Source organism: Streptomyces sp. NPDC001781 (genome assembly GCF_053596035.1).
The window spans coordinates 1-54,809 of sequence record NZ_JBSFFI010000017.1 but is presented as its reverse complement, the minus strand read 5'-3'; the positions used below and the strand labels follow the sequence as shown (position 1 = coordinate 54,809).

Sequence of the window (54,809 nt, the reverse complement as noted above, 5' to 3'; positions counted from 1 at the left end):
CGGGTCCGGCCGGTGGTGCGGTGAGCGTGCGCGGGGAGCTTCCTCAGGGGCTGACCCCGACGATTCCCAGGGTCGGTATCGCCCCTTAGAGTGACGCTTCTCCCGCTTCGTCTCCGTACCGTTGGGCATACGACGACACACGGGGGCGCGGCACTCGGCCCGCCCCGGCAGGCGGCCCGGTCGCGGGCCGACGACGACGGAGGAGCCCGCCATGACCGCCCTTGCCCGCCCCACCCACGGCCGCATGATCGGCGGCGTGTGCGCCGCACTGGCCCGGCGCTTCGGTATGTCGGCGGGGACGATGCGAGTGATCTTCCTGGTCTCCTGCCTGCTGCCCGGCCCGCAGCTCCTGATCTACATAGCCCTGTGGATACTGCTGCCCTCCGAGGACAAGGCCCGCACCACCGCCTGGTGAGCGCAAGCCGCCGGCCGGGTCCCGCGCAAGCGGGAACGCCGCCGAGGCCGTCCCGGAGAGCACCGGACGGCTTCGGCGGCGTCGTGTGTGGGCCTCGCGCGTGGGGAGCGGCGCGCGGGGCGGACTCAGCCGAGCGGGATGCCGTTGAGGCCCAGGCCGTGGGTGGGCAGGCCCTGGGCCGGCAGGCCGCCGAGCAGCCCGGCGACGGGCGCGGTCGGGCCCTGGGCGAGGACCTTCTGCACGGCGGGACGCGCCGTCTTCAGGCCGCCGCCGATCACACCCTGCCCGTGGGAGACGGCGTCGGCGGCGCCGGGCAGCGCTTCGGTGACGTTCGCGGCCGGCAGCGTGTGGGCGACGGAACCCACGACGGGGAGGGCGTCCGGGGTGAGCGGAGCCGCGTCGGCCGCTCCCGCGCCGGCGGCGGCGAAAGCGGCACCGAGGGCGGCGACACCGAGGGTCCTGGCAGCAGACTGCTTCATGGTGAATGCGTCCTTGAATGCGGAGACATGGATCATGGATGATCCGAGCGGTCCATGACCGTAGACATCACGGCCCGCCCGCCGCAATCACCGAAATGCGGACGGACGGTGAATGCCCGTACGCATTCTCCGGCCCCAGGATTAGTAATACAGACATTCTCATCCCGTATACACGCTGGTGAAAGCGATGCTTGGGAACGGCTGTTCGGGCGACGGCCCTTCACATCCAGGAAGGGTGAAGTACCGCGTCACCGCGGACCGTTCATCGAAAGGAATGAACCTTGATCTCATCGCATTGACTTCGGAACCGGCGCCGGAAATCGTGCGTACGGCCGTACCCCTCGACTGAACGCACGCATTCCGGCCGTTCACACAGTGGCGCGATCCGTACCCCGTGCGCGTCGATACGCAACGGTGACCGCCGGGAAGGGTTTCGTACACCGCGCCTTCTGACAGTGTTCTGCCATGGGACAGCAAGCGACGACGCCGGTCCGGACGGCCAGGCTGGGAAAGGCGGTCGGCCCCGCGCCGGGCGCGGTCAGCGGAGCGGTGCTGGTGCTCCCCGGCGGGGAGGAGGTCTCCACCCGCCGCCCGTCCCCGGTTCTGCCGGGCACCTTCGTCCACGCCGTGGCCCGCAGCCTGGCCCGGGCCGGCCGGGAGGAAGGACTCGCCGTCCACCCGGTCCACTACCGCTACCGCGGCTGGAACGGCACAGAGGCCCACCTCGCGGCGGACGCCGGCTGGGCCGCGGACGAGGTGGTGCGGCGGTACGGGGACGTGCCGGTGTGCCTGGTCGGACTGGACATGGGCGGCCGGGCGGCGCTGGGTTCCGGGGGCCACGAGGCGGTCAACTCCGTGGTCGCCATCGCCCCTTGGCTGCCGGAGGAGGGCGCGGACGCCGGCGAGCCGGTCAAGCACCTGGTGGGGCGCCGGGTGCTGATCGCGCACGGCACGAACGACGAACGGTGCGATCCGGAGCTGTCGTTCCGGCTGGCGGCCCGCGCGAAGAAGGTGAACCGCGAGGTGTGCCGGTTCGAGGTGCACTCCGACGGCCACGGGCTGCACCAGCACCGGGACGAAGTGCTGGCGCTGACCGTGGACTTCGCGCTGGGTTCCCTGTTCGGCACCCCGCTGTCCCGCCCGGTGGAGGACGCGCTGGCGGCGCCGCCGCCGATAGGGCTGCGGATGCCGCTGGCGTCGGGATTCGGGAAGTCGCTGCGCAGGTAGCCGGGCTCAGGAGGGAAGCAGGCTGCCCCGCCGGGAGAGCAGGAACTTCTTGAAGGCGGCCACCGGCGGGGTGTCCTGACGGTCGGCCAGCCACGCGACACCGATCTCGCGGACCGCCCTCGGCGCCGTCACCGTCAGTTCCACCACGCCCGGCCGGGGCACGGTGGGCGGCGGCAGCAGGGCGACCCCGAGCCCGGCGGCCACCAGTCCGCGCAGGGTCTCCGTCTCCTCCCCCTCGAAGGCGACCCTGGGCCGGAACCCGGCCGCGCTGCACAGGTCGTCGGTGATGCGGCGCAGGCCGTAGCCGGGCTCCAGGGTCACGAAGGTCTCCTCGGCCGCCTCGGCGAGCCGGATGCGGCGGCGGCCGGCCAGCCGGTGGTCGGCCGGGACGACCAGGCGGAGCTTCTGCTCGTCCAGGCGCCGGGCGACCAGGTCCGGCGCGTCCGGCACCGGAGACGTGAGGCAGAGGTCCAGCTCGCCGCCCCGGAGCCGCTCCAGCATGGCCTCGCCGTAGTTCTGCACCAGGCTGAAGCGGACCCCGGGATGGTCGGCGCGGAACGCGTGCAGCAGGCCGGGTACGGTCTCGGGGCCCATGGTGTGCAGGAAGCCGAAGGCGACCTTTCCGGTGGCCGGGTCGGCGTCCGCGCGCACCTCTTCGGCTGCCCGCTCGACCTCGGCGAGGGCCCGCTCCACCGAGCCGAGAAAGGTGCGGCCGGCCGGTGTCAGCGAGACGGTGCGGCCATGCCGGGCGAACAGGTCCACCCCGAGGTCCTGCTCCAGCCTGACCATCGCGCGGGAGAGGGTGGACTGCGGGACGTTCATCTCGTGCGCGGCGCGGGTGACGTGCTCGGTGCGGGCCACCCCGGCGAAGTAGGCGAGGCGGGGCGCGAGCAGCAGCGCCATGTCTTCTGTGTCACTGGACGGTGACAGGCGCGTCTGTGACCTTTGCTGATGCTCCATGGGAACGATTATGGCGATTCCATGCATTGGACGGATGAGTGGGCGCGTCCGTAGGTTCGAGGCATGTCTCCCGCCAGTACCGGGGCGTCCATCAGCGTGGACGCCCGCACGCCCGTCCCCTCTCCCGAGTCCCCCGAGTCCCTCGAGATCCCGGCCCCGGCCGACTCGCGGCTGACGCCCGGCGGCCCCGGCTACCGCCGGATGAGCTTCGCCCTCTTCCTCGCGGGCGTGGCGACCTTCGCGCTGCTGTACTCCACCCAGGCACTGCTCCCGCTGATCTCGGACGACTACGGGGTGGCGGCCGGCGAGGCGAGCTGGACCGTGGCTGCGGCGACCGGTGGACTGGCGCTTTTCGTGCTGCCTATGAGCGCGCTGTCGGAGCGGTTCGGCCGCCGGACCGTGATGACGGCGTCCCTGATGGTCGCGGTGGGCGTCGGCCTGCTGGTTCCGTTCGCGCCGTCCATCGGCGCGCTGGTCGCGCTGCGGGCGGTGCAGGGCGCCGCGCTGGCCGGGCTGCCCGCCTCGGCGACGGCGTATCTGGCCGAGGAGGTCCGGCCGAAGGCGCTGGTCACCGCGATCGGCCTGTTCGTCGCGGGCAACAGCGTGGGCGGCATGAGCGGCCGGGTCATCACCGGCTGGGTCGCGCAGGAGTGGGGCTGGCGGATCGCCGTCGGCGTGATCGGCCTGGTCGCGGTGGCCTGCGCGGTGGCGTTCCGGCTGCTGCTGCCCGCGCCGAGGCACTTCGAGGCGGGCTCGCTGCGCCCCCGGTCGCTGGCCCGCGCGGTCCGCGACCACCTCGCCTCCCCGCTGCTGCGCCGCCTGTACGCGATCGGCGCGCTGTTCATGACGGTGTTCGGCGGGGTGTACACGGTGATCGGCTACCGGCTGACCGAGGCGCCGTTCTCCCTGCCGCAGGGCGTCATCGGCTCCATCTTCCTCGTCTACCTCGTCGGCACGGTCTCCGCTTCGTCGGCGGGCCGGCTGGTGGGCCGCCTCGGCCGCCGGGGCGCGCTGTACACGGCGGGCGGCACGACGGCGGCGGGCCTGCTGCTGTCGCTGGTGCCCTCCCTGCCGCTGGTCCTGCTGGGCCTGGTGCTGATCACGGCCGGGTTCTTCGCGGGCCACGCGGTCGCCTCCTCGGCGGTCGGCAAGACGGCCACGCACGGCCGCGCGCAGGCGACCGCCCTGTACCAGTCGTCGTACTACATCGGCTCCAGCGCGGGCAGCACCGTCGGCGCGCTCGCCTTCCACGCCTGCGGCTGGGCGGGCACGGTCGGCGTCGGCCTGCTCGCGGTCGTGGGGGTCGTCGCCTTCACCGCGCTGGGCACTCTCGCGGCCCGTACCGCCGCGCGCCGCGAGGCCGTACCGGCGCGCTGACCCGGTGCGCGCGCCCGCCCGAGCTGCGGGTTCGTCCACTCCGGGGGCCGTTGTCAGTGGGCTGCGATAGCTTCCGCAGTGCTGGGGCGCGACGGCGCGCGTACAGGACGGCCACAGGGTGGGTGGACGATGGGTGACGGCACGGCGACGGCGGACCTCGATGTCGCGCTGGAGAGGTACCGGACCGAGCTGACCGGGTACTGCTACCGGATGCTCGGCTCGTCCTTCGAGGCCGAGGACGCGGTACAGGACACCCTGGTGCGCGCCTGGCGGAGCTACGACAAGTTCGAGGGCCGGTCCAGTCTGCGGTCCTGGCTGTACCGGATCGCCACCAACGTCTGCCTGGACATGCTGGCCGCCGGCAACAAGCGGGCCCGCCCGATGGACCTCACCGAGCCGACCCCGCTCGCGCGGGCCGCGCTCTCCCCGCGCCCGGACCGCACCTGGCTGGAGCCGGTACCGGACACGCGGGTGCTGCCCCCGGTGACCGACCCGGCGGAGGCGGCGGTGGCCCGCGAGTCGATCCGGCTGGCCTTCATGGCGGCGCTCCAGCGGTTGCCGCCCAAGCAGCGGGTCGTGCTGATCCTGCGCGAGGTGCTGGCCTGGCGGGCCAGTGAGGTGGCCGAGTTGCTGGGGACCACGGTCGCCTCGGTCAACAGCGCCCTCCAGCGCGCCCGCGCCACCCTCGCCGAACGCGCGGACACCGGCGCCGACGCCGCCGTCTCCGACCCTCTGGACGAGGAGCAGAAGCAGCTCCTGGAGCGCTACGTGAAGGCGTTCGAGGGATACGACATGACGGCGCTGACCGCCCTGCTCCACGAGGACGCGGTGATGACGATGCCGCCGTTCGACCTGTGGCTGCTCGGTCCCGCCGACATCACCGGCTTCATGACCACCCTCGGCGCCTCCTGCGCGGGCTCCCGCCTCCTCCCGGTCCAGGTCAACGGCCTGCCGGGCTTCGCCCACTACAAGCCCGACCCCGAGAAGGGCGGCTTCATGCCCTGGGCGGTCCAGGTCCTGGAGATGTCAGGAGGCCGTATCACCGGTTTCCACTGCTTCCTCGACACCCCCCGCTGGTTCCCCCTCTTCGGCCTCCCCCTCCACCTGGAGGCCGAGCCCGACGAGGCCGAGCAGGGCGCGTAGCGCGGGTTCCGGTCCGCGCAGCGCTATCCGCCCGCCTGCCCGGCGGGCGGCCAGCTCCAGCCGGGCGAGCAGGTCGACCTGCACCAGCCCCGGCGGCCCAAGCCCGGCCACGTCACAGACGACAACCCCGCTGCGGGGGGCCAGCCCCCGCACCGCATCAGCCAGCCCCGCCACCTCATCCCGGGTGACGGGGCCACGCAGCACGAGCACGGGATCGGTCCTGGGGTCCACGTCGGGTAGACCGGGGGCACCCCGACAACTCATCGGACGGCGTTCAGCCCACTCAGTCCACGGGGAACTCGCTGGTGTCGAGCGCCACGTCGAACGGCTTGGGCAGGCGGACGGTGTCACCGGACTTCACCGCGCTGAGCACCCGGTAGACCTCATCCTTCGGCTCACCGTGGAGGGTGACCGCGGGGCCCCCGGAGCCCTTGGGTCCACGAGCAGACAGAGCGGGATGCCCGCCGTGGCGTACGCGGCCGCCTTGCTGATCCGGTCGTGCCGAGCGTTGGACGGCGAGGTCACCTCGACGACGAGTTCGGCGAGGGCTGCCGGGATCTGCGACTCCGTCCCGGACGGCTGCAGCGGCGCGACCAGGTCAGGGATGAACATGCCCAGGCGGGACGGCACGGCGATGGACCGTGTCTGGAAGATCTCCCAGCCCTCGGGGATCACGGAGTAGAGGCGACGCTGGATGCGCGCCGCCATCACGTTGTGGCGGTACGCGGGAGTCGGCGACACGGTGACGATCCCCTCGATGATCTCCACCCTGATGCCCTCGGGCCAGTCCGACCCGTCCCGGAACCGGACGAGGTCGTCCCAGGTCCGGTCGGGGTCCTGGCTCACGGTGAGTGCGCTCACGACCGTCTCCGATCAGTGCGTCACCGATCCCAGCATGACGAACGGGACCGGCGGAGGTCCACCGGTCCCGTTCACCCGAACGAAGAGATCCCTGATCAGGCGATACGTTCCAGCACGACCGGCGAAGCGGTGAACTCCGTGCCCTCCGCCGCGATGTCGTAGGAACCCTCCGTCGCCTCCAGGGCGTAGCCGAAGCGGTCCGGGGTGTCCGTGTGCAGGGTCAGCAGGGGCTGGCCCGCGACCACCGTGTCGCCGGGCTTCGCGTGGAGCTCCACGCCCGCGCCCGCCTGCACCGGGTCCTCCTTGCGGGCGCGGCCCGCACCGAGGCGCCAGGCGGCGATGCCGATGTCGTAGGCGTCGAGGCGGGTGAGGACGCCGGAGGAGGGAGCCGTGACCACGTGCTGCTCGCGGGCCACGGGGAGGGTCGCGTCCGGGTCGCCGCCCTGGGCCGCGATCATGCGGCGCCAGACGTCCATCGCGGAGCCGTCGGCCAGGGCCTTGGCCGGGTCGGCGTCCTTGAGGCCGGCCGCGTCGAGCATCTCGCGGGCCAGGGCGAGGGTCAGCTCGACCACGTCCGCCGGGCCGCCGCCCGCCAGGACCTCCACGGACTCGCGGACCTCCAGCGCGTTGCCCGCCGTCAGACCGAGGGGGGTGGACATGTCGGTGAGCAGGGCGACCGTCTTCACACCGTGGTCGGTGCCGAGGCCCACCATGGTGGAGGCCAGCTCACGGGCGTCCTCGATGTTCTTCATGAACGCGCCGGAGCCGACCTTGACGTCCAGGACCAGGGAGCCCGTGCCCTCGGCGATCTTCTTGGACATGATGGACGACGCGATCAGCGGGATCGCCTCCACCGTGCCGGTCACGTCGCGCAGCGCGTACAGCTTCTTGTCGGCCGGAGCCAGGCCGTCGCCCGCCGCGCAGATCACCGCGCCGACGCCGTCCAGGACCGACAGCATCTCCTCGTTGGACAGCAGCGCCCGCCAGCCGGGGATGGACTCCAGCTTGTCCAGGGTGCCGCCGGTGTGGCCGAGACCGCGCCCGGAGAGCTGCGGCACGGCCGCGCCGCACGCGGCGACCAGCGGGGCCAGCGGAAGCGTGATCTTGTCGCCGACACCGCCGGTGGAGTGCTTGTCGGCGGTCGGCCGGGACAGCGAGGAGAAGTCCATCCGCTCGCCGGAGGCGATCATCGCAGCGGTCCAGCGGGCGATCTCCCGGCGGTCCATCCCGTTGAGCAGGATCGCCATGTTGAGGGCGGCCATCTGGTAGTCGGCGACCTCGCCGCGGGTGTACGCGTCGATGACCCAGTCGATCTGCTCGTCGGTCAGTGCGGCGCGGTCCCGCTTGCTGCGGATGACGGAGATGGCGTCCATGGCCAGGGAGTTCCTTCCGGGAGGTGCAGATGTGCGGCCCCCCTGCCCGCTCGAGCGGGCAGGGGGGCCGCACGGACTTACTTGGTGAGATGGTCCGGGCCGAACGCCTGCGGAAGCATCTCGGAGAGCGGGAGGACGCCCTCCGGGGTGTCCAGCAGCAGCGAGGGCCCGCCGAACTCGTACAGGAGCTGGCGACAGCGGCCGCACGGCACCAGGAGGGCGCCGGTGCCGTCCACACAGGTGAAGTGGGTCAGGCGCCCGCCGCCGGTGCGCTGGAGCTGCGAGACCAGCCCGCACTCGGCGCACAGCCCGAGTCCGTAGGACGCGTTCTCCACGTTGCAGCCGGTGACCGTGCGGCCGTCGTCGACCAGGGCGGCCACGCCGACCGGGTAGCCCGAGTAGGGGGCGTAGGCGTGGGCCATGGCCTCGCGGGCCTCGGCGCGCAGCTTCTCCCAGTCGAACGCGGTCGCGGTGGTCACTTGCCCTGCCCCTTCCGGTACCGCATGCCGTCCGCCTTCGGCATCCGCAGCCGCTGCGCGGACAGCGACAGCACCAGCAGCGTGACGACGTACGGGGTGGCGCCGACGAAGTCGCTCGGGACCTCGTCGGTGAACAGGTACCAGGCCAGGACCAGGACGGCCACGACCGCACTGACCACGCCCTGCCAGAGCGCCTTGCGGTACAGCTTCCAGCCGGCGAGGGCCGCGAGCAGCACGACCAGCAGGAGCAGCAGGGCGTGCACGGTGACGCCGCCGTTGCGGAGCTGGAGGGCGTCGGAGTAGCCGAACAGGCCCGCGCCCATGGCGAGACCGCCCGGTCGCCAGTTGCCGAAGATCATCGCGGCGAGACCGATGTAGCCGCGGCCGCCGGTCTGGCCCTCCAGGTAGGTGTGCGAGGTGACCAGCGCGAGGAAGGCACCGCCGAGTCCGGCGAGACCGCCGGAGATCGCGACGGCCGCGTACTTGTACTGGTACACGTTCACGCCGAGCGACTCCGCCGCGACCGGGTTCTCCCCGCAGGAGCGCAGGCGCAGACCGAACGAGGTCCGCCACAGCACCCACCAGCTGCCCACGAAGAGCAGCACGGCGAGGATCGTCACCACGGACACGTCGGTGACGATACCGCCGAGAATGCCCGCGATGTCGGATATGAGGAACCAGTGGTGTTGCTCGACCGAGTGCAGCGCGTCGGAGAGTCCGGGGACGGTGACGTCACCGAGCGAGTTCACCGGCGGCGACTGCTTGGGGTTGCCGCCCGCCTCGGCGGCCGTGCCCTCGGCGAAGAACAGCTTGGCGAGGTACTGGGTGGCACCCAGCGCGAGCAGGTTGATCGCCACACCGGAGACGATGTGGTCCACTCCGAAGGTCACCGTGGCGACCGCGTGCACCAGGCCGCCGAGGACGCCGAATCCGACGCCGCACAGCAGGCCGAGCCAGGGGCTGGACTGCCAGCCGATCCAGCCGGCGCCGAAGGTGCCGAGGATCATCATGCCCTCGAGGCCGATGTTGACCACGCCGGCCCGCTCCGACCACAGGCCCGCCAGGCCCGCGAGACCGATCGGCACCGCGAGGCCGAGGGCGGCGCTGACCTGGCCCTCGGAGGTGAGCTGGTTGGCCCCGGTGATGACCCGGACCACGGCCACGAGCAGCAGCGCGCCGCCGACGATCAGAAGAATCCTCGCGAGCGAACGGCCCGCCGGCTGGGCGGCGTTGTCCGCCTTGGGCGCCGCGGGCGGCGGCGCGTCCGTCATCGTGGCGGTCATCACGCCACCTCCTGCATCTCGGTGGGGGCGGCGGCACGGGCGGCCAGCTCGGCGCCGACCCGCTGCTGCTGGCGCTTGAGGCCGTAGCGGCGGACGACCTCGTAGGCGATCACGACGCACAGGACGATGACGCCCTGGATCACGCCGAGGATCTCCTTGTCGTAGCCCTGGAACTCCAGGTGGTTGGTGGTGCGCTCCAGGAAGCCCCACAGCAGGGCGCCCAGCGCGATGCCGACCGGGTTGTTGCGGCCCAGCAGCGCGATGGCGATGCCGGTGAAGCCGATGCCCGCCGGGAAGTCGTTGCTGAACTGGTGGCTGTCGTTGAGCAGGGTCGGCATGCCGATGAGACCGGCCACCGCACCCGAGATGATCATGCTGGTGGCGATCATCTTCTTCACCCCGACACCGCTCGCGGCGGCGGCCGTCTCGGACTGGCCGACGGTACGCAGGTCGAAGCCGAACCGGGTGCGGCCGAGCACGAACCAGTAGCCGATGCCGACGATCACCGCGACGACGATGAAGCCCCACAGGATGCCCGCGGCGCCGGTGTCGATCTGGAAGAACCAGGAGGACTCCGGCAGCGGCTTGGTCGAGACCAGCGTGCCGGCCTTGTCGAGCTGGCCGAGCTGGCTGGGCTGGAGCAGGTAGCCGATGATCGCGGTGGCGATCGAGTTCAGCATGATCGTGGCGATGACCTCGCTGACGCCGCGGGTCACCTTCAGGATGCCGGCGATGGCGGCCCACAGGGCGCCGGTCGCCATGGCCGCCAGGATGATCAGCGGGATGGCGAGCCAGCCGGGCACGGTCAGCGCGCCGCCGAGGACGGCGGCGACGAACGCGGCGAGCCGGTACTGGCCGTCGACACCGATGTTGAACAGGTTCATCCGGAAGCCGATGGCGACCGCGACACCCGCGAGGTAGTAGGTCGTCGCCTTGTTCAGGATGTAGACCTGGCTGTCGGAGGCGAAGCCGTACGTCACCATGTCGCTGAACGCGGCGCCGGGGCTCTTGCCGGTGGCCAGGATCACCAGGGCGGTGACCAGCAGGGCCGCGACGATGGCCAGCAGCGGCGCCGCGATGCCGAGGAGCAGCCGCTCCTTGTCGATCCGTGAGGTCAGCTTTTTCATCGCGCGTCGTCCTCTATGTGCTCCAGGTGGCCGGAGGCCGCTCCCGTCATGGCGGAGCCCAGCTCCTCGGGCGTGATCGTGCAGGGGTCGGCGTCGGCGACCAGGCGGCCGCGGTACATCACCCGCAGGGTGTCGGAGAGACCGATCAGCTCGTCCAGGTCGGCGGAGATCAGCAGGACCGCGAGTCCGTCGCGGCGGGCCGCACGGATGTAGTCCCAGATCGCGGCCTGCGCGCCGACGTCCACACCGCGGGTGGGGTGGGCGGCGATGAGCAGCTTGGGGCTGTGGCTCATCTCGCGGCCGACGATCAGCTTCTGCTGGTTGCCGCCGGACAGCGAGGCCGCGGTGACGTCGATGCCGGGGGTGCGCACGTCGTAGTCGGCGACGATCCGCTCGGTGTCGGTGCGGGCGGCCTTCGGGTCCAGCAGGCCCCGGCGGGAGTTGGGGCGCTCGGTGACATGGCCGAGGATGCGGTTCTCCCACAGCGGCGCTTCCAGCAGCAGGCCGTGGCGGTGGCGGTCCTCGGGGATGTAGCCGATGCCGGCCTCGCGGCGGCGGCGGGTGGGGACGTGGCTGACGTCGGCCCCGTCCAGCGTGACCGTGCCGGCGTCCGGGTCGCGCATGCCCATGATCGCCTCGACCAGCTCGGACTGGCCGTTGCCCTCCACGCCGGCGATGCCGAGGACCTCGCCCTTGTGGATGGTGAAGGAGATCTCGTCGAGGATGACGCGCTCGACACCGTCCAGGTCGGTCTGGGCCAGGTGCAGCCCGGCGACCTGGAGGAGCGCGACGTCGGTGACGGTGGACTCCTCCGTCTCCGGCGTGGGCAGCTCGCTGCCGACCATCAGCTCGGCGAGCTGCTTGGGCGTGGTGGTGCTGGGCTCGGCCGTGCCGACCGTGGTGCCGCGCCGGATGACGGTGATCTCGTCGGCCACCGACAGCACCTCGCCCAGCTTGTGCGAGATGAAGATGACGGTGAGGCCCTCCGCCTTCAGCTCCCGCAGGTTGTCGAAGAGGGCGTCGACCTCCTGGGGCACCAGCACGGCCGTCGGCTCGTCCAGGATCAGGGTCTTGGCCCCGCGGTAGAGGACCTTGAGGATCTCCACGCGCTGGCGGTCGGCGACGCCGAGGCGCTCCACGAGCACGTCCGGGCGGACACCCAGGCCGTACGCGTCGGAGATCTCCCGGATCTTCGCGCGGGCCTTGGCGCCGATGCCGTGCAGCTTCTCCGCGCCGAGGACGACGTTCTCCAGCACGGTGAGGTTGTCGGCCAGCATGAAGTGCTGGTGCACCATGCCGATGCCGCGCGCGATGGCGTCACCGGGATTGGAGAAGGTGACCTGCTCGCCGTGGATGGTGATGGTGCCCTCGTCCGGCTGCTGCATGCCGTAGAGGATCTTCATCAGGGTGGACTTGCCGGCGCCGTTCTCGCCGCACAGGGCGTGGACGGTGCCCGGGCGGACGGTGATGTCGATGTCGCGGTTGGCGACGACGCCGGGGAAACGCTTGGTGATGCCGCGCAGTTCGACGGCAGCGGGAGGGCTGGACGCGTTGATGGCGCACTCTCCTCGGGGAAGGGGGATGCGGGGATACAGAGGGAGTGAGGGCAGGCGTCGGCGACGCTAGCGCGGCAACTCGGCGCTACACGCGTAGAGTTGACACATTGTTATGGCCCGGCGGGGAGCGCGCTCATGGCGCCCCCACGCCGAGCCGGGGTCCTTGAGGACCCGTCAGGTCACGGGGTGGTCTTGACCTTGATGGAGCCGTCGACGATCTTCTTCTTCGCGGCGTCCAGCTTGGCCTGGATGTCGTCGATGAAGCCGCCGCTGGTGGACAGCGAGACGCCGTCCTTGGCGAGGGAGTAGCTGTTGACGCCGTTCAGCGCCTTGCCGTCGTGGACGGACTTCACGAAGTCGTAGACGCCGATGTCGACGTTCTTGACCATCGAGGTGAGGATCGAGCTCTTGTACTTGGCGAGACCCGGGATGTTGTACTGGTCCGAGTCGACGCCGATCGCCCAGGCGCCCTTCTTGCCGTTGACGGCCTCGATCGCACCGTTGCCGGAGGAGCCGGCGGCGGAGTAGATCACGTCGGCGCCGTTGTCCAGCATGCCCTGCGCGGCTTCCTTGCCCTTGTCGGGGCTGGCGAAGCCGGAGGTGTCCGAGCCGTGGCTCAGGTACTGGGTGTCGACCTTGATCTTGGAGTTGGTGTCCTTGACGCCCTGGACGAAGCCCGCCTCGAACTTCTTGATCAGGGGGACGTCCACACCGCCGATGAAGCCGACGTGCGTCTTCTTCGTCTTCAGCGCGGCGGCGACACCGGCCAGGTAGGAGCCCTGCTCCTCCGTGAAGGTGATGCTGTCGACGTTGGGCGCGTCCACGACCGAGTCGACGATGCCGAAGCTGGTCTTGGGGTACTTCTTGGCGACCTTGCCCATGGACTGCGCGTACGCGTAGCCGACACCGATGATCGGGTTGAAGCCCGCGTCGGCCAGGTCGGAGAGGCGCTGCTCGCGGTCGGCCTCGGTGTCGGTGGTCTTCGCGGTCAGCTCCTTGACGGAGCCGCCGAACTCGCTCTTCGCCTTGTCGGCACCGCGCGCGGCGGAGTCGTTGAAGGAACGGTCCCCACGGCCGCCGACGTCGAAGGCGAGACCGATCTTGACACCCTTGCCGTCACCGGAGGAGGAGGACGCGTTGTCGTTCTCGGAAGAGGTGCTGCCACAGGCCGTGGCAGAAAGGGCGAGAGCTGCGGTGGCTATACACGCAGCGGAAAGCTTGGCTACCCGGCGCACGGGAAGGCTCCTTCACCTGACCTGAGCGCCACCATGGCGCTTGGTGGGGGCTGTCTGACGACGCCCCGGCCGAGACGCCCCGTCGGCGTCGGCTTCGCGGCATCGTAACGCGCGTAGATGTCAGAAAAACACCTCTCGCGCAGCTGTTATCGAACCGAGGCAAACGGCACTTGAACTCGATCTGCCGAGTCTTCGACCGCCGTGTTTCGGGGTGGACACGAATGGCCTGCGGTGCGTTGCGCGGACGGCCCCCGCGGGTCACGCGGGGGCCGTCCACCGTCCTGCGGGCGCCGGTCACACCCCGGGCGACTCCATCAGCGCGGCGGCGGTGAAGAGTTCGACACCGACCGTGATCGCGTTCTCGTCGGCGTCGAAGTCGCCCTGGTGCAGATCGCGCACGGTCCGCTCGCCGGGGCGGCGGACGCCGAGGCGGGCCATCGCACCGGGCACGTGCTCCAGGTACCAGGAGAAGTCCTCGCCGCCGAGGCTCTGCTCGGTGCTCTCCACGGAGTCCAGCCCGCAGCGGGCGACCATGGCGCGCCGCAGCAGCTCGGCGGACTCCCGGTCGTTGACGACCGGCGGCACCCCGCGCACGTAGGTGATCTCCGACTTGGCGCCGTGCAGGGTGGCGACCTCGTCGATGGCGGCGTGCACGACGTCGGGCGCGTCCCGCCAGGCATCGAGTTCGAGGCAGCGGACGGTGCCGGAGAGTTCGGCGTGCTGCGGGATGACGTTGGGGGCGTGGCCGGACTCGATACGGCCCCAGGTCAGCGCGAGTCCGCTGCGGGTGTCGACGCGGCGGGCGATCAGCGCGGGCACGTCGGTGGCGACGCGGGCGGCGGCGGTGACCAGGTCGGTGGTCAGGTGCGGCCGTGCGGTGTGGCCGCCGGGGCCGGTCAGCGCCACGTCGAGCCGGTCGCAGGCGCTGGTGATCGGGCCGTGCCTGAGGCCGATCCGGCCGCACTCCACCTTGGGGTCGCAGTGCAGCGCGAGGATGCGGCCGACTCCTTCGAGCGCGCCGTCGGCGATGGCGGTGAGGGCGCCGCCGGGGAGCTGCTCCTCGGCGGGCTGGAAGATCAGCCGCACCGGGCGGGACAGCAGGCCCTGCGCGTGCAGCGCGGCGAGGACCAGGCCGGCGCCGAGCACGACGGTGGTGTGCACGTCGTGGCCGCAGGCGTGGGCGCGGTCGGGCACGGTGGACCGGTACGCGCAGTCCTTGGTGTCCGGGATGGGCAGCGCGTCGATGTCGGCGCGCAGAGCCAGCAGCGGTACGCCGGAGCGCTCGCCCTCGGTGTGCCCGATGTCGCAGATGAGCCCGGTTCCGGTGACCAGGACGCGGGGCTCGAGGCCCGCCCGCTCCAGCCGCTCCTTGATGGCGGCGGTGGTGCGGAACTCCTGGTTGCCCAGCTCGGGGTGCATGTGCAGGTCGCGGCGGAAGGCTACGAGCTCGGCGTGCAGTGATTCGCTGAGCGCGCCGGGGAGCACAGCACCGGGGAGGTCGGCCACGGTCTCTCGGGTCATCGATCGGTTCACCCTCTGAAGGGTAGGACGCCCGGACGGTCAACTGACCCTCGATCAACAAAACTTCAGCCCGTTGGAGGGAGAAAACCTGACCGGCGGACGCATGGCGGTGGACTGGGTTGGGTAAAACCTTTCTTTCTTCCTCAACGGATACCACGCCAGCCGTCCCGGCGCTCGGTTTGTCCATGGACCGGACCCGTGCGGCCGAGCGGCGCCGGTAGGGTGCGGCGGCGTGACCGACAGCACCGCGGACCGCACATCACCCGCTCGGCGTTCCGCCGCGCGCTGCGCCCCGTTGCCCCGGTCCTGCCGGCCTTCCGGACCGGTGAGGCCGGCCACACGCACCTGCCGGAACGCTTCGGCCACGAGATCGATCCGGACTACTGGCTGCGCTCCCCGGCCGCTGTCGCCGCCGGCCTCACGGAGGCGGGCCTGACCCTGGTCGCGTCGGTGGTCCGCGAGCCGACGGGAGAGGAGGCGCGGGCGCGGGGGTTCGTGCCGGCGCGGAAGGACTGACCCCTCAGGTCCCCGGCACCACCGTGGTCAGCCGGTGCGTGTCGCGGGCCGTGCCCGTCACCCCCGACAGGAAGCCCTGGGCTCGTGGGGAGGCGTGGGCGGTGAGCCAGGCCGGGTCTATGTCGCAGACCGCCACGCGGACGCCGGTGCCCTTGAGGGCCAGGGGGAGGGTGTGGACGACCGTGGAGGGGAAGCTCAGCACGGTGCTGCCGATCGGGCCGCGGCGGGCGATCAGTTCCAGGGGGAGGTCGGGGCGGACGATCTCCAGGCCGGTCTCGACGGCCAGCCGGTGCAGCTTCGGGGTGCTCTCGCGCCGGTGGGCGAAGTAACGGGTGGCACCGTGCGCCCCGGCGAGGGACTGGACGGCCGCGAGGTAGCGGTCGGCGTCGACCACGCCGGTCTCCACCAGGGAGGTGCCGACCAGGTCGGCGCCCCTCGTCACGCGGGGCGGCCCGAAGCGGGCGCGGGTCCAGGCGAACTCGTTGGGGGTGACCGTGACCCCGTCCGGGGTCTCCGTCACCGGCATCGCGGAGAAGACCTCCACCCGCCGGCCGCCGCTCGGGGTGAGGCGGCGCCGGGCGGTGGCGGAGACCGGGGCGAAGAGCAGGTCCCGGGGGCCGGGCGGGCCGCCCTTGCGGTGCCAGCGCACCAGGCGCTCCCCGCGGGCCAGCTGGGCGACGAACTCCATGGTGGCGGTGCCGTCGTCCACCACGACCAGCTCGGGCGCCCGGGTGATGGTGAGCAGGAGCTGCACGTAGCGGGAGAAGGGATCGCCCATGACGATCCGGCCGGCCCGTCTGAGCGCCCCGGCCAGCGCGCCGACGGTGTGGAAGGGGGCGCTCGTGCCGCCCCGTGCCTCCTCCCAGCGCACCTCGTACCCCTCGTCGCGGGCGAGGTCGGCCATGCGGCGCAGCTGGCCGCGGGTCATGGGGTCGGTGGGGGCGAGCACGACGAGCGTCAGCTCCGCCACTGCCCCCTCGCGCGCGGGCACCCCGCCCGCGTGGGCCCACTCCAGTACGTTCAGCAGTTGCACCGGGCTCTCCACGAAGGCGAGCGTGCGGTCAGCGGGGCCGGGGTGTCCGGCGCGAGGGCTCATGGCGGGTTGTGACCGTCCCGTCGTAGTGCGGTCGGGCGAGGAAGCGGTCAGACCGTGACCGGCTCGCCCGCTGCGGCGGCGATCTCCGCCTCGGCGACCACGCCGGAGACCCGGCGCAGCTTCTTCATCGGGCCCAGCTCGGACTCGTAGACCTTCTTGACGCCGTCGCCGAGGGACGCCTCGATGGCGCGGATGTCGCGGACCAGCCGGACCAGGCCCTGCGGCTCGACGGAAGCGGCCTGGTCGGAGCCCCACATGGCGCGGTCCAGGGTGATGTGGCGCTCGACGAAGACGGCGCCGAGGGCGACCGCGGCCAGCGTGGTCTGCAGGCCCGTCTCGTGGCCGGAGTAGCCGATCGGGACGTTCGGGAACTCCTTCTCCAGCGTGTTGATGACGCGGAGGTTCAGCTCCTCGGCCTTGGCCGGGTAGGTGGAGGTGGCGTGGCAGAGCAGGATGTTCTCCGAGCCGAGCACCTCGACCGCGTGGCGGATCTGCTTCGGGGTGGACATGCCGGTGGAGAGGATCACCGTGCGGCCGGTGGCGCGCAGGGCGCGCAGCAGCTCGTCGTCGGTGAGGGAGGCGGAGGCCACCTTGTGGGCGGGGACGTCGAACTTCTCCAGGAAGGCGACGGCCTCGGTGTCCCACGGGGAGGCGAACCAGTCGATCCCCTTCTCCTTGCAGTACGCGTCGATCTGGCGGTACTCGTCCTCGCCGAACTCCACGCGGTGGCGGTAGTCGATGTAGGTCATCCGGCCCCAGGGGGTGTCGCGCTCGATGTCCCACTGGTCGCGCGGGGTGCAGATCTCCGGGGTGCGCTTCTGGAACTTCACGGCGTCGCAGCCGGCCTCGGCGGCGGCGTCGATCAGCTTGAAGGCGTTCTCCAGCTCGCCGTTGTGGTTGATGCCGATCTCACCGGTGACGTAGACCGGGCGGCCGGGGCCGGCCTCGCGGGTACCGAAGTGGCGGATGCGGGAGTTGGCGCTCATGTCAGGTGTTTCCTTACTTGCTTGCGGGGGTGGGGAGGGTGTCGAGGGAGGGGCCGAGGAGCCAGCCCGCGATCTCGCGGATCGCGCCGTATCCACCGGGGACGGTGGTGACGGCGCGGGCGGCGCCGCGTACGGCGTCGTGGGCGTCGGCGACCGCGACGGGCCAGCCGACGAGGGCGAGGCAGGGCAGGTCGTTGACGTCGTTGCCGGCGTAGAGCACCCGCTCGGGGGCGATGCCCTGCTCCTCGCACCACTGCTTGAGGGCGAGGTCCTTGCGGTCGATGCCGTGCAGCACCGGCAGCCGGAGCTTGCGGGCGCGGGCGGCGACGACGGGGTTCTGCTCGGTGGACAGGATGAGCGTCGGCACCCCGGCGCGGCGCAGCGCGGCGATGCCGAGCCCGTCGCCCCGGTGCACGGAGACGAACTCCCGTCCGTCGGTGTCGATCAGCACCCGGTCGTCGGTCTGGGTGCCGTCGAAGTCGAGGACGACGGCGTCGACGTCGTCGCGGGTGGGCAGCGCGCCCGCCGGGACGGTGTCGAGCAGCGGGGCCAGGGCGCGGGCGCGGGCCAGGTCGTGCGGGTCGTCGATCTCCAGCACGCGGGCCGGGTCGGTGCGGACCAGTTCGGTGCGGCCGAAGAAGCGGTGGCCGTGGGCGCGGAAGCCGGTCACGTCCATCGCGTAGGCGGCGCCGGTCTCCAGCAGGTCCTGCGGGCGGTCCTGGCGGCGGGGGCGTACGGCCTTGTCGTGGTTGACGCCGAAACCGCCCGGTGCGTCCGCGTCGTCGGGGGCGCCGTCGCGCCAGACGAAGCCGTGGAAGGGGGCCACGGTGACGGCGGTGTCGGCGCCGTCGCGGACGACCGCCCCGGCGACCCGGCCGATGTCGTCGGCGAGCAGGAAGGGACTGGTGCACTGCACGAGCAGCACCACGTCGACGGTCGCCCGGACGCGCTCCTCGAAGGCGTCCAGGGCGTGCAGCACGGCGGCCTCGGAGGTGGCGGTGTCCCCGGCGATGGCGGCGGGCCGCGTGACGACCTCGGCGCCGGCCGCGCGGGCCTCGGCGGCCACGGCCGCGTCGTCGGTGGAGACCACGACGTCGGTGACGGCGGGGGCGGCCAGGCAGGCGCGCACCGCGCGGGCCACCAGCGGGACGCCGCCCACGGGGGCGAGGTTCTTGGCGGGCACCCCCTTGGAGCCGCCGCGCGCCGGGATCACGGCGAGCACCCGGCGCGGCGGGTCGCCCGGATCGGCGGGCCAGTGGGTCATGGGGTCAGCTCCTCGAAAGGCTTGGGAGACTTGGGAGTTCGGGAGGTTCACGGTGGGCGGGGGGTTCACAGCTCCCCCATCCGGCGGATCACCGGGGCGACCCGCTGGACGCCGTGCCGGTAGGCGCCGCGGGCGGCCCGGCGCACGATCTGCCGCACCGGTCCGGCCTCCGCCCGGGTGGCGGGGCTGCCGGGCAGCGGGGCGCCGTCGGGGCCGAGGTGGTGGCGGGCGAGGATGCCGGGCAGATAGCCGGGCGCGGTCCCGGGGGTGTAGTAGGGCTCCAGCGGCGGCAGCGCGCCGGACCGCTCCAGCAGGGCGGTGATCCGGGCGCGGGCCGCGTCGAAGGCGCCCGCGTACGAGCCGTCCCCGGCGGCGACGCCCTGCCGGGCCAGCCACCCGGGGTCGGGCTCCGGGCGGTGCCCGGCGTCCAGCCGGTCCCAGGAGGTGAGGCAGCCGGAGCCCAGGAAGTGGTGGTTGCCCAGCGCCTCCCGCACCCCGAGGTCGGTCAGCACGGCCGTCGGGACGCGCCGGTGCAGGGACTCCAGGGCGGCGGTGGAGCTGACGGTGACCAGCAGGTCGGTCCGGTCCAGCACGTCGCCCATGTGCCCGTACACCAGACGCAGGTTGTCCGGCAGCTCCCGCCCCCGGACCAGCTTCTGGTACGGCAGCTCCTCGATGTGCGTGGTGTGTTCGCCGGGCTTGGAGCGCAGCTTGAGCAGCACCTCGCGCTCGGGGTGGCGCCGGGCGTGGGCGACGAGCCGGTCCAGCAGGTAGGTCCGGTCCGCGCGGCTCTCCGGTACGGAGGGCTGCGCGGCGAACGTCACCGTGCAGGGCGCCCGTTCACCCGCGTACGCCTCCCCGCCGAGGAACGGCAGCGCGACCTCGGTGACGGCACCGGCGTCCGCCCCGACCCCCTCGTACACGGCGCGGAACCGGTCCGCGTCCTGGGCCGAGTTGGCGAGTACGAGGTCGGCGCCGTGCCGCAGCAGCAGGCCGTCGGCGAGCTTCTCGTAGACGACACCGACGTAACCGGTGACGACGACCGGGCGCTGGCCGCTCCCCCAGGCGTGCCGCAGGCCGTGCAGCATGGCCTGCACACCGCCGCCGACCAGCGCGAGGACCAGGATGTCGTAGGACTGGCCGGTCATGGCGCGCAGGAACTCCGCGCCGGTGACCTCGCGGAGCGAGTCGGCGGTGGCGCCGGTCTCCGCGAGCTGGCGGGGTGTCGGGGTGGCCCGGCCCCGCAGGAGGTAGCCGTCGAGGCGGACTCCGGCGTCGGCGGGAGCGATACGGCGCGCGGTGAGCGCGCCCCACTTCCACCGGGTGTCGGAATCGGCGAGGACGGCGATCCGCGGGGACTTCGTTGCACTTGCTGGCACGCCGAAGACGCTAGGAAGCGTTTCGTAGGTCCGGCCCAACCCGAACTCAACAAACGGTTAACAGCACGTCGACGAATGGGGATCCGGGCCCGGATCGGCCCTGGGGAAAACCCGGTTCACGGCTTCGCCACGCGTCGTTCACCCGGTATCAAGGCGAGCGTCGACACGAATGCCGGGCCCCGCCCTAACGTCCTCGGCGTGGTCAAGCTCTCGGTCATCGTGCCGTTCTACAACGTGCAGCAATACGCGCCGGACACATTGAGGAGTCTTCGTGCGAACGCGCGGGACGACTACGAGTTCATTCTCGTGGACGACTGTTCCCGCGACGGGACACCGGGCATCCTCGAGCGCGCCGAACGCGAACTGCCGGGCGCCGTCGTCGTCCGGCACGAGCGCAACGGCGGGCTGGCGACCGCCCGCAACACCGGTCTGGACCGGGCGCGCGGCGAGTACCTGACGTTCCTCGACGGCGACGACTGGCTCGCCCCCGGCTACTACGACCGGCTGGTCGCGCACATGGACGGGTTGGGGTGCGACTTCCTGCGCACCGACCATGTCCAGTGCACCGGGCGGGCCCGTTCCGTGCACCGGGTGCCGCACGGCCGGCGCGGTGTCGTCCTGGACCCGAGGGCGGCCATCCTGCCCGCGGACCGGTCGACGTCGGTGGACTACGCGTACGCCTGGGCCGGGATCTACCACCGGCGGCTCGCGGAGAGGGGGCTGCTGCACTTCACGGACGGGCTGCGGACCGCGGAGGACCGGCCGTGGATCTGGCGGCTGCACCGGGAGGCGGAGTCGTTCGCCGTGGTGGGGATGCTCGGGGTGTTCTACCGGCGCGGGGTCGCCTCATCGCTGACCCAGATCGGTGATGTCCGCCAGCTCGACTTCTTGCGCGCGTTCGACCAGGTCATAGCCGAGACGGCAGCCGACCGGGACGCGGATTCCCTGCTGCCGAAAGCCGTGCGCACCTATTGCGCGATCATTTCCCACCATCTGGGAAGCATCGAAAGGTTCGAGCCCGCGGTGGCGAGAAAACTGAAATCCCTGAGCGCGGCCGCCCTCAGGCGAATGCCGCAGGACGTGCTGAACGAGGCGCTGGACTCGATGGACCTCGCCCGCGCCACCCGCCTGCGCCGGCTGCGCCGCCGTCCCTCCCCCGCCGGGGCCGCCGCGTGACCACCCAGATCTTCCAGGCGTCCACGCTGTACGGCGTGGCCACGCTGGCCGCCGCCCTGGACTCCGGCTGCTTCGCCCCCGCCGACCGGCGCGTCCTGCTGGTCTGCAACAACGCGGCGACACCGGAGACCACGCCCCCGCTGGACGAGATGCCCGGCTTCGAGCGGCTGCGGGACCGGTTCGACGACGTGCTCTCGTACAACCGGACCATCCGCCCCTTCCACCCCGGCGGCTGGCTGCCCCGCGGGGACGACATGCCGCTGTGGCAGCGGTACTTCCGTCACGAGTGGCGACTCGGTGACGGGCCGGTCGAGCTGGCGGTGGAGTCGATCCAGGTCAACCCGTCGCTGGCGCTCGCGCAGATCTTCACCGGCGCCCCGGTCACGGTCTACGCCGACGGCCTGATGAGCTACGGCCCCACCCGCAACAAGATCGACCCGCTGGTCGGCACCCGTGTGGACCGGCTGCTCCACCTCGACCTCGTACCGGGCCTGGAGCCGCTGCTGCTCACCGAGTTCGGGGTCCCGGCCGAGATCGTGCCGACCGCCGCCTTCACCAAGGTGCTGGCGGAACTCGCCTCCACCGGGGACGAGTTGCCCGCGATCGAGGAACCCGCGCTGCTGCTGGGCCAGTACCTCTCCGCGCTGGACATCCTCACCCCGGACGAGGAGGAGGCGCTGCACGTCCGGATGCTGCGCGGCGCGGTCCGGCTGGGCCACACCAGAGTGGTGTTCAAGCCGCACCCCACCGCACCGGCCCGCTACGCCCGCACCCTGGAGGAGGAGGCGGAGCGGCTCGGGGCGGACCTCACGGTGCTGGACACCCCGGTACTGGCCGAGGTGCTGTACCAGCGGATGCGGCCCGCGCTGGTCGTCGGCTGCTTCTCCACCGCCCTGCTGACCGCCGCCACGCTGTACGGCCTGCCCGTGGCGCGGGTCGGCACCGGCACCCTGCTGGAGCGGCTCGCCCCCTACGAGAACAGCAACCGGGTGCCGGTCACCGTGGTCGACGCTCTGCTGCCCGAACTGGGCGACGGGGCGGCGGTCGCCGAGGGGCGGCGCGGCATGGAGGTCGCCGAGCTGGGCGAGCTGGTGCGGGCGGTGGGCTTCGCCATGCAGCCGAAGATCCTGCCCCGGCTCCGCGCCGACGTGGAGGACTTCCTCGCCCGGCACCCGGACCCGGCCACCCTGCGCTACTTCAAGCGCCGCCGGCTGAGCGTACTGGGACTGCCCGGCGGGGTACCCGCGCAGCTCGCCTTCATCCCGCGCAACGCCACCGTCCGCCGGGTGGCCCGCCGTGCGCGCGGGCTGCGCCGGACCGTCCGCGGCTGAACCGCCCTCCCACCGACCGACTCGATGCCAAGGACCGCGCAGATGACCGCCACCTCACCGCTCGCCCCGCCCGCCGGCCTCTCATCGCCGGTCGCCACCGGGGCGCGGGGGCGGCTGCTCGCCCTGGACGGGCTCAGGCTCGTGGCCGCGCTGATGGTGTGCCTGTACCACTACACCGGGCGCGGCGGGACGATATCGGAGTCCTGGCACCAGAGCCCCTCCGAGGTCTTCCCCCGGCTCTCCCAGGTCGCCCCCTACGGCTGTCTGGGCGTGCAGTTCTTCTTCGTGATCAGCGGTTTCGTGATCTGCATGAGCGGCTGGGGCCGCACGCTCGGCGACTTCTTCCGCTCCCGCGTGGCCCGGCTGTACCCCGCGTACTGGGTGGCGCTGGTGCTGGTGACGGCCGCGGCCTTCGTGCTCCCGGTGGTGGTGCGTCCGGTGCGGGCGGACGAGTTCCTGGTCAACCTGACGATGCTCCAGCAGCCGATGGGCGCCTCCCGGATACTCGGCGTGTGCTGGACGCTCTGGGTGGAGGTCCGGTTCTACGCGCTGTTCGCGCTGTTCGTGGTCTGGCGCGGGGCGACCTACCGGCGCGTGGTGCTGTTCGCCTGCGTCTGGACGCTGGCCGCGGCGATCTCGACGACCGCGGGCAACGACCTCACCGACGCCCTCGTCATGCCGGAGTACGCGCCCTTCTTCGTGGGCGGACTCGCGCTGTACCTGGTCCACCGCTTCGGCGGCAGCCCTCTGCTGTGGGGCCTGGTGGCGATGTCCTGGCTGCTCGGGCAGAGCGCGGCCGTGCGGGGTCTGTGGCATCCGGGGGCGCACGGCGACTTCACCCGGCACCCGGTGGTGATCGTCGCCGTGGTCACGCTGGCCTTCGCCTCGGTGGCGGCCGTGGCGCTGGGCTGGACCCGGTGGGCGTCCTGGCCGTGGCTGGTGACGGCGGGCGCGCTGACCTACCCGTTCTACCTGGTGCACGAGCACCTCGGCTGGTTCGCGGTACGGGTGCTGCACCGTGGGCTGGGGCTCGGGGCCTGGCCGACGCTGGGGCTGACGGTGGCCGGGATGCTGGTGCTGGCGTGGCTGCTGCACCGGTTCGTGGAGAAGCCGTTCGGGCCCCGGCTGCGCCGGGCGCTCAGGAGCTGAGGTCAGCCGGCGCCGTACGCGGCCCCGGTCCCGGCCGCGGTCGGCCCCGTGTCCGGCGACCTCACAGCACTAGCCTGCGGCCAGCGACAGCTTGACCGCGAAGCCGAGGAACAGCACCCCGGCGGCCGAGGTGGCCGTCGCCGACAGCCGCCTGCGGCGGCGGAACGCGGCGGCCAGCTTGGTGCCGCCGAAGATCAGGGCGCTGAGGTAGAGGAAGCTGGCGACCTGGGCGAAGGCACCGAGGACGACGAAGGACAGCGCGGGGTAGGGGTAGGCCGGGTCCACGAACTGGACGAAGAAGGCCACGAAAAACAGGATCGCCTTCGGGTTGAACAGGCTCACCACCAGCGCCCGCCTGAACGGCCGCTCCGCCTGCGGCCCCTCCTCGGCGGCGGCCTCCGCCACCACCGGCGTCCGCCGGGTCCGCCACATCTGCCACGCGGCCCGCAGCATCCCGATCGCCAGCCAGGTCAGATAGCCGGCTCCGGCGTACTTCACGATCCCGAACAGCACGGCGTTGGCCTGCAGCAGCGAGGCCACCCCGGCCGCGGACAACGTCATCAGCACGGTGTCCCCGCACCACACCCCGGCGGCAGCGGTGTACCCCGGCCTGACCCCCTTCCGGGCGGCCACGGACAGCACGTACAGCGAGTTGGGCCCCGGAAGCAGAATGATGAGCAGCAGCCCGGCCAGGTAGGCGGGCAGATCAATGACGCCGAACATGAGAGCGAGTGTCGCACGCGGGCGCCTGCGGCTCAGCGGGTGCCCGGTGGCTGATACGTCCCCCACACCGGCCGCGGCGCGGCCGCGGGCGATCGCGTCCACCGGCGTGCCCGGCTCCGGCGTACGCGTCACGGCGGCCTCCGGGGACCGCGGTCGCCTTGCGGTCGGTGCCCCGTTGTTCGGCGGTGGGCGCACGGGGGAAGCATCCCCGGCATGAGGACTCCGGGGAGCACCGTCGCCCTGTTCGCCTCGGCCGCCGCCCTCGCCGTGGCGCTCGGGGGCTGCAAGCCGCCGCCGGCGGGAGCCGACGGGAAGCCGCGGTACCCGGTCCACTTCGACACGCCCTCGGCCCGGCCGCACACCACGACCGGGGCCGTGTTCGCACGCGGCGACAGCGGGACCGGCGTGCGGGAGCTGCAGGCGCGGCTCCGTCAGGTGCAGTGGCTGAACGACGGGCCGACCGGGGAGTTCGACGACCTCACCGAGCAGGCGGTCAGCGGGTTCCAGGGCAAGCGCGGGCTGCCCCGTACGGGCCGCGTGGACCCCGTCACCTGGCGGCGGCTGCTGGCGATGACGCACCGGCCGGGCCAGTGGGAGCTGTACCTGATGGGTGGCCAGCCCGCCGCCGCGCCGGACCCGCGCTGTCTGGCCGGGCGGGTACTGTGCGTGAGCAAGACCAGCCGCACCCTGCGCTGGATGATCGACGGCCGCACCCTCACCACGGTCTCGGTCCGCTTCGGCTCGCAGTACACCCCCACCCGCGAGGGTGTGTTCAGCATCTACTGGAAGTCCCGGCACCATGTGTCGACGCTCTACGACTCCCCGATGCCGTACGCCATGTTCTTCAGCGGCGGCCAGGCGATCCACTACTCCTACGACTTCGCGGCGCACGGGTACGCGGGCGGTTCGCACGGGTGTGTGAACGTCCGGGACGAGGGAGCGATCGCGTCGCTGTTCACGCAGGTGCGGAACGGAGACCGGGTGGTCGTCTACCGCTGAGGCGGAGTGGGGCGCGGGCGGGACCGGGGGAACGTGTCCCGCCCGCGCCAGTGCACGAGCCTCGGGGTACGGGGGGAACCCCGGCTCAGTGCGACGGCCGATGACCAGTCGGCTCACTCAGTACTGCGCCGCCGCGTCCAGAAACGTCACACCTTTCCGGATCCAATTTTCGGAAGTGACAAAGTCCCAGCTCAGAGGGCATCTTCCGGGTCGACGGGAGGTCGAGGTGAAGGCGCGGGCGCGGGGTGGGGCGGTCGTCGCCCGGGTGGCCGGCGTCGTGCCCGCCGCCGCTCTTGCCGTCTTCGCCCCCGCCCTCCCGGTCCCGGTGGTCGCGGGTGCGGCCGTCGGCCTCGGCGGCGGTGAACAGGGCCCGGCAGTAGACCTCGACGCGCGCCGGACCGCCCGCGAGGCCCTCCAGGGTCCGCCTGTTCCCGGCGGCCGGCTCCCGGCCTTCCCGCAGGTCGCGGCAGGCCGTGGCGGCGGCCCACCAGCGGGCGCCGGGGCGGCGCGAGGGCTCGCCGGAGGGCGGCCGGCCCGTGGCCCGGCCGGTACTGCCCGCCTCGTCGTCCGATGCGTCGGGTACCGGTGCGCGGGGGGTGACGTACGGGGTGCCGGAGATGCCCGGAGAGGGGAGGGGGGTCGCCGGGGCGCTGGGACTGGCCGGGGTCTCGACGGCGGAGACGGAGGCACCGGGGCGGGGGTCGTCGTACCGGAACGGGCCGGGCAGCACCCCGCTCCCCGCGGCCACCGCGACCCCGCCCAGCGTGCCGGCGGCCAGCGCGGCGGCGAGGCCGAACCGGACGGGCCGGCCCCAGCGGGAGCGGCGGTCACGGGGTGCGGGGGCGCCGATGCGGACGAGGCCCGCGTCGCCGTATCCGTGCGCACTGGTCTCGGGGACGGTGACCCGGGCGTTCCGGAAAGCGGCCAACGCCGCCTTCTCTCCCGGTAGTTCGCCGAGCGCGGGAGCACCCTGGGCGGCAAGGGCGCCCAGCAGCCCGGCCAGCCGGTCGGCGGGTACGCGCGCGTCGGCGTCGACGGCTTCCAACGGCTCACCGCGCAGCAGACGTTCCGACGTCTCACCGTCCAGCCATTTGTCGTGCTCGTCGGCCATCACATGTCCTTCTGCGTCCGCGTAGGCGTATGCGTCACACCCGCGGACCGCACCGCGCCACCGCGCGGTGTTCGCTGGGGCGGGAGCGCGTCGAGCCCTCCCGTCGATTCCGTCTCGGTGCCGAGGAGTTCGGCCAGCCGCTTCAGCCCCCGGTGCGCGGCGGTACGGACGGCGCCCGCGCGCTTGCCGAGCGTCTCGGCGGCCGTCTTGGCGTCCAGCCCGACCACCACGCGCAGCACGACGGCCTCGGCCTGGTCCTGCGGGAGACGGGCGATGAGGGAGAGGGTGCCGTCGGTGGACAGGGCCTCGATGGCCTCACCGGCGGTGTCCGACTCGGCTGCTCTGCCGGTCAGTTCGGTCTCGTCGCCGCCTATCAGGGGGCGGCGCCCGCGCATCCGTATGTGGTCCAGGGCGCGGTTGCGGGCTATCCGTGCGGCCCAGCCCCGGAACCGGTCGGCGTCCCCGCTGAACCGGTCGAGGTCGCGGGCGATCTGGAGCCACGCCTCGGACGTGACGTCCTCGGCCTCCAGGTCGCCGACCAGCGTGCGGGCATAGCCGAGCAGCCGTGGGTGCACCGCGCGGTACACCGTACGGAACGCGGTCTCGTCCCCCGCCTGAGCCGCACGCACCGCGGCCGTCAACTCCGCGTCGTCCCCCTGCACCGCACTCCCTTTACGCCCGTCACTCGGTCGGCGCGAAAGGCACGTTACGGCCTGAAACCGCTGCTCGTCCATGTCTGTGGAAGATGCAACTGACTCGTGACACGGCCCGGGTGTGACACATGACGCAGTCATGACGCAGAACAACATGACGGACCGCCCGCGGTCCGTACCACGCAACGGCCGGGGTCTCTCCTGTGGGGGGTGGCGGCCCCGGCCGTTGCCCTGGACGCCGGCCGGGCGCGGGCGGGCCCCTTGGAGGGCGCCGGTCCAGCGGTGCGGCCAACGGTTCGCCGCCCTCGACGGCTTCGCCCTGAGCCGGACTCGCCGGGTGGACCTCTTTCGAGCCCGTACAGCGGGCGCATACCGCCACCCTTCGCCCCGCGAGCGCTGACGTGCACCCCCACCGGCGCGCGCGTAGCGTGGCAGAAACGGGGGTGACGGGTCTTCCGGGGGGCGCGCGGCATCGTGCCCGCGTCGGCGCGGGGCGGGGCCGGGGGGACCACGCAGACGATCACCCGGAGGTTTCAGCCATGGGCACGGTGACCACGCCGGACGGCACCAGCATCTTCTACGTCGACTGGGGCCCCCGGGACGCCCGGCCGATCGTCTTCCACCACGGCTGGCCACTGAGCCACGAGGACTGGGACAACCAGTTGCTCTACTTCCTGGCCAGGGGCTATCGCGTCATCGCCCACGACCGCCGCGGTCACGGACGCTCCGGCCAGCCGTCGAACGGGCACGAGATGGACACCTACGCCGCCGACGTGGCCGCCCTGACCGACGCGCTGGACCTGAGGGACGCGGTGCACGTCGGGCACTCCACCGGAGGCGGCGAGGTGGTCCGCTACGTGGCGCGGGCCAGGCCGGGCCGGGTGTCCAAGGCGGTCATCTCCAACGCGGTGCCCCCGGTCATGGTCAAGAAGGACAGCAACCCCGAGGGCACCCCGATCGAGGCTTTCGACGAGCTGCGCGACGCGCTCGCCACCAACCGCGCACAGTTCTACATCGACGTCCCCGCGGGGCCGTTCTACGGCTTCAACCGGCCCGGCGCCGAGGTGTCGCAGGGACTCATCGACCGCTGGTGGTGGCAGGGGATGAGGGGTGCGGCGAACGCGCACTACGCATGCATCAAGGCGTTCTCCGAGACCGACTTCACCGAGGACCTCAAGAGCATCGACGTCCCGGTGCTCGTGCTGCACGGCACCGACGACCAGATCGTGCCCTACGAGGACTCCGCGCCGAAGTCCGCCGAGCTGCTGAAGAACGCGACGCTCAGGAGCTACGAGGGGTGGCCCCACGGAATGCTCTCGCTCCATCCGGACGTCCTCGACCCGGAGATCCACTCCTTCATCGAGGGCTGACCGCCCGCGCGACCGGCGTCCACCCCCACTCCCCGATCCTGGATGTAATGTAAGTTGTTACATCCAGCCGGGACCGATGCCGGCCCGCGGTGAATGGAGGATCCGGTGGGAAAGCTCGAAGGAAAGACGGCCGTCGTCACCGGCGGCAACAGTGGGATCGGCCTGGCCACCGCCAAGCGGTTCGCGGACGAGGGCGCGCACGTCTTCATCACCGGCCGCCGCCAGGAGGCGCTCGACGCGGCGGTGGCCGAGATCGGCAGGAACGTCACGGGGGTCCGGGGAGACGTCTCGGACCTGGACGACATCGACCGCCTGTACGAGGTGGTGGCGGAGAGCGGCCGCCGCATCGACGTGCTGTTCGCCAACGCGGGCGGCGGTGAGTTCGCCACCCTGGAGGACCTCACGGAGGAGCACTTCGACTCCACCTTCGGCATCAACGTCAAGGGCACGCTGTTCACGGTCCAGAAGGCGCTCCCGCTGCTGAACGACGGTGCCTCGGTGATCGTCACCGGAAGCACGGCGCGCGGCGAGGAGGCGTTCGGCGTCTACGCCGCCTCGAAGGCCGCCATCCGCTCCTTCTCCCGCACCTGGGCGAACGAACTGAGCGATCGCGCGATCCGCGTCAACACGCTGGCGCCGGGACCCACCGACACTCCGGGGATCGCGGGTCTCGCGCCCGACGCGGAGTCGGCCGCGAGGATGCGGGAGGGCTTCGTGAGCCAGGTTCCGCTGGGCCGTATGGGACGCCCGGAGGAGGTCGCGGACGTGGCGCTGTTCCTCGCCGGCGACCAGAGCACGTTCGTCACCGGTGTCGAACTCTTCGTCGACGGCGGTCAGCGGCAGGTGTGACGACGGGATCAGCCGTCGGCGCGTCGCTCCGCCCGCACGTCGCGAAGGACGTCCGCGATGGAGACGGTGGCGAGTTCGTCCCGCACCGCGTCGTCCAGGCGGGCGTACACCGAGTCGAGCACCGGCCTGATGCCGAAGCCGACGGGACACGCCTCGTTGGGCGGAGTGCGGTGCAGGGCGAACAGCCCGTTGCCCTCCACCGCGCCGTACACGTCCCGCAGCGTGATCGACTCGGGGTCCCGCGCCAGGGCCCATCCGGCTTTGGCGCCCCGCCTGCCGTGGACGATGCCGGCCTCGCGGAGTTCCATCAGGCAGCGGCGGATCACCACGGGGTTGGTGTTGACACTCTCGGCGATGCGCTGCGACGTCGCGACCGTCTCCTCGTCGAGCCGGTCCAGGGCCATCCACGTCAGCACGTGAACGGCGATGCTCATCCTGCTGTTGGCACTCATCAGCCCGGCCGGCCCTCCCTCAAGCGTAACCAGTGATGTTACACCGGCCGCCCGGGGTGTCGGGTCGCGAGGGCCTGACCCCGTCGCCTCCCCCGGCGCCCCACCCGGGCGGCACCGGGCAAGGGCACGGTGCGGCGAACGGCCGGCTCAGCAGCCCCCCGTCGCCGCCCGGTACAGCCCCCGCAGGGAGCCCTCGCCCGCGAAAGCCCGCCGCGCCTCCGACACCGGATCCCAGATTCGGCCGTCCCCTGTGCGGAGCCAGTGGGTGTCGGCCGTGGCACACCACTCTGCGCCCGTCTCGCGGGCGATCACCTCGCCCGCGTACGCCCCGAAGCCGCGCAGGACGTGGGCCACGGCCTCGTACGGGGGGTGGTCGTGGCGGAGTTCCTCGATGACGCGGTCCAGGCGCCACAGGCTCCGCACCGAGTAGTCGAGGCGGAGCCGGGCGCCCTCGCGCATGGTGGCGACCACGTCCGCGGCCCATCGCGCGGGGCGTGCCGCGGTGGAGGGGCGGTAGTCCGTCTGCGTTGTTGCGTACTGGGTAGTCACACAGGAGTCAGCGGTCCTGGACGGCCGTGCGTCACACGATTTCGGCGGCCTGTCGGCAACCGCCGCAGGACCGCCCCATCGCGCCGACAGGACGGACACAGAACCCACCCCGGTTCCGGGTTTAGGCCTGCGCCCGCGCCCGCCGCGACACCACCGCCCGCAGCACCCTGCGTCCCTCCCCCGACACGTCAAGCGCCCGCCGCAGCCCCTGCGGCCCGTGCTCGGCGAGGAGCTGGAGGACGACCGTCTGCCGTCCCAGCTCGGCGGCGACCAGCGGCAGCTCCTCGTCCACGCCGTCCCCGCCCGCCGGGTCCAGCAGCCGGTGCACCCGCAGCGAAGCCGACGAGCACGCCTGCGCCCACTCCCGGAGCGCCGCCCCGTCCCGCTCGGCCGGAGCCGACAGCAGCATCCCCCGCGCCGCCTCCGCCGCCTCGAACCCGGCACCGGCGGCGGGCTTCACCGCATCCAGCGCAGCCCGCACCCTCGCCAGGCTCCCGGACCAGTCGGAGCCGTCCACGAGATGCGCCCACAGCGGGCGCAGCAACTCGTCGTCGTCGACCAGCAGGGACACGCACCGATCCGAACAAGCCAGCCCGCTCGCCGCCAGACCGCGCGCGTCGGCCTGCGCGATCAGTTCCTCCAGGCTCATGGACGCCTCCCTCGCCTGGGCACCGCCTGTGCGGAGCCCGCATTTTCCCGTACTGCGTGCGACGGGCCCGGAGTGTCACAGTCACCGGTTTTCAGCCAAGCACGGCGGACGGCAGCGAAGGCCCCCGAAGGGCCCTCTCGTTCTGCATCCTCGTCAGCCGGAGGACCACCGCGGCGGCGAGCACGGCGGCGACGAGGTCGACGCCGTCGGCCACCGCGAGCATCCCCGCCCCGGACTCCACCCGCAGCAGCCGGTCGACGATCAGATCAACCACCCACGCCGTCCACCAGAGGTCGACCAGCCCGTGACCGCTCGGCCGCCCCTGCGGCGCGCTGGCGTCCCACGCGTCGAGGACGATCCGGCGCGGGAACCAGAGGTTCACGAACGGGACGAACCAGCCGACGATCGTCCACCACCGCGCCCTGCTCTGCGAACTGGCGTCGAGGACCTCGGCGTTGACCCGCACCCGCCACAGCCAGCACAGGTAAACGACCGCCGTGGCGAGCAGCAGGACCCCCTGCGCGACGGCGAGACCCGACCCCACCGGAGACGAGGGCTTCGCCAGGTCGGCCCATATCCCGACCGCGTCACCGGCGCCGACCAGGCCCAGCATCAGCACCGCCGCACGCCCGAGCCCGCCCGGCGAGCGCAGCGGCGGACCCGGCGGTACGAAGGGGACGGCCGGCGCGCAGCGGGCGCACCTCGTCTCCCCGGTGACGGCCTCGTTGCTGTGGCAGCTGGCGCAGATCATGAAGGTCTTCCCCCCGGTACGGCCAAGACGGTGTACGCGGCCCTCCCCAGAGCCGCGCACACACGAGCGAACACGGAAACATACGTGCTACGCCGACATTCCGTCCACTCACCCCAGCCGGTTCGCCAGCTCCTTGAACTGCGGCCAGGACAGAGGGGGTTGTCCCGGATCCCAGAGCTTCTGCACGGTGGCCCGCAGCGGCATCCGGATGCCGGACGCGACCTGGCCCTCGGTCTGGGCGTTGGGGAAGTCGCACCACACGGCGAAGGAACCGCCGAGGATCTGACCGTCGTACCGCGCCGGGACGGCACTCGTGCCCCGGATCACCCGCGGGGTCCACTCCTGGTAGATCCGCTGGCCGGTCGGGTAGACGAAGTCGTTCGGTTCACCGAGGACGTAGTACAGGTACTCGTCGTTGTAGTTGTAGACCTTGCGGCCCGCGCTCAGGTAGTCCGCGGGGGGCCGGGCGCCGATCTCCTTGCCGGTCCAGTAGGCGACCTGGATGTCCTTGGCGGGCTGGACCGTGGAGTCGCGCAGGAAGCCGTCGTTCCACGCCCGCATGGTGCGGTGGTGGGCCCGGACGGTGTCCGCGCGGCCGTTCAGCCAGCCGGTGGTGAGGTCGGCGACGTTGCCGTCGGCGCCGTAGGCGGCGCGCGCGGCGGCGGCGAGCTGCGGATAGGACGCCTCGGGGTCGGGCACGACCAGCGCCTGGTACTCGTCGCCGCCCAGGTTCCACTTGGTGCCCGGGAACAGGTCCGCGTACTCGTCGAGCAGATCGTCGACGATCTTCGCGGACTCCGGCTTGGAGATGTCGATCGCGCCGCGTGTCGCCTTGCCGTCCGCGTTGCGGAGCTGGAGATCGGGGTGTGCGGCGATGACGGCGCCCAGGTGCCCCGGCGAGTCGATCTCGGGCACGATCGCGATGTGCCGGGCGGCGGCCAGGCCGACGATCTTCTTGACCTGCGCCTTGGTGAGATGGTCCTTGGAGACGATCTCGGGGTGGCTGGTGGACTGGATGCGGAAGGCCTGGTCGTCCGAGAAGTGCAGCCCCAGCTCGTTGTACTTCAGATCGCCCAGCTCGCGTATCCGGTCCTCGATCCAGGTCTCCGAGAACGGCTTGCGCGCGATGTCGAGCATGAAGCCGCGCGCGGGCTTGGCGGGCTCGTCCTTGACGACGCCCTCCGGGGCGGTGCCGCCGCCGTGGACCTCCTGCTTGAGGGTCCGGGTCCCGTAGAACACGCCCGCGTCGGCGGGCCCCTCGATGTCCACCCTGCCGTCGCGCACGGTCATGGTGTACGACTCCGGGTTGCCGCTCCCGCTGAGGGCCAGACGGACGTCGCCGGCCCGGGAGTCGGTCTTCCGGCCGCCGTAGTCGAGGCCCAGCTCACCGGCCAGGAGCCTGCCCTCGTCTGCCAGTGCCGGGTCGGTGACCACCACGCGGCCGCCGTCCCGCGGCTGCCAGCCCGGCCCGCGGGCCGCGGTGTGCTCGCGCACCGCGGGGATGGTCCGCGGCGCCTTCGACATGGGGTACGAGCGGCTGGGCGACGGTGTCGGCGGGTCGGCCTGCCGGGAGGCGCCGACCGCGCCCGCGTCCGGGCCTCCACCGGAACCACCCCCTCCGGATGACGCCCACACCCCGACGCCCACCCCGGCCACCACGGTTCCGATGACCGCGGCGGCCATGATGGCCCGCTTCCGCTCGAGCTGCCGCGCCGGAGCACGGTGTCTGTGCTGGCTCACTCTCCCAACGTACGACCGATCCGCGGTTCACCCGTCACCGAGACGTTCCGAAACTCTCCCGTCCGAGTGAAATTCGGGCATCAGCCGGACACACAGTGACCACTCTCGATAACGTGTCGGCACATCCTTCACAGGTTCCCCCGTCGCCCCTTGCCGGCACGGCACGCCCTTGTCCCCCCTCCCACGAGGACCCACGCTGCCTGCGCACCGTTCGCCGTATCTCCCGACCCCGCTCGACGCCTTCAACCTGGCGCCGGCCGAGGAGGCCCGCGCGCTGCTCCTGCGCTGTCTTCGCAACGTCCGCTGGGCGCACCGGCTCGCCGAGCACCGCCCCTATCCCGACCTGGCCGCCCTGCTGGCAGCGGCGGACGAGGCGGCCTACGACCTGCGGGTAGTCGACCTGGCCGACGCCCTGGCGGGCGAGTCCCTGCCCGAGCTGCCCGAGGACACCTACTCGGCCGCCCACACGGCCCTGAGCGCGGCGCACGCCGCCTACGAGGCACGCTTCGGCCATGTCTTCGTGATCGCTCCGGGCGGCGCCTCCCCCGAGGAGACACTGGACCGGGTCCTGGAGGGCATCCGGTCACGATTGGCGAACGATCCCGAGGACGAACGGGTGATCGCCGCCGAGGAGCTTCGGGGCCTGGCCCGGCACCGGCTCACGGCCCATCTGGGCACTGCCGCCGCCCGTGCGACCAGCCACTACGCGCCACGGCCGGGCGTATAGCGGGACAAAGGGAACGGATGCGCAGGAGCCGGAACGCCACAAGCGGCGGGATCATCCGAAACAGGCCCCCCGTGAGCCGCGCCGCGCCTCATGGATACGATGTTGAGGGCCGGTGGACCGTACCCGGCCGGGCCCGACCGACAGCGAAGCCGGCGCGGCCCTAGTCCCCGCATCCGGAGGGTTCTTCCGTGCCGGCTGGAACGTTGTACCGCGGCCGGGAAGGTATGTGGTCCTGGGTGGCTCATCGAGTCACCGGCGTCCTCATCTTCTTCTTCCTGTTCGTTCACGTGCTCGACACCGCTCTCGTGCGTGTCTCCCCCGAGGACTACGACAAGGTCGTAGCCACGTACAAGACCCCGATCGTCGCGCTTCTGGAGTACGGCCTCGTGGCCGCCATCCTCTTCCACGCGCTCAACGGTCTGCGCGTCATCGCCGTCGACTTCTGGTCGAAGGGCCCGCGCTACCAGAAGCAGATGCTGTGGAGCGTCCTCGGCATCTGGATCGTCCTGATGGCCGGCGCCCTGTACCCGGTCCTCGGCCACGCCGCTCGTGTCCTGTTCGGGAGCTGACGCCGATGTCCACCTCTGAGATCAACCTGACGGGCTCCTCCGCGGACGCCGCCGAGGACGCCTACGCGCTCTCACTCGACGCCCCGCGCTCGCGCACCCGTACCAAGAAGACCCCGAAGTCCACGCGGGGCAACTTCGAGATGGCCGCCTGGCTCTTCATGCGCCTGTCCGGCATCGTCCTGGTCGTGCTGGTCCTCGGCCACCTGCTGATCCAGCTCGTCCTGGACGGCGGCGTCTCCAAGATCGGCTTCGCCTTCGTGGCCGGCCGCTGGGCGTCCCCGTTCTGGCAGGTCTGGGACCTGGCGATGCTGTGGCTGGCGATGCTGCACGGCGCCAACGGCCTGCGCACGGTCATCAACGACTACGCGGAGCGCGTGAACACCCGCCTGTGGCTCAAGGGCCTGCTCTACACGGCCACGGTGTTCACCATCCTGCTGGGCACGCTGGTGATCTTCACCTTCGACCCGAACATCCGCTAGGCACGGGGCTGCGAGAATCATGAAGATCCACAAGTACGACACCGTCATCGTCGGCGCCGGTGGCGCGGGCATGCGCGCGGCCATCGAGTCCACCAAGCGCAGCCGCACCGCCGTGCTGACCAAGCTCTACCCCACCCGCTCCCACACGGGCGCCGCGCAGGGCGGCATGGCCGCCGCGCTGGCCAACGTGGAGGAGGACAACTGGGAGTGGCACACCTTCGACACGGTCAAGGGCGGTGACTACCTGGTCGACCAGGACGCCGCCGAGATCCTGGCGAAGGAGGCCATCGACGCGGTCCTCGACCTGGAGAAGATGGGCCTGCCGTTCAACCGCACGCCGAACGGCACCATCGACCAGCGCCGCTTCGGCGGTCACTCCCGCAACCACGGCGAGGCGCCGGTCCGCCGCTCCTGCTACGCGGCCGACCGCACCGGCCACATGATCCTCCAGACGCTGTACCAGAACTGCGTCAAGGAGGGCGTGGAGTTCTTCAACGAGTTCTACGTGCTGGACCAGCTCATCACCGAGGTCGACGGCGTGAAGACGTCCTCCGGCGTGGTGGCGTACGAGCTGGCCACCGGCGAGATCCACGTCTTCCAGGCGAAGTCCGTGATCTACGCGTCCGGCGGCACCGGCAAGTTCTTCAAGGTGACGTCCAACGCGCACACCCTGACCGGTGACGGCCAGGCCGCGTGCTTCCGCCGGGGCATCCCGCTGGAGGACATGGAGTTCTTCCAGTTCCACCCGACCGGCATCTGGCGCATGGGCATCCTGCTGACGGAGGGCGCCCGCGGTGAGGGCGGCATCCTGCGCAACAAGGACGGCGAGCGCTTCATGGAGAAGTACGCGCCGGTCATGAAGGACCTCGCGTCCCGTGACGTCGTCTCGCGCTCGATCTACACCGAGATCCGCGAGGGCCGGGGCTGCGGTCCCGAGGGCGACCACGTCTACCTCGACCTCACCCACCTGCCGCCGGAGCAGCTCGACGCGAAGCTCCCGGACATCACCGAGTTCGCGCGCACCTACCTGGGTATCGAGCCGTACACGGACCCGATCCCGATCCAGCCCACCGCGCACTACGCGATGGGCGGCATCCCGACCAACGTCGAGGGTGAGGTCCTGTCGGACAACACCACCGTCGTGCCGGGTCTGTACGCGGCCGGCGAGGTCGCCTGTGTCTCCGTGCACGGCGCCAACCGCCTGGGCACCAACTCGCTGCTGGACATCAACGTGTTCGGCCGCCGCGCGGGCATCGCCGCCGCCGACTACGCCCACACCGTGGACTTCGTCGAGCTGCCGGAGAACCCGGCCGGCATGGTCGTCGCGCAGATCGAGCGGCTGCGGGACGCCACGGGCACCGAGCGGGTGGCCGACATCCGCCGGGAGCTGCAGGAGACCATGGACGCCAACGTGATGGTGTTCCGCACCGAGCAGACGATCAAGACGGCGGTCGAGAAGATCGCCGAGCTGCGCGAGCGGTACCTGAACGTATCGATCCAGGACAAGGGCAAGCGGTTCAACACCGACCTGCTGGAGGCCATCGAGCTGGGCAACCTGCTGGAGCTGGCCGAGGTCATGGCGGTCTCCGCGCTGGCCCGGAAGGAGTCCCGCGGCGGTCACTACCGCGAGGACTACCCGAACCGCGACGACGTCAACTTCATGCGTCACACGATGGCGTACCGCGAGGTGGGCGACGACGGCTCGGAGACCGTGCGTCTCGACTACAAGCCGGTCGTCCAGACCCGCTACCAGCCGATGGAGCGTAAGTACTGATGGCTACCCCTGTTCTGGACAAGACCGAGGCCGCGTCCGCCGCGTCCCCCTACATCACGGTCACCCTCCGCATCCGCCGGTTCAACCCGGAGGTCGCGGCGGAGCCCCACTGGGAAGACTTCCAGCTGGAGATGGACCCCAAGGAGCGCGTCCTCGACGGGCTCAACAAGATCAAGTGGGACCTCGACGGCACGCTGACCTTCCGGCGTTCCTGCGCCCACGGCATCTGCGGGTCCGACGCGATGCGGATCAACGGCAAGAACCGTCTGGCCTGCAAGACGCTGATCAAGGACGTCAACCCCGGGAAGCCGATCACGGTCGAGCCCATCAAGGGCCTGACCGCGCTCAAGGACCTCGTGGTCGACATGGAGCCGTTCTTCCAGGCCTACCGGGACGTCATGCCGTTCCTGGTCACCAACGACACCAACGAGCCGACCCGTGAACGGCTGCAGTCCGCCGAGGACCGCGAGCGGTTCGACGACACCACGAAGTGCATCCTGTGCGCCGCGTGCACCTCGTCGTGCCCGGTGTTCTGGAACGACGGCCAGTACTTCGGTCCGGCCGCGATCGTGAACGCCCACCGCTTCATCTTCGACTCGCGCGACGACGCCGGTGAGCAGCGCCTGGAGATCCTCAACGACCGCGACGGCGTGTGGCGCTGCCGCACGACCTTCAACTGCACGGATGCCTGCCCGCGCGGTATCGAGGTCACGAAGGCGATCCAGGAAGTGAAGCGCGCGCTGATCACCCGCCGCTTCTGAATCCACGCCGAAAGGGCCCCGTTCCGACTCCCGGAGCGGGGCCCTTCGCCGTCGGCGGACACGTCCGGGTGAAGGTGATCGATCGGGACGTAGGGGGGCGGTGCGGCCTACGATGATGGCCTCGACCAGCCCCTGGGAGGCATCGCGATGTCCGCAGCATCCGTAGAGCAGCCCTTCGCCGACGACGAGCCGTTCTCGCTGACGGCGATCGCCGCCGAGATCATGGAGCGCCATCCGGGCTACCGCGTCGAGATCATCGGAGGCCACCTCCTCGTGACACCGTCCCCGGATGCCCCGCACGCCCGTGCCCTGACCGGCCTCATGCAGCCGTTCCTCTTGGCCGGCCTGTTCGGCGGCGAAGCCGATGTGGTCCAGAACGTCTCGATCTGGCTCCCCGGAGGGGAGGACTACGCCATCCCGGACCTCGCCGTCGTGGACGGTGACATCGACGATCACCTGATCGAAGGCACCGCCTACGACCCGGTCTGCTTCCGCCTCGTCCTCGAAGTGACCTCCGGCAACTGGAAAGACGATCTGAAGACCAAGGGCGGCGCCTACGCCCAGGCCAAGGTGCCGGTCTACGTCGTCGTGGACCGCAAGCACCAGCGTCTCCATGTCCTCACGGAGCCCGCTGAGGGAACGTACGCCACCCACCGCATCCACTCCCCCGGCGAGACCGTCACCCTCCCCGACTCCATCGGAGCGAAGGTCACCCTGGACGTGGCCGCGATCATCGAGGCGGGGCGTCCCCGTCGCTAGCCTGACGGCATGTCAGACGACGAAGCGCATGAGCTGCTGGGGTTCGACAACGCCGTACTGCCCGTGGGGGATCTCGGGGAGGCAGTGGAGTTCTACGAACGGGCCGGGTTCACCGTCGGGTTCCGGTTCGACGAGGGTGGAATCGCGCTGCTGAAGGTGGGCGGGGAGACGCCGGGGATTCTGCTGCGCCACGAGGAGGTGCTCGGACGGCGGCCGCCGGCGTGGCCCGCTTCGCGGCTGTGGCTGGAGGTGCCGGACGCCCGGGCTGCCGCGCGGCGGCTGGCGGCGGTGGGGATCGAGCCGGTGGACGAGGCGATGTCCACGGCCACCGGGCGGACCGTGGAGTTCGCGGACCCGTGGGGCAACGTCTTCGGCTTCACCGACTACACCAAGCGCCCCGAACTCGCCCGCAGGGCTTGAGACTCAGACCTCACCCCTCTTGGTTGAACACGTTCAAAAACAGGTGTACAGTCATCCCTGTCAGCGTTTTGAACGCGTTCAAGAAGGGGTGGGGCATGGACCGCACCGTCATCGCCTACGTGATCTATCTGGCCGTCAGCATCGGGCTGACCGTCTGGGTCGCCCGCACGCTCAGCCGCAACGGCCGGGTCTTCCTGGCGGATGTGCTGCACGGCAACGAGAAGCTGGCGGACGCCGTCAACCACCTCCTGGTGGTCGGCTTCTACCTGGTCAACCTCGGCTTCGTGACGCTCTATCTGAGCGACGACGGCACCATCGAGGACACGAGGGGCATCTTCGAGACCCTCTCCGCCAAGCTCGGCGTGGTCCTGCTCGTCCTCGGCGCGATGCACCTCGGCAACGTCTTCGTACTCAGCAGGATCCGCCGCCGCGGCCTGATGGAGCGCGAGACACAGCCGCCGGTCGCCCCGCAGGGCTGGGTCGCGCCGACGGCCGGAGCGTGAGCGGGGCCGTGGGCCGGGGCGCCACGAGCGTCCCGGTCCGGGGCCTGACGGTCCTCTACGACGCCGAGTGCGGCCTCTGCACCCACCTGCGCGACTGGCTCGTACGGCAGCGGCAGCTGGTCCCGCTGGAGCTGGTGCCCGCCGGCTCGGCCGAGGCCCGGACCCGGTTCCCCGGCGTGGACCCGGCGGCGACGCTGGAGGAGGTCACCGTGATCGGGGACTCCGGCCAGGTGTACCGGGGGGCGGCGGCCTGGGTCGTGGTGCTGTGGGCGCTGCGCGAGCACCGCCCGCTGGCCCACCGGCTCAGCACCCCGGCCGGCGCGCTGGTGGCGAGGGGCGCGGTGCTGGCGGCGGCGAAGTACCGGGGGGCGCAGTGGAGCGGGCAGCGCGGCGGCCGGTGGGGCGGCGAGGGCACGTACAGCCGTACCGACGGCTGGCGGTACGTTCCCGCGCAGGGCTGGGTGTACGACCCACCGGCCTGCGCCGACGGCACCTGCGCCACTGGTTAGGCTCCCTACGTGCCCGCGAAGAACGACGGCCCCGAGGCCGGACACCAGAGCAAGTCGGAACACACCCGCGCGCTGATCCTCGAGACCGCGATGCGGCTGTTCCAGGAGAACGGCTACGACAAGACCACGATGCGGGCCATCGCCAAGGAGGCCGGCGTCTCGGTAGGCAACGCCTACTACTACTTCGCGGGCAAGGAGCACCTGATCCAGGGCTTCTACGACCGGATCGCCGCCGAGCACCAGGTGGCGGTCCGGTCGGTGCTGGAGAAGGAGACCGACCTGGAGGCGCGGCTCGCGGGCGTGCTCACCGCCTGGCTGGACATCGCCGAGCCTTACCACGAGTTCGCCGTGCAGTTCTTCAAGAACGCGGCCGACCCGGACAGCCCGCTGAGCCCCTTCTCCGCGGAGAGCGAGCACGCCCGCGAGCAGGCGATCAGCGTGCACCGCGAGGTGCTGGCGGGCTCCAGGTCCAAGGTCTCCCCCGAGCTGCGGGACGCCCTGCCCGAGTTGCTGTGGCTCTCCCAGATGGGCCTGGTCCTCTACTGGGTCTTCGACCGTACGGAGAACCGCGAGCGCAGCTACCGCCTGGCGCGGCGCGGCGCCCGCCTCACCGCCCGCGGTGTGGCCCTGTCCCGCTTCCGGGTCCTGCGTCCGCTGGTCCTGGAGGTCCACGAACTCTTCAACGACTTCCTGCCGGGCATGACGAAGGCGCTGCCCGCGCCGCGAAGCCGGAGCTGATCCCACCCGCTCGGCGGGTCATCCCCGCGCACGGCGGGGGTACACGGTGGGCACCCGAAGACTTCGCATACTTCGCACGAGAGTGGTGCCCCTCATGTCCGAGACCCAGGACGTCGTCGAACTCATCCTCCAGGACCACCGCCGCATGGAGGACCTCTTCCGGCAGATGCGCAGTGTCGAGGCGGACCGGGCGGCGGCGCTTCAGGAGTTCGCCCACCTGCTGGTCGCGCACGCGCTGGCGGAGGAGGCCGAGGTGTACCCGGCCCTGAAGCGGTACCGGAACATCGACGACGAGGAGGTCGAGCACGGCGAGCACGAGCACGACGAGGGGAACGAGGCCCTGCTGCACCTGCTGGAGGTGCGGGAGGTCGGCTCCGAGGAGTGGGACTCCAGGCTGGAGGAGCTGGTGGAGGCGATCACCCACCACACCGACGAGGAGGAGCGCACCATCCTCAACGGCGCCCGCGAGAACGTGGCGATGTCGCGCCGCGAGGAGCTGGGCGCGGCGTTCCTCGAGGACCGCGCCCGGCGCCTCAAGGACGAGCCCGGCTCGGTCGAGAACCTGCGCCGGATCGTCGGTTCCTGACCCGTGGGGGCGCGGGCCCCGCCATGGCCCGCGCCACCGCAACCGGCCCGAGGTTCCGCCGGCTCCGTCAGCCGTGCAGGAGGTCGCGCATCTCCCAGGAGTGGCCGGGGTCGTGACCGGCGAAGAGGGTGCAGGCGTCGCCGTCCTCGGCGGGATCGTCGCACGGACTCAGCCGGACGAACTCGTGGCGTTCGCCGTCCCATCGGACCCACAGCTGGGTGTCCCGGTCGACGTCACCGAGGTGGTCCGCGTGGGGGCCGTCATGGGTGGCGTCCAACTCGCACGTGAGGTAGGCCAGTTCGTGCGGGGGTGGTTCGGCGGGGTCCTCGGTGGCTTTCAGGTGCTGGATCAGCTCGTCCTGGGGCGGTCGGCCGGGGTGGTTGCAGTGCCTTCTGGGGCGATGAGCCGGCGATGGGAGTCCTGCAATCCCTGCGGCAACTCGTCCGGATCGAACCACCGGGCCTCCAAAATCTCGAAGTCGTCGATCTTCAGGGTTCCTCCGGCGAGGAGAGCCTCGTAGGCGACCTCCATGCGGAGTCGGTACCCGCTGGCCAGACGGACGAGACGGCCCGGCGTCACGTCGAGCCCCGTCTCCTCCTTGACCTCGCGGACGACGGTGAGGGGGAATTCCTCGCCCCTTTTCGCGAACCCGGTGGGCAGCCCCCACGGGCGGTGCCCGGGCCACATCCGGTGCTTCAGGAGGAGCACACGACCGGCGTCGTCACGGACGACCCCGGTCACGCCCACCATGAACTTCGCGTTCGCCAGCCACAGGACCCGCCACTGCACGGACCCCCGCATCGCGTGCCACAACCGGGCGACAACTCGTTTCATGACCAAGCCTTTCGCTTCGCGGAGCGGTGGATGGTCACAAGCATTCACCCCGGCTGCGCCTGTTCGCGCGAGCGGTCAGCGCGCGGAGTCGCTGTTCGGGGCCGGCCGGCCGCACGTCCTCGGGACGCACGGTCCATTCGGTCCCGCCCGCAGCGGGGCGGAGGGACCAGAGTCCGGCCCACTCCCCGCGGAATTCCCCCACGCGTTCGTCCGCGTCCACCAGGAGGGTCCCGAGGGGCGGGGGTTGAGGGGGTTCGTCCAGCATGGATCACTCCTCTCCGTAGCGAATCCACTACCAAGAGGAATCAGAGTGACCTAGAGTCGGGAACCACTCAACTTGGCTTAAGTGGAAGAAAAGTTGGTGCTCACATGGTGAATCGCAAGGAGTTACAGCCGGACAGCTCCCCGCAGGCCGCCTACGGCGCACTTCTGCGCATCTGCCGGGAGGAGAAGGGGTGGAAGCAGGAAGACCTCGCCGCCGAGATGGAATACTCCAGCACGCACATTTCGTCGGTTGAAACTGGTCGCAAGATGCCGACCTTGCGCTTTTCGCGGAGCGCCGACCGGGCGCTGGGAACCGGCGACCAGTTCGAGCGGCGCTGGCGCGAGCTCAAGCACGGTGTGCTGCTGGAGGGGTTTCCGGAGTACGCCGGTTTGGAGGGGCGGGCGGTAGAAATCCGGCTCTACGAGATCGGGATCATCCCCGGTCTACTCCAGACACCCGAGTACGCGCGAGTCCTCGCAGAGAGCGCAGTGGAGCGGGGTGCGATCACGCCGGAACAGGCGGCCGAGCGGGTCGCGTTCCTGGCCGCACGTCAAGCCACGCTGGAGCGAACCCGGCCGCCCATGGTGTTTCTCGTGATGGACGAGAGCTGCATCCACCGGACCGTCGGTGGTACCGAGGTCATGGCCGCACAACTCGACCGACTGGTCGCGTGGGCCGCCCGCCCCAACACCGTGCTCCAGATCGCACCGTTCGGCATAGGCGAGCGCCGACCGTTCGACCTTCCGGTGAACCTGCTGACACTGGCCGACCGATCCGTGCTCTGCTACGCCGAGTCCCAGACTCAGGGGCGCCTGGACCGCGAATCGCCATCAGTGCTGCCCATGCTGACGGCCTACCATCAGCTACAGGCCGAGTCTCTGTCCCAGGCGCTGTCTGTGGCCATGATCAGCAAGTTACGAAAGGGCACTCCGTGACGACCGAATCCCCTCGCTGGTTCAAGTCCTCCCACAGCAACAACGGCGGCAACTGCGTCGAGGTCGCCACCAATCTTCTGCCCTCACACGGCACCGTCCCCGTACGCGACTCCAAGCACGACGCAGGCTCCGTCCTGCAACTCCGCGCCGACGCCTTCGCTTCCTTCGTGACCGGCATCAAGAACGGCGAGTTCGGCAGCGTCTGAAAAGCTCCGTCGGGCCTCGCTGTCCCCCTCACTACGTAGGGACAGCGAGGCTACGCTGCGCGGTCGGTTCCGCCGGCGGTGAACCCGGCCCGGTCGGGCCCACCGCTCGCTAACATCCAGCCCCATGCCACCGATCACCACCCGCGCGGTCGAGTACCCGGCCGACGGTCTGACGATGAGCGGGCACCTCGCGCTTCCGGCGGGCGCCGGCCGCCGGCCCGCGGTACTGCTCGGCCCCGAGGGCATGGGGCTCAGTGACGTCGAGCGCCGCCGGGCCGACGCCCTCGCCGAACTGGGTTACGTGACGCTCGCCTTCGACATCCACGGCGGGCGCTACCTGAGCGACCCCGAGGAGATGCTGGCGCGCTGCCTGCCGCTGCTCGACGACTCCGACCGGATGCGGGACATCGGCCACGCGGCGCTCGACGTGCTGCGCGCCGAACCTCGGGTCGATCCCGGCCGGATCGCCGCCGTCGGCTACGGCACCGGTGGCGCGATCGCGCTGGAACTCGGGCGCGACGGCGTCGGTCTGCGCGCGATCGCCACCGTCAACGGACTGATCACCGGCAGGCCGGGCGAGGCGGCGCGCATCCGCTGCCCGGTGTGGGCCGGCGTCGGGTCGGAGGACCCGATCATGCCGCCCGCGCAGCGGGAGGCGTTCACGGCCGAGATGCAGACCGCGGGCGTCGACTGGCGCCTCGTGGTCTACGGCGGCGCCCTGCACGCCTTCCACCACCCGCCGGTCGACCATCCCGCGGTCCCCGGCACCGGCCACCACCCACGGCATGCGCGACGCGCCTGGCACGATGTCGTCGGCCTGCTCGCCGAGTGTCTGCCCCTGACGGAGTGAGGGCACCGGCCGCGCCGCGCTCCCCCACGGCGGAGAGACTCCCCGGCGTGTCGGCCCGGGCCGGGCCGTACCAGGACGAAAGGGTGTCTCCCCGGACACACCACCAGGGAGCGAACAATGCCCGAAGTCACCACCCCCTACGAGACCGGCACCCCCTGCTGGGTCGATCTGATGGCACCGGACCAGCAGGCCGCGCTGGACTTCTACCGGGACCTGCTCGGCTGGCAGGGCTCGCCCGGGCCGGCCGAGTTCGGCGGGTACGCGGTGTGCGAGCTGCGGGGCAGGCCCGTGGCCGGGATCGGACCGACCATGGCCCCGGAGGGCATGCCGGAGCCGCCCACCGTCTGGACCAGCTACCTCGCCAGCACCGACGCGGCCGCCACCCAGGACCGGATCACCGCCGCGGGCGGCACCCTGCTCGCCCCCGCGATGGACGTCGGCGGCCGCGGCCGGATGCTGGTCGCCGCCGATCCGCAGGGCGCGGTGTTCGGGGTGTGGCAGCCCGGCGACTTCCCCGGCGCGGGGATGGTCAACGAACCCGGCGCGCTGACCTGGAACGAGCTGCACACCAGCGACGTGGAGGCCGCCGCCGCCTTCTACGGCGAGGCGTTCGGCATCGAGATCAGGCCGATGGAGGGGCACGAGTCCTACTGGGAGCTGCGCGTCGGCGGCCGAACGGTCGGCGGTGCCTCCCTGCTCGCCAACGACCCGCCCGGCACCCCGGCCCACTGGCTCACCTACTTCGCGGTCGACGACGTCGACTCCACGGTGGACGCCCTGGTCCGCCGGGACGGCAACGTCCTCGTCCCGCCGTTCGACATGCCCGCGGGCCGCATGAGCGTGGTCACCGACCCGCAGGGCGCGCCGTTCGCGATGATCAGGCCTGCCGGTTCCTGAGGCGACGCTCCGGGCCCCGGTGCCGTGCCGCATGATTTCCGCCATGAACACGGAAACCTGCGACCCGGCCGAGGCGGCCACCCTCCGCGAGATCTTCGCGTCCCGTCCCGAGGCGGTGCCGCCGGCCGGCTGGGCGGCGGTGCGGTCCTTCGAGGCGCGGCACGGCATCGTGCTCCCGGAGCCGTACCGCACGTTCGTGGCGGAGATCTGCGACGGACTGCGCGCGGGACCGCCCTACCGCGGTCTGCTGTCCTGCGCGCAGACGCCCCCCGACTGGAGCCCGTACCACGCCGAGCGTCTGCTCGCCGAGCCCTTCCCGCTCACGGCGGCGTGGCTCTGGGAGGAGGAAGAGGAGACGGGGCCGACGCCGGAGCTCGAGGCCCGGCAGGACTCCGTCTTCGTCCACGGCTCACTGCTGCTGGGCACCGACGGCTGCGGCATGTACTGGGCCCTGGTCGTCACCGGCCAGCAGCGCGGCCACGTCTGGATGATCGACGAGAACGGCGCGATACCGTTCGGCACTTCCCTGATGCCGGGCACTCCCGGATTCACGGGGTGGGTGACCCACTGGGCCGAGGGCCGCTCCTGGTTCGGGGACGCGTAGGGGGACGATCCGGCGCCTCGGGAACACGCGGCGCGGTCGGCGGGGTTGTGGCGACCGAGGTCGCGGCGCGTCCGCCGTGGCCTCGTACCGAGACGTGTCCCGCAGGAGGACTCCATGACCGACCGGCCGTTGACGCTGATGGCAGTGCACGCCCACCCCGACGACGAGGCGACCGGGACCGGAGGGGTCCTCGCGCGGTATGCGGCGGAAGGCGTCCGGACGGTGCTGGTGACCTGTACCGACGGTGGCTGCGGTGACGGTCCGGGCGGGGTGAAGCCGGGCGCGCCCGGACACGATCCGGCGGCCGTCGCCCGGATGCGGCGGGAGGAGCTGGAGGCGAGCTGCGAGGTCCTGAAGATCAGCGACCTGGAGATGCTGGACTACGCCGACTCCGGAATGACGGGCTGGCCGAGCAACGACGCCCCCGGCTCCTTCTGGCGGACGCCGGTGGAGGAGGGCGCCGCCCGCCTCGCGGAGCTGATGCGGCACTACCGCCCCGATGTGGTCGTCACCTATGACGAGAACGGTTTCTACGGGCACCCCGACCACATCCAGGCCCACCGCATCACGATGGCCGCGCTGGAGCTGACCGACCTGGCCCCCAAGGTCTACTGGACCACCGTCCCCCGCTCCCAGATGGCCCGCTTCGGCGAGCTGATGCGCGAGTTCGCGGGCGACGTGCCGGAGCCGGACCCGGCCGAGGCCGCCGCCCTCGCCGAGATCGGGCTTCCCGACGACGAGATCACCACCTGGGTCGACACCACCCTGTACAGCGACCAGAAGTTCGACGCCCTCGCCGCCCACGCCAGCCAGGGCGAGAACATCTTCTTCCTGAGGATGGGCAAGGACCGCTTCGGCGAACTCATGGGCACGGAGACCTTCCTCCGCGTCCAGGACCCCACAGGCGCCCCGACCCCGGAGACCGACTTGTTCGCCGGCCTGCGCTGACCCTCTCAGCAGGCTGGTTCGGCTCGGCGCAGGCCCCGGAACACCTCCGGGGTCGTCCAACCTCGCAGTGCGGCCCGGATCGTCGAGCCGAACGCGGTCTCCGCCGTGACCGCGTCCAGGGCGCCGGACAGTTCGAGGGTCACCAGGCCGTGCAGGGTGGCCCACACGGACAAGGCGATCGCGGTGGCGTCGCCGGTGAGCACGGATGCCTTCAGGGCGCGGTCGATCGCCGCCAGCAGCGGACCGACGGGGTCGGCCGTGCCCACCTCCCCCGAAGGGTCGAAGGACTGCACACCACCGAACAGCACCGCGTACAGGTGGCTGTGGCCGCGTCCCCAGCGGCGGTAGGCGAGGGCGAGCGCGTAGAGGTCGGCGAGCGGGTCCTCGGAGGCCGACACCGCCGACAGTTCCGCGTACAGGCCGGAGACGGCCCTGTCGCGCACCGCGCCGATCAGGCCGTCCTTGCCACCGAACAGGGAGTACACCGCCGTCGTCGACGCCTCGGCGGCGGCCGCCACGGCGCGGACCGTCACCGATTCCCGCGGCCCGGTGGCCAGCATCTCGGTCGCACACACCACGAGCCGCTCTCTGACGGCCTGGTCGTTCGTTCTCGGCCTACCCACGGCGGCCAGTCTAGGATAACGTCGTTTTGAAACAGCGTTCTGAAACTGTCGGGGGTCCGCCATGCCCGCATTCGCCATGCGTCTCGTCCGCTTACTGCCACCCTTGACTGCCGTCGTTGCCCTGGTCGTCGCCTTCCTCGGACTGATCGCCCTCACGGACGGGGCGGGTTCGGGACTCGCCGCCTGGGCGACGACCCTCGGAATGGGGATCACGATCGCCATCTGGCGCGGACGGCACCGCACTTGGCCGACTCGGCTCATACCGTTCCTGCCGGTGATCGTCGCGGCGGCGCTGACGGCCACGGTCTGCGTCCCCACCGTGCCGACGACCCGGCGCCACCCGCCGGCACTGCCGTACGTGGCCACGCAGCACTGGCGACTGGCCACGGGCAGTCGGGTCGCGGTCTACCACTACCCGCCCGCGAAATACGGGCCCCGGCATCCCGTCCCGTTCGTGTACCTCAACGGCGGTCCGGTGCGTGGGATTTCAGAACTCGACCACCGGTTTCTGCGCCTCCTGGCAGGCCGTGGCCATGACGTCTACGCCTACGAACAGGCCGGTGGCGGACGGAGCGACCTGCTGCCCCTGAGCCAGTACTCGGTCTCCAGGTCGGTCCGCGACCTCGCCGCCTTCGTCGACCGCCTGGGCAAGGGCAAGGTCGACATCCTCGGGTTCTCCTCGGGAGGCACCGTGCTCACCCGAGCCCTGGCCGAGCCGAGCGTCGCCGCCCGCCTGCACCGGGCGGTCATCGCCGAGCCCGGCCCCATGGACGGCCCGACCGCGCGCCTCGCCGGGCACAGGGGGCGGGCATCCGCACGCGGTCTCGCACCCGCCACGACAGGCCCGCGTTCCACGCGACTCCCCCGGTACGCCGTGGCGTTCGGCCTCATGCGACTCGGTCTCCTCACTCCCGGCACCGGGCTGATCGGACAGGCCGAAGGCGACAACGCGTTCACAGCGGCGGACCTCGGCAGCGACACCGCGTCCGCCTACTGCGCCCGCGACGCGCACCGCATCCCCACCGAGGACAGTCGACGGAACTTCTCCTTCAGCCCCGCCGCCAGCCTCCGCGTCCAGCAGTCGGTCAAGGACTCGCCCTCCATCGCCTCCTCACTCAGGCGCTCCCGGACACCCGCGATGCTGATGATCTCCGAGTGCTCCTCCCAGGTGCGCCAGTGGGAGACCGCCGTCCTGGCCAACGACCCCGCCATCCAGCGCACGCAGTACATGCCCGGGGTCGGACACCACATCTGGAACGGCCTGGACGACAACGACGACCGGGCCGCCGCCGTCATCGGCGCCTTCCTGCAGGACGCCCCGGCGCCCCTGCCGAACCACCCGACCCGCGAAGAGATCCCCGCCTTCCTCCGCGACCACAAGTGAGGGCGCACAGCCGTCACCCCGCAACGGCCAGCCGCGTCGGATCCGCCGAGCGCAGCGGTCACGCCTGACGTGAGGCCAGTTCGAGCACCGTGATGTCCGACGGGGCCCACACCCGTGTGGGTGGGCCCCACGCGCCCGCGCCCCGGCTGACGTAGAGCTGGGTGTCGCCGTAGCGGTCGAGGCCGGCGACCGTGGGGTTCGCGGCCTTCGCGATCAGGTTGCCGGGCCAGAGCTGGCCGCCGTGGGTGTGGCCGGAGAGCTGGAGGTCCACGAAGTGGCGGACGGCTTCGTGGACCTGCACCGGCTGGTGGGCCATGAGGACGCAGGCACGGGCCGGGTCGCGGCCGTCCAGGGCCCTGGCGAAGTCCGGGCCGTGGCCCTCGCTCTCGCCCTGGAGGTCGTTCACGCCCGCCAGGTCGAAGTACGGCAGTTCCGTGCGGGCGTTCTCCAGCGGGCGCATGCCCAGGGTGCGGACCTCGTCCAGCCATTGGGCGGCGCCGGAGAAGTACTCGTGGTTTCCGGTGACGAAGTACGTGCCCAGGCGGGACTCCAGCCCCGCCAGCGGAGCCGCAGCCGGGCCCAGGTTCTTCACGCTGCCGTCCACCAGGTCGCCGACGACCGCGATCATGTCCGGCTGGGTCGAGTTGATCGTGTCGACCACCGTCTGCGCGAAGTTGCGCCCCAGCACCGGGCCCAGGTGGATGTCGCTGACGACAGCGATCCGGAAGCCGTGCGCCGAGCGCGGGAGCTTGGCCAGGGGGACGGTCAGCCGCTTCACGCGCGGGCCGCGCAGCACCCCGTACGTTCCCCAGCCCGTCGTGCCCAGCGCCACCGCGGCGGCCGTGCCCCCGGCGACGCGGGAGACGAAGACGCGGCGGGAGAGGGCGGAGGCGGCGAGCGCCGAAGCCTGTGGTCCTTCGGAGGAGGACGTGCCGTCAGGCCCGGCGGACGGTTCGGCCGGGGACAGGGAAGCGTCGTCCGCGCTTCCGGACGGCTGTGCCGGGGCGGCGAACCCGTCGCCCGCCCGCTCCACCGACGGCACCGGCACCCCGGCGGGCCGGGCGAGCACCGCTTCCCGCGTCGCCCGCCTGGCCCGCCGACCCGCCCACACCCGTACCGGCTCCGTGGCGATCGTCGCCAGCAGCAGGTACAGCGCGAACGCCATCCACAGGAACCCCGGCCAGGCCAGGACCTGTTGGAGCCAGAAGGGCGCGCCGGAGCGTTCCGCGACCAGCGCGGCGATCATCAGCACCGGAGCGACGACGAAGAGCACCGTGCCGGCACGGCGGGCCGGGCCTCGCGGGCGGGTGGTGTCGCGGACCAGGCGGCGCCAGACGTACCGGTGCAGGCCCGCCACCAGGGCCAGTACGGCCAGGGCGACGAGGACGAAGACGATGACCACCCGGCGTGTCCCCCTATGACGTCCGACGCAGTGCGCGCAGTCCGCGCAACCCGATGACCCCGATGACCGTCCCCAGTACGAAGGACACGACCGCCAGCGTCAGGTGCACCCAGAAGTAGGCCGTGGGATGCCCGTCGTCGAAGGCGAGACCGCTGCCGTCCGCAACGAGATTCTTGACGAAAGTGACCCAGATGACCCAGCTCCACACCCCGAAGGCGAGCAGGAACCAGGAGACCGGGCGGCTGAGCTTCATGAGTCCAGTATCACCGCCCGCACTCCGGCTCCATGGCCGGGGTGCGGCGGGAGGCGGGACTTCACAGCCCGTGGCAGGTACGTTCTCGGTCGTGTCCGCACCGAAGAAGATCGCCCGGCGATCCTTGTTGATCACATCAGCCGCACTGCTGACCGTCTCCGGTCTCGCGCTGTCGGCCTTCGCCGCACCCAAGCCGTCCGGCAGTCCCACCGCCGCTCCCCCGGCGCGCATGTCCCAGGTCGGCGGCGCCCGCCTCGGCGTCCCCGGTACGCAGGTGAACCTCGCCGCCGGTGTCCCCGTGCTGCCGGGGGGGCTGACCGCCCGCTCCTGGATCGTGACCGACGCCGAGAGCGGCGACGTGCTCGCCTCGCACAACGCGCACTGGCGGCTCCCCCCGGCGAGCACCCTGAAGATGCTGTTCGCGGACACCGTGCTGCCCCGCTTCCCCCGGGACCAGCGCCACAAGGTGCTGCCCACCGACCTCGCCGGTGTCGGCGCCGGGTCCAGCATGGTCGGGATAAAGGAGAACGAGAGCTACACCGTCCACGACCTGTGGCTCGGTGTCTTCCTGCGCTCCGGCAACGACGCCGTCCACGTGCTCTCCGCCATGAACGGCGGTGTCGCGCGGACCGTCGAGGACATGCAGGCCCACGCCGACGCCCTCCAGGCCGGCGACACCCATGTGGTCAGCCCCGACGGCTACGACGCGCCCCGGCAGTACTCCTCGGCGTACGACCTCACCCTGTTCGCCCGCTCCGGGCTGCAGAAGAAGGACTTCCGGGAGTACTGCTCCACCGTGCGCGCCGAGTTCCCCGGCGCGACCACGCGGAAGGGCAAGGGCAAGGCCACCCGCGAGACCTTCGAGATCCAGAACACCAACCGGCTGCTGAGCGGCGACGCCGACACCGCCGTCTATCCGGGCATCGCCGGCGTCAAGAACGGCAACACCACCAACGCGGGCGCCACCTTCACCGGGGTCGCCGAACGCGGCGGCAAGGTGCTGCTGGTCACCGTGATGAACCCGGAGAAGCACGAGCACGACGAGGTGTACAAGGAGACCGCGCAGCTCTTCGACTGGGGCTTCAAGGCAGCCGGCAAGGTCAAGCCCGTCGGCGCGCTCGTCCCGCCGCTGAACGCCACCCCGAGCGCACAGCCCAGCGGCGCGCCCAGCGCGAACGTCACCGGCGCCCCGCAGGGCACCGCGGGTGCCGGGTCCGGGCCGGTGAAGGGAGCGACCGCCCAGAGCGGCGGCTCGCGGGGCGCCGGGACCGCGCTGGCCATCGCCACCGGGCTGCTGGTGCTGCTCGGCGGCGGGGCCTTCCTGGTCAACCGCCGCTGGCCGCTGCCTGATCTGATGCGTCGGCGGCAGCGTCCGTGACCTTCCCCTCGTCGCTGCGCGTCGCCGTCCAGGCGGCGCAGTAGAGGATCAGCTTCGAGGTGAAGTTGATCCACAGCAGCAGGGCGACGGGGACCCCGAAGGCGCCGTACACGCTCTTCGCGGCGACGCCCTGGATGTAGCCGCTCAGCAGCAGCTTGAGGAGTTCGAAGCCGACCGCGCCGAGCAGGGCCGCCACCAGCAGCCGGCGGCGCGGCGGTTCGACGCCGGGCAGCAGGCTCAGCACGTACAGCAGGACCAGGAAGTCGGCGAGCACGGCGACGGCGAACGCGGCGATCCGCAGCAGCAAGGCGCCCCAGCTGTGCTCGTCCAGACCTATCGCCGACGCCAGCCGGCCGATCGCGGCCGAGGCGAGGGTGGAGGCGGCCAGGGTCACCAGCAGGGCGCCGCCGAGCCCGATCAGTACGCCGGTGTCCTTCAGCTTCAGCACGATCGGGTTGCCGTCCCGCTCGGGCAGTTCCCACACCGCGCGCAGGCAGTCCCGGACCTGGCCGACCCAGCCGATACCGGTGAACAGCAGCGCCGCACCGGCGATCAGGCCGACCGTGCCCGCGTTCTGCACCAGGCCGTTCAGGTCGAGCTGATCGGCGAGGCCGGGGAACTGGGCGGCGATGTTCTTCTCGACCGTCTTCTGCCGGGCCGGATCGAGCGTGGCCGCCGCGATCGCCGCGGCGACCGTCAGCAGCGGGAACAGGGCGACGAAGCTGACGAACGTCATGGCCGCGGCGAGCCACGTCCAGTTCACCCGGTCCAGACGCGCGTACGAGCGCCAGGCGTGCGTGGTCATCAGCCAGGTGACGATCGGCCCGACGCCGGGCAGCTTCTTCAGCCAGTCCATGATCCGCATCTGCCCTCTTCGCGGGAACTCCATGTGCCGGTACCCCGGACGGCGCCCGCCCCCTCGGCCGTCCCCCGGCGCGTCGCACTAATCACCCATTGCGGGGAGCCCGGTGCCGCCGTGCGGCCACCCTTCCATATGCGGGCGATACGGTCACCCGCATGTCTGCTGTCTGCGGTCCTCCCCAGTCCCTGCTCGTCCTCGGCGGCACGTCGGAGATCGCGCTGGCCACCGCGCGCCGCCTCGTCGCCCGCCGCACCCGCACCGTGTGGCTCGCGGGCCGCCCCGGCCCGGCGCTCGACCGCGCGGCCGGCCGCCTTGCCGTGCTCGGCGCCGACGTCCGCACGGTCGCCTTCGACGCGCTGGACCCGGAGTCCCACGAGACGGTGCTGGGCAAGGTGTTCGCCGAGGGCGCCGTCGACATGGTGCTGCTCGCCTTCGGTGTCCTCGGGGACCAGGCGCAGGACGAGCGGGAGCCGCTGCGCGCGGTCCGGGTCGCCGCCACCAACTACACCGGCGCGGTGTCCGCCTCCCTGGTCGCCGCCCGCGCCCTCCAGGACCAGGGCCGCGGCTCGCTGGTGGTCCTCTCCTCGGTGGCCGCCGAACGCGCCCGCCGCTCGGACTTCATCTACGGCTCCAGCAAGGCCGGCCTGGACACCTTCGCGCAGGGCCTCGGCGACGCGCTGCACGGGACGGGGGTGCGGGTGATGGTCGTGCGCCCCGGTTTCGTGCGCACCGGCAAGACCGCGCATCTGGCACCCGGGCCGCTCTCCACCACCCCCGACGAGGTGGCCTCCGCCGTCGAACTCGGCCTGCGCCGGGGCTCGGAGACGGTGTGGGTGCCCGGCGCGCTGCGCCCGGTGATGTCGCTCCTGCGGCACACGCCGCGCGCGCTCTACCGCAGACTGCCGGTCTGAGCGGCGCTTCAGCGACTGGCGATGGGATCGCGCTCGACGGGCCCCGTCTGCGACGGCACCGCCATCGCCCCGAACTGGTAGTCGCGCAGCTTGCGCCACACCCCGTCCCGGCCCTGCTCGTACAGCGCGAACCCGGCGCACGGCCAGGCCGCCTCGAACCCGGCCAGCTCCTCGAAGGCGCGGTCCATCGCCGCCTCCTCGATGCCGTGCGCCACGGTCACGTGCGGGTGGTACGGGAACTGCAGCTCGCGCGGGACCGGCCCGGCGGGGTCCCGCACCTGCTGCTGGAGCTCGGTGCATTCCTCGGCGCCCTGCTCGATCCGGACGTAGACCACGGGCGAGAGCGGGCGGAAGGTGCCGGTGCCGGACAGCCGCAACGGGAACGGGCGGCCGGCCGCGGCGACCTCGGCGAGGTGGGCGTCGACGACGGAGAGGTCCGCCTCCTCCACCTCGGTCGGCGGCAGCAGGGTGATGTGCGTGGGGATGCTGAGCGCGGCGGGGTCGCCGAAGCCCGCGCGCCGCCCCTGGAGCAGGCTGCCGTGAGGCTCCGGGACCGCGATCGACACGCCGATCGTTACGATCCCCACGTCGTCTCCTGTCGTCGCGTTCTGATCTGTGGGCCGTCCTCGCGTACGGCCCTCGGCTATCGACTGTACGGCCACGGGTGTCCGCCGGGCAGGCGCAACGGAAGTGATGTGCGGCGCTCTGCCCCACCGGGCACGCGTGCGGGTCGCGCGTCCGGGGGCGCACAGCCGCCCCTCCCGCAGCGGCATGTGGCTGACGGCAGGCGAGTGGGGCGGCCCGAAGGACAGCGAGCCGGTGCAGACCCGGCTGGTGCGCTACCGCACGGTCG

60 protein-coding genes and 2 pseudogenes are annotated in these 54,809 nt (G+C 71.7%); 32 read left to right on the top strand and 30 right to left on the bottom strand.

The genetic code is table 11. The features are described from left to right. The first annotated feature begins 211 nt into the window (after positions 1–211). Positions 212–415, top strand: coding sequence for a PspC domain-containing protein (locus ACWCV3_RS17605; RefSeq protein WP_451224338.1), 204 nt, complete (start codon positions 212–214; stop codon positions 413–415). A gap of 125 nt (positions 416–540) precedes the next feature. On the opposite strand, the gene ACWCV3_RS17600 is transcribed toward ACWCV3_RS17605, so the two are convergent. After that, complete coding sequence (locus ACWCV3_RS17600; protein ID WP_451224335.1) at positions 541–894, bottom strand: ATP-binding protein; 354 nt, start codon at positions 892–894, stop codon at positions 541–543. A 465-nt stretch (positions 895–1,359) separates the two neighbouring features. On the opposite strand from ACWCV3_RS17600, the gene ACWCV3_RS17595 reads away from it, so the two are divergent. Continuing rightward, positions 1,360–2,121 (top strand): alpha/beta hydrolase family protein, encoded by a 762-nt coding sequence (locus tag ACWCV3_RS17595; RefSeq protein WP_451224333.1) that lies wholly within the window; start codon positions 1,360–1,362, stop codon positions 2,119–2,121. 6 nt (positions 2,122–2,127) lie between these two features. Here the strand turns inward: ACWCV3_RS17595 and ACWCV3_RS17590 are convergent, their stop codons facing one another. Further along, positions 2,128–3,081 carry a LysR family transcriptional regulator gene (locus tag ACWCV3_RS17590; RefSeq protein WP_451224330.1) on the bottom strand — a complete coding sequence of 318 codons (954 nt, stop codon included), beginning with the start codon at positions 3,079–3,081 and terminating at the stop codon, positions 2,128–2,130. Between the two features lie 63 nt (positions 3,082–3,144). Here ACWCV3_RS17590 and ACWCV3_RS17585 point away from each other — a divergent pair, with 63 nt between their 5' ends. Both ACWCV3_RS17585 and ACWCV3_RS17580 read left to right on the top strand, forming a co-directional pair. Continuing rightward, positions 3,145–4,458, top strand: a complete 1,314-nt coding sequence (locus ACWCV3_RS17585; RefSeq protein WP_451224327.1) for an MFS transporter — start codon at positions 3,145–3,147, stop codon at positions 4,456–4,458. Positions 4,459–4,587: 129 nt separating this feature from the next. Next, the gene (locus tag ACWCV3_RS17580; RefSeq protein ID WP_451224324.1) at positions 4,588–5,601 is read left to right on the top strand and encodes a sigma-70 family RNA polymerase sigma factor; all 1,014 of its coding nucleotides are present in this window, start codon (positions 4,588–4,590) and stop codon (positions 5,599–5,601) included. Here ACWCV3_RS17580 and ACWCV3_RS17575 read toward each other — a convergent pair. From ACWCV3_RS17575 to ACWCV3_RS17535, 9 genes and pseudogenes are all read right to left on the bottom strand, one after another. Continuing rightward, positions 5,485–5,865, bottom strand: coding sequence for an STAS domain-containing protein (locus ACWCV3_RS17575; RefSeq protein WP_451224321.1), 381 nt, complete (start codon positions 5,863–5,865; stop codon positions 5,485–5,487). The genes ACWCV3_RS17580 and ACWCV3_RS17575 overlap by 117 nt on opposite strands. Before the next feature lie 19 nt (positions 5,866–5,884). Next, positions 5,885–6,462, bottom strand: a pseudogene (locus ACWCV3_RS17570) (Uma2 family endonuclease). A 95-nt stretch (positions 6,463–6,557) separates the two neighbouring features. Beyond that, complete coding sequence (locus ACWCV3_RS17565; protein WP_451224543.1) at positions 6,558–7,841, bottom strand: thymidine phosphorylase; 1,284 nt, start codon at positions 7,839–7,841, stop codon at positions 6,558–6,560. 71 nt (positions 7,842–7,912) lie between these two features. Continuing rightward, a complete protein-coding gene (locus tag ACWCV3_RS17560; protein ID WP_451224318.1) occupies positions 7,913–8,314 on the bottom strand; it encodes a cytidine deaminase in 402 nt (133 codons plus the stop codon). Continuing rightward, complete coding sequence (locus ACWCV3_RS17555) at positions 8,311–9,597, bottom strand: ABC transporter permease (RefSeq protein WP_451224315.1); 1,287 nt, start codon at positions 9,595–9,597, stop codon at positions 8,311–8,313. The genes ACWCV3_RS17560 and ACWCV3_RS17555 overlap by 4 nt, the downstream gene beginning before the upstream one ends. Beyond that, a complete protein-coding gene (locus ACWCV3_RS17550; RefSeq protein WP_451224312.1) occupies positions 9,597–10,724 on the bottom strand; it encodes an ABC transporter permease in 1,128 nt (375 codons plus the stop codon). Before ACWCV3_RS17550 ends, ACWCV3_RS17555 begins: the two co-directional genes overlap by 1 nt. Beyond that, on the bottom strand, positions 10,721–12,307 hold the full coding sequence (locus tag ACWCV3_RS17545; protein WP_451224540.1) for an ABC transporter ATP-binding protein: 1,587 nt from the start codon (positions 12,305–12,307) through the stop codon (positions 10,721–10,723). Before ACWCV3_RS17545 ends, ACWCV3_RS17550 begins: the two co-directional genes overlap by 4 nt. 152 nt (positions 12,308–12,459) lie before the next feature. After that, a complete protein-coding gene (locus tag ACWCV3_RS17540) occupies positions 12,460–13,515 on the bottom strand; it encodes a BMP family lipoprotein (protein ID WP_451224309.1) in 1,056 nt (351 codons plus the stop codon). Between the two features lie 294 nt (positions 13,516–13,809). Next, positions 13,810–15,036: a M20 family metallopeptidase gene (locus tag ACWCV3_RS17535; protein WP_451224306.1), complete on the bottom strand. Its 1,227-nt coding sequence runs from the start codon at positions 15,034–15,036 to the stop codon at positions 13,810–13,812. Between the two features lie 222 nt (positions 15,037–15,258). Here ACWCV3_RS17535 and ACWCV3_RS17530 point away from each other — a divergent pair, with 222 nt between their 5' ends. After that, entirely contained in the window at positions 15,259–15,552 is a 294-nt protein-coding gene (locus ACWCV3_RS17530) for a hypothetical protein (protein WP_451224303.1), read from the top strand. Positions 15,553–15,556: 4 nt separating this feature from the next. On the opposite strand, the gene ACWCV3_RS17525 is transcribed toward ACWCV3_RS17530, so the two are convergent. From ACWCV3_RS17525 to ACWCV3_RS17510, 4 genes are all read right to left on the bottom strand, one after another. Further along, complete coding sequence (locus ACWCV3_RS17525; RefSeq protein ID WP_451224301.1) at positions 15,557–16,648, bottom strand: hypothetical protein; 1,092 nt, start codon at positions 16,646–16,648, stop codon at positions 15,557–15,559. A 47-nt stretch (positions 16,649–16,695) separates the two neighbouring features. Then, positions 16,696–17,634 carry an N-acetylneuraminate synthase family protein gene (locus tag ACWCV3_RS17520; protein ID WP_451224298.1) on the bottom strand — a complete coding sequence of 313 codons (939 nt, stop codon included), beginning with the start codon at positions 17,632–17,634 and terminating at the stop codon, positions 16,696–16,698. 13 nt (positions 17,635–17,647) lie between these two features. Next, a complete protein-coding gene (locus ACWCV3_RS17515; RefSeq protein WP_451224295.1) occupies positions 17,648–18,898 on the bottom strand; it encodes a cytidylyltransferase domain-containing protein in 1,251 nt (416 codons plus the stop codon). 65 nt (positions 18,899–18,963) lie between these two features. Further along, complete coding sequence (locus ACWCV3_RS17510; protein WP_451224293.1) at positions 18,964–20,277, bottom strand: DUF6716 putative glycosyltransferase; 1,314 nt, start codon at positions 20,275–20,277, stop codon at positions 18,964–18,966. A gap of 198 nt (positions 20,278–20,475) precedes the next feature. On the opposite strand from ACWCV3_RS17510, the gene ACWCV3_RS17505 reads away from it, so the two are divergent. From ACWCV3_RS17505 to ACWCV3_RS17495, 3 genes are read left to right on the top strand one after another with little or no spacing between them, the layout of a single operon-like run. Beyond that, positions 20,476–21,453, top strand: coding sequence for a glycosyltransferase family 2 protein (locus ACWCV3_RS17505; RefSeq protein WP_451224290.1), 978 nt, complete (start codon positions 20,476–20,478; stop codon positions 21,451–21,453). Further along, positions 21,450–22,784 carry an alpha-2,8-polysialyltransferase family protein gene (locus tag ACWCV3_RS17500; protein ID WP_451224287.1) on the top strand — a complete coding sequence of 445 codons (1,335 nt, stop codon included), beginning with the start codon at positions 21,450–21,452 and terminating at the stop codon, positions 22,782–22,784. Before ACWCV3_RS17505 ends, ACWCV3_RS17500 begins: the two co-directional genes overlap by 4 nt. Before the next feature lie 42 nt (positions 22,785–22,826). Beyond that, positions 22,827–23,933 (top strand): acyltransferase family protein, encoded by a 1,107-nt coding sequence (locus tag ACWCV3_RS17495; RefSeq protein WP_451224284.1) that lies wholly within the window; start codon positions 22,827–22,829, stop codon positions 23,931–23,933. Between the two features lie 69 nt (positions 23,934–24,002). Here the strand turns inward: ACWCV3_RS17495 and leuE are convergent, their stop codons facing one another. Further along, positions 24,003–24,656, bottom strand: a complete 654-nt coding sequence (leuE, locus tag ACWCV3_RS17490; RefSeq protein ID WP_451224281.1) for a leucine efflux protein LeuE — start codon at positions 24,654–24,656, stop codon at positions 24,003–24,005. A 213-nt stretch (positions 24,657–24,869) separates the two neighbouring features. On the opposite strand from leuE, the gene ACWCV3_RS17485 reads away from it, so the two are divergent. After that, complete coding sequence (locus ACWCV3_RS17485; protein WP_451224278.1) at positions 24,870–25,655, top strand: L,D-transpeptidase family protein; 786 nt, start codon at positions 24,870–24,872, stop codon at positions 25,653–25,655. 85 nt (positions 25,656–25,740) lie between these two features. Here ACWCV3_RS17485 and ACWCV3_RS17480 read toward each other — a convergent pair whose 3' ends face one another. Both ACWCV3_RS17480 and ACWCV3_RS17475 read right to left on the bottom strand, forming a co-directional pair. Continuing rightward, complete coding sequence (locus ACWCV3_RS17480; RefSeq protein WP_451224275.1) at positions 25,741–26,766, bottom strand: hypothetical protein; 1,026 nt, start codon at positions 26,764–26,766, stop codon at positions 25,741–25,743. Then, complete coding sequence (locus tag ACWCV3_RS17475) at positions 26,766–27,428, bottom strand: RNA polymerase sigma factor (protein WP_451224272.1); 663 nt, start codon at positions 27,426–27,428, stop codon at positions 26,766–26,768. The genes ACWCV3_RS17480 and ACWCV3_RS17475 overlap by 1 nt, the downstream gene beginning before the upstream one ends. 530 nt (positions 27,429–27,958) lie before the next feature. On the opposite strand from ACWCV3_RS17475, the gene ACWCV3_RS17470 reads away from it, so the two are divergent. Together ACWCV3_RS17470 and ACWCV3_RS17465 are read left to right on the top strand one after the other, a co-directional pair. Continuing rightward, a complete protein-coding gene (locus ACWCV3_RS17470; RefSeq protein ID WP_451224269.1) occupies positions 27,959–28,789 on the top strand; it encodes an alpha/beta fold hydrolase in 831 nt (276 codons plus the stop codon). 105 nt (positions 28,790–28,894) lie between these two features. Further along, positions 28,895–29,638 (top strand): SDR family NAD(P)-dependent oxidoreductase, encoded by a 744-nt coding sequence (locus ACWCV3_RS17465; RefSeq protein WP_451224266.1) that lies wholly within the window; start codon positions 28,895–28,897, stop codon positions 29,636–29,638. Between the two features lie 8 nt (positions 29,639–29,646). Here the strand turns inward: ACWCV3_RS17465 and ACWCV3_RS17460 are convergent, their stop codons facing one another. The 5 genes from ACWCV3_RS17460 to ACWCV3_RS17440 all read right to left on the bottom strand — a co-directional run bounded on the left by ACWCV3_RS17460 (position 29,647) and on the right by ACWCV3_RS17440 (position 33,722). Further along, complete coding sequence (locus tag ACWCV3_RS17460; RefSeq protein WP_451224263.1) at positions 29,647–30,090, bottom strand: Rrf2 family transcriptional regulator; 444 nt, start codon at positions 30,088–30,090, stop codon at positions 29,647–29,649. Positions 30,091–30,237: 147 nt separating this feature from the next. Beyond that, the gene (locus tag ACWCV3_RS17455; RefSeq protein ID WP_451224260.1) at positions 30,238–30,639 is read right to left on the bottom strand and encodes a hypothetical protein; all 402 of its coding nucleotides are present in this window, start codon (positions 30,637–30,639) and stop codon (positions 30,238–30,240) included. Between the two features lie 121 nt (positions 30,640–30,760). Further along, positions 30,761–31,288, bottom strand: coding sequence for a hypothetical protein (locus tag ACWCV3_RS17450; RefSeq protein WP_451224257.1), 528 nt, complete (start codon positions 31,286–31,288; stop codon positions 30,761–30,763). A gap of 91 nt (positions 31,289–31,379) precedes the next feature. Continuing rightward, complete coding sequence (locus ACWCV3_RS17445; RefSeq protein WP_451224255.1) at positions 31,380–32,039, bottom strand: DUF4328 domain-containing protein; 660 nt, start codon at positions 32,037–32,039, stop codon at positions 31,380–31,382. Between the two features lie 108 nt (positions 32,040–32,147). Next, entirely contained in the window at positions 32,148–33,722 is a 1,575-nt protein-coding gene (locus ACWCV3_RS17440) for a beta-N-acetylhexosaminidase (RefSeq protein ID WP_451224537.1), read from the bottom strand. Positions 33,723–33,948: 226 nt separating this feature from the next. On the opposite strand from ACWCV3_RS17440, the gene ACWCV3_RS17435 reads away from it, so the two are divergent. From ACWCV3_RS17435 to ACWCV3_RS17385, 11 genes are all read left to right on the top strand, one after another. Then, positions 33,949–34,506, top strand: coding sequence for a 2-oxo-4-hydroxy-4-carboxy-5-ureidoimidazoline decarboxylase (locus tag ACWCV3_RS17435; protein ID WP_451224252.1), 558 nt, complete (start codon positions 33,949–33,951; stop codon positions 34,504–34,506). A gap of 188 nt (positions 34,507–34,694) precedes the next feature. After that, positions 34,695–35,075, top strand: coding sequence for a succinate dehydrogenase, cytochrome b556 subunit (sdhC, locus tag ACWCV3_RS17430; RefSeq protein WP_451224249.1), 381 nt, complete (start codon positions 34,695–34,697; stop codon positions 35,073–35,075). A 5-nt stretch (positions 35,076–35,080) separates the two neighbouring features. Further along, positions 35,081–35,554: a succinate dehydrogenase hydrophobic membrane anchor subunit gene (locus ACWCV3_RS17425; RefSeq protein ID WP_107483874.1), complete on the top strand. Its 474-nt coding sequence runs from the start codon at positions 35,081–35,083 to the stop codon at positions 35,552–35,554. Between the two features lie 19 nt (positions 35,555–35,573). Further along, positions 35,574–37,328, top strand: coding sequence for a succinate dehydrogenase flavoprotein subunit (sdhA, locus tag ACWCV3_RS17420; protein ID WP_135783790.1), 1,755 nt, complete (start codon positions 35,574–35,576; stop codon positions 37,326–37,328). Beyond that, positions 37,328–38,089 carry a succinate dehydrogenase iron-sulfur subunit gene (locus ACWCV3_RS17415; RefSeq protein ID WP_451224246.1) on the top strand — a complete coding sequence of 254 codons (762 nt, stop codon included), beginning with the start codon at positions 37,328–37,330 and terminating at the stop codon, positions 38,087–38,089. The genes sdhA and ACWCV3_RS17415 overlap by 1 nt, the downstream gene beginning before the upstream one ends. Positions 38,090–38,236: 147 nt before the next feature. Then, on the top strand, positions 38,237–38,848 hold the full coding sequence (locus ACWCV3_RS17410; RefSeq protein WP_451224243.1) for a Uma2 family endonuclease: 612 nt from the start codon (positions 38,237–38,239) through the stop codon (positions 38,846–38,848). Between the two features lie 9 nt (positions 38,849–38,857). Next, positions 38,858–39,268 carry a VOC family protein gene (locus tag ACWCV3_RS17405; RefSeq protein WP_451224240.1) on the top strand — a complete coding sequence of 137 codons (411 nt, stop codon included), beginning with the start codon at positions 38,858–38,860 and terminating at the stop codon, positions 39,266–39,268. Between the two features lie 95 nt (positions 39,269–39,363). Further along, entirely contained in the window at positions 39,364–39,771 is a 408-nt protein-coding gene (locus ACWCV3_RS17400; protein WP_451224238.1) for a hypothetical protein, read from the top strand. Beyond that, a complete protein-coding gene (locus ACWCV3_RS17395) occupies positions 39,768–40,280 on the top strand; it encodes a thiol-disulfide oxidoreductase DCC family protein (protein WP_451224235.1) in 513 nt (170 codons plus the stop codon). Before ACWCV3_RS17400 ends, ACWCV3_RS17395 begins: the two co-directional genes overlap by 4 nt. A gap of 9 nt (positions 40,281–40,289) precedes the next feature. Next, positions 40,290–41,018 (top strand): TetR family transcriptional regulator, encoded by a 729-nt coding sequence (locus ACWCV3_RS17390; protein WP_451224232.1) that lies wholly within the window; start codon positions 40,290–40,292, stop codon positions 41,016–41,018. Between the two features lie 94 nt (positions 41,019–41,112). After that, on the top strand, positions 41,113–41,604 hold the full coding sequence (locus ACWCV3_RS17385; RefSeq protein ID WP_451224229.1) for a hemerythrin domain-containing protein: 492 nt from the start codon (positions 41,113–41,115) through the stop codon (positions 41,602–41,604). Between the two features lie 67 nt (positions 41,605–41,671). Here ACWCV3_RS17385 and ACWCV3_RS17380 read toward each other — a convergent pair whose 3' ends face one another. Both ACWCV3_RS17380 and ACWCV3_RS17375 read right to left on the bottom strand, forming a co-directional pair. Beyond that, positions 41,672–41,881 carry a hypothetical protein gene (locus ACWCV3_RS17380; protein WP_451224226.1) on the bottom strand — a complete coding sequence of 70 codons (210 nt, stop codon included), beginning with the start codon at positions 41,879–41,881 and terminating at the stop codon, positions 41,672–41,674. A 71-nt stretch (positions 41,882–41,952) separates the two neighbouring features. Next, positions 41,953–42,438, bottom strand: coding sequence for an NUDIX domain-containing protein (locus tag ACWCV3_RS17375; RefSeq protein ID WP_451224224.1), 486 nt, complete (start codon positions 42,436–42,438; stop codon positions 41,953–41,955). A 369-nt stretch (positions 42,439–42,807) separates the two neighbouring features. Here ACWCV3_RS17375 and ACWCV3_RS17370 point away from each other — a divergent pair, with 369 nt between their 5' ends. The 6 genes from ACWCV3_RS17370 to ACWCV3_RS17345 all read left to right on the top strand — a co-directional run bounded on the left by ACWCV3_RS17370 (position 42,808) and on the right by ACWCV3_RS17345 (position 47,143). Next, entirely contained in the window at positions 42,808–43,638 is an 831-nt protein-coding gene (locus tag ACWCV3_RS17370) for a helix-turn-helix domain-containing protein (RefSeq protein WP_451224221.1), read from the top strand. Continuing rightward, positions 43,635–43,844, top strand: a complete 210-nt coding sequence (locus tag ACWCV3_RS17365; RefSeq protein WP_451224218.1) for a DUF397 domain-containing protein — start codon at positions 43,635–43,637, stop codon at positions 43,842–43,844. The genes ACWCV3_RS17370 and ACWCV3_RS17365 overlap by 4 nt, the downstream gene beginning before the upstream one ends. A gap of 124 nt (positions 43,845–43,968) precedes the next feature. Next, positions 43,969–44,694, top strand: a complete 726-nt coding sequence (locus ACWCV3_RS17360) for a dienelactone hydrolase family protein (protein ID WP_451224208.1) — start codon at positions 43,969–43,971, stop codon at positions 44,692–44,694. A gap of 117 nt (positions 44,695–44,811) precedes the next feature. Further along, positions 44,812–45,591, top strand: coding sequence for a VOC family protein (locus tag ACWCV3_RS17355; RefSeq protein ID WP_451224205.1), 780 nt, complete (start codon positions 44,812–44,814; stop codon positions 45,589–45,591). 31 nt (positions 45,592–45,622) lie between these two features. Beyond that, the gene (locus ACWCV3_RS17350) at positions 45,623–46,195 is read left to right on the top strand and encodes an SMI1/KNR4 family protein (RefSeq protein ID WP_451224202.1); all 573 of its coding nucleotides are present in this window, start codon (positions 45,623–45,625) and stop codon (positions 46,193–46,195) included. A gap of 114 nt (positions 46,196–46,309) precedes the next feature. After that, positions 46,310–47,143, top strand: coding sequence for a PIG-L family deacetylase (locus ACWCV3_RS17345; protein ID WP_451224199.1), 834 nt, complete (start codon positions 46,310–46,312; stop codon positions 47,141–47,143). Positions 47,144–47,148: 5 nt separating this feature from the next. Here the strand turns inward: ACWCV3_RS17345 and ACWCV3_RS17340 are convergent, their stop codons facing one another. Continuing rightward, positions 47,149–47,766, bottom strand: a complete 618-nt coding sequence (locus ACWCV3_RS17340) for a TetR-like C-terminal domain-containing protein (protein ID WP_451224196.1) — start codon at positions 47,764–47,766, stop codon at positions 47,149–47,151. A 103-nt stretch (positions 47,767–47,869) separates the two neighbouring features. Here ACWCV3_RS17340 and ACWCV3_RS17335 point away from each other — a divergent pair, with 103 nt between their 5' ends. After that, positions 47,870–49,150: an alpha/beta fold hydrolase gene (locus ACWCV3_RS17335; RefSeq protein ID WP_451224193.1), complete on the top strand. Its 1,281-nt coding sequence runs from the start codon at positions 47,870–47,872 to the stop codon at positions 49,148–49,150. A gap of 58 nt (positions 49,151–49,208) precedes the next feature. On the opposite strand, the gene ACWCV3_RS17330 is transcribed toward ACWCV3_RS17335, so the two are convergent. Both ACWCV3_RS17330 and ACWCV3_RS17325 read right to left on the bottom strand, forming a co-directional pair. Next, complete coding sequence (locus tag ACWCV3_RS17330; protein WP_451224190.1) at positions 49,209–50,552, bottom strand: metallophosphoesterase; 1,344 nt, start codon at positions 50,550–50,552, stop codon at positions 49,209–49,211. A gap of 13 nt (positions 50,553–50,565) precedes the next feature. After that, on the bottom strand, positions 50,566–50,805 hold the full coding sequence (locus ACWCV3_RS17325) for an SCO4848 family membrane protein (protein WP_451224187.1): 240 nt from the start codon (positions 50,803–50,805) through the stop codon (positions 50,566–50,568). 91 nt (positions 50,806–50,896) lie between these two features. Here ACWCV3_RS17325 and ACWCV3_RS17320 point away from each other — a divergent pair, with 91 nt between their 5' ends. Beyond that, entirely contained in the window at positions 50,897–52,183 is a 1,287-nt protein-coding gene (locus ACWCV3_RS17320; protein ID WP_451224184.1) for a D-alanyl-D-alanine carboxypeptidase family protein, read from the top strand. Here ACWCV3_RS17320 and ACWCV3_RS17315 read toward each other — a convergent pair. Next, positions 52,131–53,039: a YihY/virulence factor BrkB family protein gene (locus tag ACWCV3_RS17315; protein ID WP_451224534.1), complete on the bottom strand. Its 909-nt coding sequence runs from the start codon at positions 53,037–53,039 to the stop codon at positions 52,131–52,133. The two genes, ACWCV3_RS17320 and ACWCV3_RS17315, sit on opposite strands and share 53 nt — an antisense overlap. Before the next feature lie 161 nt (positions 53,040–53,200). Between ACWCV3_RS17315 and ACWCV3_RS17310 the strand changes: the two genes are divergently transcribed. Beyond that, positions 53,201–53,956, top strand: a complete 756-nt coding sequence (locus ACWCV3_RS17310; RefSeq protein ID WP_451224181.1) for a decaprenylphospho-beta-D-erythro-pentofuranosid-2-ulose 2-reductase — start codon at positions 53,201–53,203, stop codon at positions 53,954–53,956. A gap of 8 nt (positions 53,957–53,964) precedes the next feature. Here ACWCV3_RS17310 and ACWCV3_RS17305 read toward each other — a convergent pair whose 3' ends face one another. Then, positions 53,965–54,543 (bottom strand): 2'-5' RNA ligase family protein, encoded by a 579-nt coding sequence (locus ACWCV3_RS17305; protein ID WP_451224178.1) that lies wholly within the window; start codon positions 54,541–54,543, stop codon positions 53,965–53,967. Between the two features lie 172 nt (positions 54,544–54,715). Between ACWCV3_RS17305 and ACWCV3_RS17300 the strand changes: the two are divergent. Continuing rightward, positions 54,716–54,809, top strand: a pseudogene (locus ACWCV3_RS17300) (sulfate adenylyltransferase subunit CysD); the annotation flags it as partial.

Coding starts and splice junctions, on each gene's coding strand:
- ACWCV3_RS17345 (WP_451224199.1), top strand. CDS start 46,310: ATGACCGACCGGCCGTTGACGCTGATGGCAGTGCACGCCCACCCCGAC.
- ACWCV3_RS17360 (WP_451224208.1), top strand. CDS start 43,969: ATGCCACCGATCACCACCCGCGCGGTCGAGTACCCGGCCGACGGTCTG.
- ACWCV3_RS17485 (WP_451224278.1), top strand. CDS start 24,870: ATGAGGACTCCGGGGAGCACCGTCGCCCTGTTCGCCTCGGCCGCCGCC.
- ACWCV3_RS17515 (WP_451224295.1), bottom strand. CDS start 18,898: ATGACCCACTGGCCCGCCGATCCGGGCGACCCGCCGCGCCGGGTGCTC.
- ACWCV3_RS17450 (WP_451224257.1), bottom strand. CDS start 31,288: ATGAGCCTGGAGGAACTGATCGCGCAGGCCGACGCGCGCGGTCTGGCG.
- ACWCV3_RS17575 (WP_451224321.1), bottom strand. CDS start 5,865: ATGAGTTGTCGGGGTGCCCCCGGTCTACCCGACGTGGACCCCAGGACC.
- ACWCV3_RS17370 (WP_451224221.1), top strand. CDS start 42,808: ATGGTGAATCGCAAGGAGTTACAGCCGGACAGCTCCCCGCAGGCCGCC.
- ACWCV3_RS17580 (WP_451224324.1), top strand. CDS start 4,588: ATGGGTGACGGCACGGCGACGGCGGACCTCGATGTCGCGCTGGAGAGG.
- ACWCV3_RS17415 (WP_451224246.1), top strand. CDS start 37,328: ATGGCTACCCCTGTTCTGGACAAGACCGAGGCCGCGTCCGCCGCGTCC.
- ACWCV3_RS17525 (WP_451224301.1), bottom strand. CDS start 16,648: ATGAGCCCTCGCGCCGGACACCCCGGCCCCGCTGACCGCACGCTCGCC.
- ACWCV3_RS17350 (WP_451224202.1), top strand. CDS start 45,623: ATGATTTCCGCCATGAACACGGAAACCTGCGACCCGGCCGAGGCGGCC.
- ACWCV3_RS17460 (WP_451224263.1), bottom strand. CDS start 30,090: ATGAGTGCCAACAGCAGGATGAGCATCGCCGTTCACGTGCTGACGTGG.
- ACWCV3_RS17445 (WP_451224255.1), bottom strand. CDS start 32,039: ATGATCTGCGCCAGCTGCCACAGCAACGAGGCCGTCACCGGGGAGACG.
- ACWCV3_RS17425 (WP_107483874.1), top strand. CDS start 35,081: ATGTCCACCTCTGAGATCAACCTGACGGGCTCCTCCGCGGACGCCGCC.
- ACWCV3_RS17595 (WP_451224333.1), top strand. CDS start 1,360: ATGGGACAGCAAGCGACGACGCCGGTCCGGACGGCCAGGCTGGGAAAG.
- ACWCV3_RS17400 (WP_451224238.1), top strand. CDS start 39,364: ATGGACCGCACCGTCATCGCCTACGTGATCTATCTGGCCGTCAGCATC.
- ACWCV3_RS17310 (WP_451224181.1), top strand. CDS start 53,201: ATGTCTGCTGTCTGCGGTCCTCCCCAGTCCCTGCTCGTCCTCGGCGGC.
- ACWCV3_RS17470 (WP_451224269.1), top strand. CDS start 27,959: ATGGGCACGGTGACCACGCCGGACGGCACCAGCATCTTCTACGTCGAC.
- ACWCV3_RS17440 (WP_451224537.1), bottom strand. CDS start 33,722: ATGGCCGCCGCGGTCATCGGAACCGTGGTGGCCGGGGTGGGCGTCGGG.
- ACWCV3_RS17590 (WP_451224330.1), bottom strand. CDS start 3,081: ATGGAGCATCAGCAAAGGTCACAGACGCGCCTGTCACCGTCCAGTGAC.
- ACWCV3_RS17495 (WP_451224284.1), top strand. CDS start 22,827: ATGACCGCCACCTCACCGCTCGCCCCGCCCGCCGGCCTCTCATCGCCG.
- ACWCV3_RS17585 (WP_451224327.1), top strand. CDS start 3,145: ATGTCTCCCGCCAGTACCGGGGCGTCCATCAGCGTGGACGCCCGCACG.
- ACWCV3_RS17555 (WP_451224315.1), bottom strand. CDS start 9,597: ATGACCGCCACGATGACGGACGCGCCGCCGCCCGCGGCGCCCAAGGCG.
- ACWCV3_RS17375 (WP_451224224.1), bottom strand. CDS start 42,438: ATGAAACGAGTTGTCGCCCGGTTGTGGCACGCGATGCGGGGGTCCGTG.
- ACWCV3_RS17355 (WP_451224205.1), top strand. CDS start 44,812: ATGCCCGAAGTCACCACCCCCTACGAGACCGGCACCCCCTGCTGGGTC.
- leuE (WP_451224281.1), bottom strand. CDS start 24,656: ATGTTCGGCGTCATTGATCTGCCCGCCTACCTGGCCGGGCTGCTGCTC.
- ACWCV3_RS17405 (WP_451224240.1), top strand. CDS start 38,858: ATGTCAGACGACGAAGCGCATGAGCTGCTGGGGTTCGACAACGCCGTA.
- ACWCV3_RS17605 (WP_451224338.1), top strand. CDS start 212: ATGACCGCCCTTGCCCGCCCCACCCACGGCCGCATGATCGGCGGCGTG.
- ACWCV3_RS17315 (WP_451224534.1), bottom strand. CDS start 53,039: ATGGACTGGCTGAAGAAGCTGCCCGGCGTCGGGCCGATCGTCACCTGG.
- ACWCV3_RS17520 (WP_451224298.1), bottom strand. CDS start 17,634: ATGAGCGCCAACTCCCGCATCCGCCACTTCGGTACCCGCGAGGCCGGC.
- ACWCV3_RS17600 (WP_451224335.1), bottom strand. CDS start 894: ATGAAGCAGTCTGCTGCCAGGACCCTCGGTGTCGCCGCCCTCGGTGCC.
- ACWCV3_RS17550 (WP_451224312.1), bottom strand. CDS start 10,724: ATGAAAAAGCTGACCTCACGGATCGACAAGGAGCGGCTGCTCCTCGGC.
- ACWCV3_RS17480 (WP_451224275.1), bottom strand. CDS start 26,766: ATGGCCGACGAGCACGACAAATGGCTGGACGGTGAGACGTCGGAACGT.
- ACWCV3_RS17385 (WP_451224229.1), top strand. CDS start 41,113: ATGTCCGAGACCCAGGACGTCGTCGAACTCATCCTCCAGGACCACCGC.
- ACWCV3_RS17325 (WP_451224187.1), bottom strand. CDS start 50,805: ATGAAGCTCAGCCGCCCGGTCTCCTGGTTCCTGCTCGCCTTCGGGGTG.
- sdhA (WP_135783790.1), top strand. CDS start 35,574: ATGAAGATCCACAAGTACGACACCGTCATCGTCGGCGCCGGTGGCGCG.
- ACWCV3_RS17535 (WP_451224306.1), bottom strand. CDS start 15,036: ATGACCCGAGAGACCGTGGCCGACCTCCCCGGTGCTGTGCTCCCCGGC.
- ACWCV3_RS17410 (WP_451224243.1), top strand. CDS start 38,237: ATGTCCGCAGCATCCGTAGAGCAGCCCTTCGCCGACGACGAGCCGTTC.